57 protein-coding genes (2 of these 57 cut by a window edge) are annotated in these 57,671 nt (G+C 54.3%); 44 read left to right on the top strand and 13 right to left on the bottom strand.

The annotated features are described in order from the left end of the window. Positions 1-762 carry the final stretch of an FIMAH domain-containing protein gene (locus ABH899_RS22355; RefSeq protein ID WP_370000673.1) on the top strand. It extends 3,300 nt beyond the left edge of the window, so 762 of the gene's 4,062 nt are visible here — the last part of the coding sequence; its start codon lies off the left edge, out of view; the stop codon is at positions 760-762. A gap of 230 nt (positions 763-992) precedes the next feature. On the opposite strand, the gene ABH899_RS22350 is transcribed toward ABH899_RS22355, so the two are convergent. After that, the gene (locus ABH899_RS22350) at positions 993-2,165 is read right to left on the bottom strand and encodes an ROK family transcriptional regulator (protein WP_370000671.1); all 1,173 of its coding nucleotides are present in this window, start codon (positions 2,163-2,165) and stop codon (positions 993-995) included. A gap of 375 nt (positions 2,166-2,540) precedes the next feature. On the opposite strand from ABH899_RS22350, the gene ABH899_RS22345 reads away from it, so the two are divergent. From ABH899_RS22345 to ABH899_RS22280, 14 genes are all read left to right on the top strand, one after another. Then, positions 2,541-3,983, top strand: coding sequence for an extracellular solute-binding protein (locus tag ABH899_RS22345; RefSeq protein ID WP_370000669.1), 1,443 nt, complete (start codon positions 2,541-2,543; stop codon positions 3,981-3,983). A gap of 64 nt (positions 3,984-4,047) precedes the next feature. Further along, entirely contained in the window at positions 4,048-4,995 is a 948-nt protein-coding gene (locus ABH899_RS22340) for a carbohydrate ABC transporter permease (protein WP_009671667.1), read from the top strand. A gap of 30 nt (positions 4,996-5,025) precedes the next feature. Further along, the gene (locus ABH899_RS22335) at positions 5,026-5,862 is read left to right on the top strand and encodes a carbohydrate ABC transporter permease (RefSeq protein ID WP_009671685.1); all 837 of its coding nucleotides are present in this window, start codon (positions 5,026-5,028) and stop codon (positions 5,860-5,862) included. A 120-nt stretch (positions 5,863-5,982) separates the two neighbouring features. Next, on the top strand, positions 5,983-7,014 hold the full coding sequence (locus ABH899_RS22330; RefSeq protein WP_370000666.1) for a Gfo/Idh/MocA family protein: 1,032 nt from the start codon (positions 5,983-5,985) through the stop codon (positions 7,012-7,014). After that, positions 7,001-8,014: a Gfo/Idh/MocA family protein gene (locus tag ABH899_RS22325; protein WP_370000664.1), complete on the top strand. Its 1,014-nt coding sequence runs from the start codon at positions 7,001-7,003 to the stop codon at positions 8,012-8,014. The genes ABH899_RS22330 and ABH899_RS22325 overlap by 14 nt, the downstream gene beginning before the upstream one ends. A 12-nt stretch (positions 8,015-8,026) precedes the next feature. After that, positions 8,027-8,785, top strand: a complete 759-nt coding sequence (locus ABH899_RS22320) for a Cof-type HAD-IIB family hydrolase (protein WP_370000662.1) — start codon at positions 8,027-8,029, stop codon at positions 8,783-8,785. A gap of 249 nt (positions 8,786-9,034) precedes the next feature. Next, the gene (locus ABH899_RS22315) at positions 9,035-10,354 is read left to right on the top strand and encodes an S-layer homology domain-containing protein (RefSeq protein WP_370000660.1); all 1,320 of its coding nucleotides are present in this window, start codon (positions 9,035-9,037) and stop codon (positions 10,352-10,354) included. Positions 10,355-10,702: 348 nt separating this feature from the next. Further along, complete coding sequence (locus ABH899_RS22310; RefSeq protein ID WP_370000658.1) at positions 10,703-11,377, top strand: YfjL-like protein; 675 nt, start codon at positions 10,703-10,705, stop codon at positions 11,375-11,377. A gap of 43 nt (positions 11,378-11,420) precedes the next feature. Further along, positions 11,421-11,867, top strand: coding sequence for a hypothetical protein (locus ABH899_RS22305; RefSeq protein ID WP_370000656.1), 447 nt, complete (start codon positions 11,421-11,423; stop codon positions 11,865-11,867). A gap of 28 nt (positions 11,868-11,895) precedes the next feature. After that, positions 11,896-12,234 carry a HEAT repeat domain-containing protein gene (locus ABH899_RS22300; RefSeq protein WP_370000654.1) on the top strand — a complete coding sequence of 113 codons (339 nt, stop codon included), beginning with the start codon at positions 11,896-11,898 and terminating at the stop codon, positions 12,232-12,234. Between the two features lie 167 nt (positions 12,235-12,401). Further along, positions 12,402-12,548 (top strand): hypothetical protein, encoded by a 147-nt coding sequence (locus tag ABH899_RS22295; RefSeq protein WP_155977425.1) that lies wholly within the window; start codon positions 12,402-12,404, stop codon positions 12,546-12,548. Positions 12,549-12,553: 5 nt separating this feature from the next. After that, positions 12,554-12,709: a hypothetical protein gene (locus ABH899_RS22290; protein WP_370000652.1), complete on the top strand. Its 156-nt coding sequence runs from the start codon at positions 12,554-12,556 to the stop codon at positions 12,707-12,709. Positions 12,710-12,875: 166 nt separating this feature from the next. Continuing rightward, entirely contained in the window at positions 12,876-13,439 is a 564-nt protein-coding gene (locus ABH899_RS22285; RefSeq protein WP_370000650.1) for a hypothetical protein, read from the top strand. A gap of 219 nt (positions 13,440-13,658) precedes the next feature. Beyond that, positions 13,659-14,519 carry a DUF5643 domain-containing protein gene (locus ABH899_RS22280; protein ID WP_370000648.1) on the top strand — a complete coding sequence of 287 codons (861 nt, stop codon included), beginning with the start codon at positions 13,659-13,661 and terminating at the stop codon, positions 14,517-14,519. A 245-nt stretch (positions 14,520-14,764) separates the two neighbouring features. On the opposite strand, the gene ABH899_RS22275 is transcribed toward ABH899_RS22280, so the two are convergent. Further along, entirely contained in the window at positions 14,765-15,169 is a 405-nt protein-coding gene (locus tag ABH899_RS22275; protein ID WP_370000646.1) for a hypothetical protein, read from the bottom strand. Between the two features lie 203 nt (positions 15,170-15,372). On the opposite strand from ABH899_RS22275, the gene ABH899_RS22270 reads away from it, so the two are divergent. The 8 genes from ABH899_RS22270 (at position 15,373) to thrC (ending at position 21,863) form a co-directional block, all read left to right on the top strand. After that, the gene (locus ABH899_RS22270) at positions 15,373-16,146 is read left to right on the top strand and encodes a hypothetical protein (protein WP_370000644.1); all 774 of its coding nucleotides are present in this window, start codon (positions 15,373-15,375) and stop codon (positions 16,144-16,146) included. A gap of 4 nt (positions 16,147-16,150) precedes the next feature. Then, a complete protein-coding gene (locus ABH899_RS22265) occupies positions 16,151-16,516 on the top strand; it encodes a GntR family transcriptional regulator (RefSeq protein WP_009671720.1) in 366 nt (121 codons plus the stop codon). 27 nt (positions 16,517-16,543) lie between these two features. Continuing rightward, positions 16,544-17,263: an ABC transporter ATP-binding protein gene (locus ABH899_RS22260; protein WP_370000642.1), complete on the top strand. Its 720-nt coding sequence runs from the start codon at positions 16,544-16,546 to the stop codon at positions 17,261-17,263. A gap of 70 nt (positions 17,264-17,333) precedes the next feature. Further along, on the top strand, positions 17,334-18,008 hold the full coding sequence (locus ABH899_RS22255) for a GntR family transcriptional regulator (RefSeq protein WP_370000880.1): 675 nt from the start codon (positions 17,334-17,336) through the stop codon (positions 18,006-18,008). A 6-nt stretch (positions 18,009-18,014) separates the two neighbouring features. After that, on the top strand, positions 18,015-18,992 hold the full coding sequence (locus ABH899_RS22250; protein WP_370000640.1) for a DMT family transporter: 978 nt from the start codon (positions 18,015-18,017) through the stop codon (positions 18,990-18,992). 319 nt (positions 18,993-19,311) lie between these two features. Continuing rightward, the gene (locus ABH899_RS22245; RefSeq protein WP_370000638.1) at positions 19,312-19,788 is read left to right on the top strand and encodes a GNAT family N-acetyltransferase; all 477 of its coding nucleotides are present in this window, start codon (positions 19,312-19,314) and stop codon (positions 19,786-19,788) included. Between the two features lies 1 nt (position 19,789). Beyond that, positions 19,790-20,425 carry a histidine phosphatase family protein gene (locus ABH899_RS22240; RefSeq protein WP_370000636.1) on the top strand — a complete coding sequence of 212 codons (636 nt, stop codon included), beginning with the start codon at positions 19,790-19,792 and terminating at the stop codon, positions 20,423-20,425. A 184-nt stretch (positions 20,426-20,609) separates the two neighbouring features. Beyond that, positions 20,610-21,863 carry a threonine synthase gene (gene thrC, locus ABH899_RS22235; protein WP_370000634.1) on the top strand — a complete coding sequence of 418 codons (1,254 nt, stop codon included), beginning with the start codon at positions 20,610-20,612 and terminating at the stop codon, positions 21,861-21,863. 129 nt (positions 21,864-21,992) lie between these two features. Here the strand turns inward: thrC and ABH899_RS22230 are convergent, their stop codons facing one another. The 5 genes from ABH899_RS22230 to ABH899_RS22210 form a co-directional block, all read right to left on the bottom strand. Next, on the bottom strand, positions 21,993-22,316 hold the full coding sequence (locus ABH899_RS22230) for a potassium channel family protein (RefSeq protein ID WP_370000632.1): 324 nt from the start codon (positions 22,314-22,316) through the stop codon (positions 21,993-21,995). A gap of 163 nt (positions 22,317-22,479) precedes the next feature. Then, complete coding sequence (locus tag ABH899_RS22225) at positions 22,480-23,100, bottom strand: GTP pyrophosphokinase (RefSeq protein WP_370000878.1); 621 nt, start codon at positions 23,098-23,100, stop codon at positions 22,480-22,482. A gap of 149 nt (positions 23,101-23,249) precedes the next feature. Continuing rightward, positions 23,250-23,780, bottom strand: coding sequence for a nucleotidyltransferase domain-containing protein (locus tag ABH899_RS22220; RefSeq protein ID WP_370000630.1), 531 nt, complete (start codon positions 23,778-23,780; stop codon positions 23,250-23,252). Between the two features lie 225 nt (positions 23,781-24,005). Further along, positions 24,006-25,748: an ATP-binding protein gene (locus ABH899_RS22215; protein WP_370000628.1), complete on the bottom strand. Its 1,743-nt coding sequence runs from the start codon at positions 25,746-25,748 to the stop codon at positions 24,006-24,008. A gap of 33 nt (positions 25,749-25,781) precedes the next feature. Beyond that, entirely contained in the window at positions 25,782-26,864 is a 1,083-nt protein-coding gene (locus ABH899_RS22210) for a cobalamin B12-binding domain-containing protein (protein WP_370000626.1), read from the bottom strand. 220 nt (positions 26,865-27,084) lie between these two features. Here ABH899_RS22210 and ABH899_RS22205 point away from each other — a divergent pair, with 220 nt between their 5' ends. The 5 genes from ABH899_RS22205 to ABH899_RS22185 all read left to right on the top strand — a co-directional run bounded on the left by ABH899_RS22205 (position 27,085) and on the right by ABH899_RS22185 (position 34,285). Then, on the top strand, positions 27,085-28,845 hold the full coding sequence (locus ABH899_RS22205; RefSeq protein ID WP_370000624.1) for a cache domain-containing sensor histidine kinase: 1,761 nt from the start codon (positions 27,085-27,087) through the stop codon (positions 28,843-28,845). Continuing rightward, positions 28,842-30,452, top strand: a complete 1,611-nt coding sequence (locus ABH899_RS22200) for a response regulator (RefSeq protein ID WP_009671695.1) — start codon at positions 28,842-28,844, stop codon at positions 30,450-30,452. Before ABH899_RS22205 ends, ABH899_RS22200 begins: the two co-directional genes overlap by 4 nt. Positions 30,453-30,799: 347 nt before the next feature. Next, positions 30,800-32,122 carry a sugar ABC transporter substrate-binding protein gene (locus ABH899_RS22195; RefSeq protein WP_370000876.1) on the top strand — a complete coding sequence of 441 codons (1,323 nt, stop codon included), beginning with the start codon at positions 30,800-30,802 and terminating at the stop codon, positions 32,120-32,122. 371 nt (positions 32,123-32,493) lie between these two features. Continuing rightward, positions 32,494-33,372 carry a carbohydrate ABC transporter permease gene (locus tag ABH899_RS22190; protein ID WP_009671728.1) on the top strand — a complete coding sequence of 293 codons (879 nt, stop codon included), beginning with the start codon at positions 32,494-32,496 and terminating at the stop codon, positions 33,370-33,372. Between the two features lie 19 nt (positions 33,373-33,391). Further along, a complete protein-coding gene (locus tag ABH899_RS22185) occupies positions 33,392-34,285 on the top strand; it encodes a carbohydrate ABC transporter permease (protein ID WP_370000621.1) in 894 nt (297 codons plus the stop codon). A gap of 70 nt (positions 34,286-34,355) precedes the next feature. Here ABH899_RS22185 and ABH899_RS22180 read toward each other — a convergent pair whose 3' ends face one another. Continuing rightward, on the bottom strand, positions 34,356-34,742 hold the full coding sequence (locus ABH899_RS22180; RefSeq protein ID WP_370000619.1) for a hypothetical protein: 387 nt from the start codon (positions 34,740-34,742) through the stop codon (positions 34,356-34,358). A 69-nt stretch (positions 34,743-34,811) separates the two neighbouring features. Continuing rightward, positions 34,812-35,054, bottom strand: a complete 243-nt coding sequence (locus ABH899_RS22175; RefSeq protein WP_370000874.1) for a hypothetical protein — start codon at positions 35,052-35,054, stop codon at positions 34,812-34,814. Between the two features lie 730 nt (positions 35,055-35,784). Between ABH899_RS22175 and ABH899_RS22170 the strand changes: the two genes are divergently transcribed. The 10 genes from ABH899_RS22170 to ABH899_RS22125 all read left to right on the top strand — a co-directional run bounded on the left by ABH899_RS22170 (position 35,785) and on the right by ABH899_RS22125 (position 46,440). Next, positions 35,785-36,060, top strand: a complete 276-nt coding sequence (locus ABH899_RS22170; RefSeq protein ID WP_009671724.1) for an acyl carrier protein — start codon at positions 35,785-35,787, stop codon at positions 36,058-36,060. Beyond that, positions 36,047-37,561 carry an ATP-grasp domain-containing protein gene (locus ABH899_RS22165; protein ID WP_370000617.1) on the top strand — a complete coding sequence of 505 codons (1,515 nt, stop codon included), beginning with the start codon at positions 36,047-36,049 and terminating at the stop codon, positions 37,559-37,561. Before ABH899_RS22170 ends, ABH899_RS22165 begins: the two co-directional genes overlap by 14 nt. Before the next feature lie 22 nt (positions 37,562-37,583). Next, positions 37,584-38,690 carry a glycosyltransferase family protein gene (locus ABH899_RS22160; RefSeq protein ID WP_370000615.1) on the top strand — a complete coding sequence of 369 codons (1,107 nt, stop codon included), beginning with the start codon at positions 37,584-37,586 and terminating at the stop codon, positions 38,688-38,690. Beyond that, entirely contained in the window at positions 38,662-39,837 is a 1,176-nt protein-coding gene (locus tag ABH899_RS22155) for a radical SAM protein (RefSeq protein WP_009671676.1), read from the top strand. Before ABH899_RS22160 ends, ABH899_RS22155 begins: the two co-directional genes overlap by 29 nt. A 60-nt stretch (positions 39,838-39,897) precedes the next feature. Then, a complete protein-coding gene (locus ABH899_RS22150; protein ID WP_370000614.1) occupies positions 39,898-40,881 on the top strand; it encodes an ABC transporter ATP-binding protein in 984 nt (327 codons plus the stop codon). Continuing rightward, on the top strand, positions 40,878-41,687 hold the full coding sequence (locus tag ABH899_RS22145) for an ABC transporter permease (protein ID WP_009671727.1): 810 nt from the start codon (positions 40,878-40,880) through the stop codon (positions 41,685-41,687). Before ABH899_RS22150 ends, ABH899_RS22145 begins: the two co-directional genes overlap by 4 nt. Before the next feature lie 12 nt (positions 41,688-41,699). Next, on the top strand, positions 41,700-42,503 hold the full coding sequence (locus tag ABH899_RS22140; protein WP_370000613.1) for an ABC transporter permease: 804 nt from the start codon (positions 41,700-41,702) through the stop codon (positions 42,501-42,503). A gap of 231 nt (positions 42,504-42,734) precedes the next feature. Then, on the top strand, positions 42,735-43,760 hold the full coding sequence (locus ABH899_RS22135) for a zinc-dependent alcohol dehydrogenase (protein WP_370000612.1): 1,026 nt from the start codon (positions 42,735-42,737) through the stop codon (positions 43,758-43,760). An 18-nt stretch (positions 43,761-43,778) separates the two neighbouring features. Continuing rightward, positions 43,779-45,437: a glycoside hydrolase family 3 protein gene (locus ABH899_RS22130; protein ID WP_370000610.1), complete on the top strand. Its 1,659-nt coding sequence runs from the start codon at positions 43,779-43,781 to the stop codon at positions 45,435-45,437. After that, positions 45,397-46,440, top strand: coding sequence for a hypothetical protein (locus tag ABH899_RS22125; protein WP_370000609.1), 1,044 nt, complete (start codon positions 45,397-45,399; stop codon positions 46,438-46,440). The genes ABH899_RS22130 and ABH899_RS22125 overlap by 41 nt, the downstream gene beginning before the upstream one ends. Before the next feature lie 171 nt (positions 46,441-46,611). Here ABH899_RS22125 and ABH899_RS22120 read toward each other — a convergent pair whose 3' ends face one another. The 4 genes from ABH899_RS22120 to ABH899_RS22105 all read right to left on the bottom strand — a co-directional run bounded on the left by ABH899_RS22120 (position 46,612) and on the right by ABH899_RS22105 (position 52,168). Further along, a complete protein-coding gene (locus ABH899_RS22120) occupies positions 46,612-47,169 on the bottom strand; it encodes a hypothetical protein (protein WP_370000607.1) in 558 nt (185 codons plus the stop codon). 383 nt (positions 47,170-47,552) lie between these two features. Further along, positions 47,553-48,509 (bottom strand): YwmB family TATA-box binding protein, encoded by a 957-nt coding sequence (locus ABH899_RS22115; RefSeq protein ID WP_370000605.1) that lies wholly within the window; start codon positions 48,507-48,509, stop codon positions 47,553-47,555. A 245-nt stretch (positions 48,510-48,754) separates the two neighbouring features. Beyond that, positions 48,755-49,354: a general stress protein gene (locus ABH899_RS22110; RefSeq protein ID WP_370000603.1), complete on the bottom strand. Its 600-nt coding sequence runs from the start codon at positions 49,352-49,354 to the stop codon at positions 48,755-48,757. An 84-nt stretch (positions 49,355-49,438) separates the two neighbouring features. Next, entirely contained in the window at positions 49,439-52,168 is a 2,730-nt protein-coding gene (locus tag ABH899_RS22105; RefSeq protein ID WP_370000601.1) for a PAS domain S-box protein, read from the bottom strand. 205 nt (positions 52,169-52,373) lie between these two features. On the opposite strand from ABH899_RS22105, the gene ABH899_RS22100 reads away from it, so the two are divergent. The 6 genes from ABH899_RS22100 to ABH899_RS22075 form a co-directional block, all read left to right on the top strand. Then, positions 52,374-53,150: an ABC transporter permease gene (locus ABH899_RS22100; protein ID WP_370000599.1), complete on the top strand. Its 777-nt coding sequence runs from the start codon at positions 52,374-52,376 to the stop codon at positions 53,148-53,150. Next, the gene (locus ABH899_RS22095) at positions 53,147-53,941 is read left to right on the top strand and encodes an ABC transporter permease (RefSeq protein ID WP_370000597.1); all 795 of its coding nucleotides are present in this window, start codon (positions 53,147-53,149) and stop codon (positions 53,939-53,941) included. The genes ABH899_RS22100 and ABH899_RS22095 overlap by 4 nt, the downstream gene beginning before the upstream one ends. Positions 53,942-54,158: 217 nt before the next feature. Then, a complete protein-coding gene (locus ABH899_RS22090) occupies positions 54,159-55,079 on the top strand; it encodes a D-alanyl-D-alanine carboxypeptidase family protein (protein WP_370000595.1) in 921 nt (306 codons plus the stop codon). A gap of 32 nt (positions 55,080-55,111) precedes the next feature. Next, entirely contained in the window at positions 55,112-56,089 is a 978-nt protein-coding gene (locus ABH899_RS22085) for an ABC transporter ATP-binding protein (protein ID WP_009676329.1), read from the top strand. Between the two features lie 119 nt (positions 56,090-56,208). Next, positions 56,209-56,949, top strand: a complete 741-nt coding sequence (locus tag ABH899_RS22080; protein WP_370000593.1) for a VOC family protein — start codon at positions 56,209-56,211, stop codon at positions 56,947-56,949. A gap of 225 nt (positions 56,950-57,174) precedes the next feature. Further along, positions 57,175-57,671 carry the 5' end (the start) of a sensor histidine kinase gene (locus tag ABH899_RS22075; RefSeq protein ID WP_370000591.1) on the top strand. Its footprint extends 982 nt past the window's final position, so the window shows 497 of its 1,479 coding nt (coding positions 1-497); the start codon lies at positions 57,175-57,177; the stop codon falls past the right edge of the window.

The raw sequence follows: 57,671 nt of genomic DNA, 5'->3' as shown, positions 1-57,671 counted from the left end.
CTGGCGATGGATTTGAAACCGATGACGAAGCGGGTGGCGACCGATAAGCTCGAAGTAAACGTATATTTGGATGAACTAATCGGAGAGGCGAGCGCGGCAAGTGGTGCGACGGCCACAACCGTGTGGGGTCCTCTGAACGGGAATACCGTCTACCAGTGGTATGCGACCGCGGAGGATGCCTTCGGAGGCCGGACCTATTCGGATATCGGCACCTTCCGTACCCGGCTTGCCTTGCCCGCTCCGCAGGAGGTGAAGGCTTCCGGCGTGACGGCCGATTCCGCGCGGATCAGCTGGAATCCTGTGGCGGTGCCCGGCGATTCGTCGTCCGTCACTTACGAGGTATACGGCCCGCAGGGCTTGGCGGCGACCGTGACCGGTTCCGTATACGTATTTACCGGCCTGGAGCCGGATACGGCGTATACGTTCACCGTCCGGGCTGTGCACGAGTCGGGAGCCGTCTCGGACATGAGCCTGCCGGTCACGTTTACGACAAGCATGGACCTGCCCGCTCTGCAGGCCGGCTTGCAGCGGTTTATCGCGGCCGGTCAGGTTACTTCGCCTTTGACGAACCAGCTCGACAATGCGCTGAAGCAGGCGGCCGGTCATCTGCAGAGAGGACAGAGCAGCCAAGCTGCCAAGAAATTAGAAGACTTTGTGAAGCATCTCGGCAGCAAAGCGCATGAGGATGCGGCCGCTCCGGAAGCCCGGCAGTGGCTGCACCTGAAAGCGCAGGCGCTCCTGCGTGTCTGGGCGGCGGAATAAATGCGGCTGGCCGCCGTCATGTGACCGCCGTCATGTGACGCCAAGCCCCGCGCACCGGGAGCTTCACGCGGTGCGGGACGCGGCCGTCTATGCGGCGTAGGAGGTCAATCGGCATTAGCCGCGCGGATTGACCGGACCGGCCGAAAGGCCGCGGGCCGATTAGCCCCGCGGCCGGACACAAAAAAAGCCCCCGGAAGCGAGTTTATACTCGCTTCCGGGGGCTTTCCGTTTTATAAAGACAAGCTGTCCAAGGGGATCTTGAACAGGTTCTGGAGGACTCGCTCGATGGCTAGAACGGTATCTTCCTCGGTTGTCCGGAGATGGACGAATTCGAGGTTCCGACACGTCTGCGGCACGTTGGCGAGAACACGGTCTTTCAGGTCATCCAGGAACGAATCACCGAATACCGGCAGCATCGTGCCCGTCAACGCGATATGATCCGGGTTAAGCATTGTAACGATGTTGGACAGGGCGGAAACGATGGCCGTCTTGACCGCTTCGCGCAGCTCTACGGCTTGAGGCTCTTCCGCGAGGAGAGCGCTGCGAAACTGGTCGACGGTTAAGCCGAGCGTTCTCTTAAGGCCGTGGGAGGAAGCCAGCGTAGTCAGGCATCCTTTGCCGCCGCAGTAGCAGTCGTGAAGGTGCGGAGGCAGGAACGCTTTGTAATGGCCGAGCTCGCCCGCTACGGAGCCGGAGCCTGTGACGAGCATCTTGTCCACGAAAATGGCGCCTCCGATGCCTCTGCCGAGCTTGAGCGTGACATTGTTCCGGGAGGAGACGAGGCGGCCGCTTATATTCTCGTTCAGCGCGAGGAGATTGGTGTCATTCTCCAGGTAAACGGGCAGCCCGTATTCTTCTTCCAGTATCCGGCCAAGAGGAACCCGCTTCCAGCCCATGCCGGGGGAACGGAGAAGGATGCCCTCGCTGGAATCGACCAGTCCGTGCACGCTGAAGGAGATGCCCTTGATCCCGTCCGGTTCGGGGATCTCCTTGATGAGAGCGCCGATCACCCCGCGGATCACCCGCAGCATATCCTCCTCCGTCTCGTACGAGTCCGCGCGCATTTCCGCTTCCGCCAGGCGCTCTTTGCGCAGGTTGTAAGCCGCTCCTCTGGCGTAGGTGCCGGACAGCTCGATGCCGATGGCGGAGAAGCGCGAGCCGTTAAGCAGGAGGGGGACGCGCTTGCGGCCGCTGCCGCTTTCGAGCGACTGGGGCTCCCCTTCCAGGATGACTTCGTCTTCCAGGAGGCGGTTCACGATGTTCGTCACCGTCTGCTGGCTCAATCCCGTCTTCTGGGCAAGTTCCACGCGAGAGATCGGGGAATCGGAATAAATAAGATGCAGCACCTTCTGCTGGTTAATGGATTTAAGCAGCGTATGGCTCGCATGCTTGGAAGTGGACATAGAATAACCTCTTTCTTAAAACGAAGACGAAATGGATGTTATCCCTTAGTTTACCATTCCCGAATAGACGAGGGAAGGAAATCTGGAAGAACATTGAAGTTTCACCATTTTCGCCAGTTTATTGGGAATAGGGACGAATCGTTTTACAAATCTTTAAAAGAAAAACTGTGTTTTTTCTAAATATTTGTATTGAATCCTTCGGAAAAACAAGGTACGATATTAATTAATAAAATTGATTTATTTATTATTATACCACAGGATGCGTAAATCGGAAAACAATTCGCCGATCCCCGCTTCCAACTATTTTCCGGTTTTCCCCATCGGCTCCAAACCATTTTAGCAAACATGAAAGGGGTTTCAAAAATGAGACCAAACATGAAAAGGCTTACATCTTTAAGCTTGGCAGTGGTGTTGTCGGGTTCGCTGCTTGCGGGTTGTGCGGGCGGTTCCGATCCGAAAAATGCGGGAGGGCAGGCGAGTCCCCAATCATCGGGAGAGATGTACGATAACGGGCTCCCTAAGAATGAGAAAGTGACGCTTAAAGTGGGCTTTTTTATGGGAGGCTACGGCCGGGAATGGTTTGATTACGCCGTGAAGTCCTTCAAGGAGAAGTACCCGAACGTATCCTTCGATGTCACCGCATCGGCAGACATGAAGAATATGATCCAGACGAAGGTTTCGGCCAATAACGATGCCGATATGTTTGATATTTTCAACACCACGCCCCCGGCCGGAGCGCAGGGAATCGTGTCTCTCGCGGAAGCCGGGAAGCTGGAACCCTGGGATGAACTCTTCGACAAGAAGCTGCCGGACGCGCCGGACAAAACCGTCAAGGAACTCATTCTGCCGGGCATGTACGAGTCGTTCACGCGGGTGAACGGGAAAGTGTACGAGTTTGCGTCGTCGAGTTCTTTCGGCGGGCTGTTTTACAACAAAACGTTATTCGAAAAAAACGGCTGGAACCAGAATCCGAAAACATGGTCGGAGTTTACCAAGCTTCTGGCCGACATCAAGGCGACGGGAATCGCCCCGATTACGTTCCCGGGCGTTCACCCGAACTATTACGACTGGGCCTTCGGACCGGCGAAAATGTTTGAGCTGGCCGATATGAAAGGCGGCGCGGACAAATTTATCGAGAACTACAAAACTTACACAGGCCCCCAATACTTGAGCGAAGAGAGCATTGAGCATTGGAACCGGCTCTACGAACTCGGCAAGCAGGGCTATTTCCCGGAAGGGCTTCCGGCGCTTACGCATACCCAGTCCCAAATGCAGGTGATTCAAGGACAGGCCGCGATGGTGTCGACCGGCAGCCACGTGGAGAATGAAATGAAGAAAACGACTCCGGCCGATTTCAAATGGGGCTATATGGCCGTGCCGTTCCGGGACAAAGCGGATCAGAAGCTCTGGGTGCGAAGCGGAATTACCAACTTCCTCTATCTATGGAGCGGCAAGCCCGATCTGAACAAGAAATGGTCCAAGGAATTTGCTCTCTGGCTGCTTACGCTGGAAAATCAACAGTTTGCGGCGGAGAAATCCGGTGCCCTGCCGATGCGCAAAGACTTGACGGACGATTCGTCGAAAGTGCTCAAACTTTCAAGCTCGGCGCAGGCGATTCTGAACTATATCAAGGAAAACGACGCGCGTGCCTATAAAGCGCACAGAACGGTCAGCATTTCGGACCCGAACCTCGCCAAAGCGGTCAAGATCGTCGAAGAAGCCACCGTCAAAATCGTGCTGGGCAAGCAGGATCCGAAGCCGATCCTGGAGGAAGCGGAAGCTTTACTTCAGAAAGCGGTCGCCGCACAGAAGAAATAAAAAAGCCATCAAGCGGGGAGGGAACCCTCTTCGCTTTCATTTTCCTAAGAGGAGTTGACTTCCCTTGTCGGACCCAATAGCCGTAAAAGCGCCGCGAAGCTTCATCAGCCGGACGGGGCTGGATAAAGCGAAAACGCAGAAATGGATTTTTCTCATCCTTGCCATCGTGCCGCCGTTTGGAGGTTATCTGCTTTTTACATTGTTTCCCAATGTTCTGTCCGTATATTATGCACTGCTGGACTGGGACGGGCTGAAAGAACCGGAGTTCGTCGGCTTGAAAAATTTCGTGACGGCCTTGCAGGATGAATACGTCTGGCGGGCGCTGCGCCACAATGTGATCTTCATGCTGACGGTGCCTGCTCTTGTCGTCCTGATCTCTCTTGTCCTTGCTTATCTGGTCACCTATAAGACTTACAGGGAAAATAAACTGCTGAAAATTCTATTTTTCTTTCCGAACGTCCTGTCCATTGTGGTCGTCGCTCTGCTGTGGGCGTTCATTTACGACGGAACCTACGGCCTTCTAAACGGCGCACTGGGACTGCTCGGGATCGACTTGAAAAATTTCTACTGGTTGGGCAGTGAAAATACGGCCTTGTGGGCCCTGATCCCTCCGTGGGTCTGGGGCGGCGTCGGCCTCTATGTCATTATTTTCGTCAATGCGATGACCGCGATTCCGAAATCCTTGTACGAGTCGGCTATTCTCGAAGGCGCCGGTCACATGACCCGCCTGTTTAAAATTACGCTGCCGCTCATCATGCCGGTGGTCCGGGTGAGCGTGCTGTTCCTGGTCGTCAGTACGCTGAAGACGTTCGAGCTTATTCTTATCATGACCAACGGGGGCCCTTCCGGATCGACGGATGTAATCGGCCTGTATATGTTCAACCTCGCTTTCGGCAAGGAGTACATCAACTATGGATATGCCTCGTCGGTAGGCATGATTCTCTTTGTTATCCTAGTGACGGCCAAGCTGCTGATGGACAAATTTTTGCCGAACCGGGGCGTCGAATACTAGTCATTACCTACGGACAGGGAGCGGATTGCAGTGAAAGAAAAACGGACGTTTATGGATGTGGTTTGGCGCCTCTGCTTGTACGCCTGGGCGCTGACGATTATTTTCCCGCTGTGCTGGGTGTTCTACGAGTCGCTCAAAAGCAATCCCGAATTTTTTCAAAATATCTGGAGTCTTCCGTCCAAGCTGGAATGGTCGAATTACAAGACGGCCTGGACGGAGTACGGCTTCGGCAAGTCCTTGCTGAATACGCTCTATTATGTCGGCGGAAGCCTGGTAGTCAGCCTTATTTTTACGACGCTTAACGCATACGCGCTGACCCGGCTGGAATTTAAGGGCCGTCAGGTGATCTGGGGACTGATCATGCTGTCTTTGTTCCTGCCCGGCATCAACGCGCTCGTACCGCAATATGTCATCATGCGGGAGCTGCACCTGACCAACAGCCTGACGGGGCTCATCCTGTTATCCGCCCTGGGGGAGAGCGTCTTCTACCTGATGCTGCTGGGCGGATTTATGAAATCGCTGCCCAAAGATCTGGAAGAAAGCGCGAATATGGACGGCGCTTCGATTTTTCAAGTGTTCCTGCGCATTATTGTGCCGCTGTCCACGCCGGGGATCGTGACGGTCGCGATCTTCAAGTTTCTTGGGTACTACAACAACTTCATGGGTCCGTTCATTTACTTGAGCGATCCGGAAAAATATACGATCGCCGTACAAATGTACCAGGCGAACAAGATGATGGAATATACGGCCGACTGGGTAACCCTGTTCGCCGGGGTGACGATCGCGATGGTGCCTTCCGTGATTGTGTTCATTCTCTTCCAGAGACTCATTATGCAGGGAGCTACGCTCGGGGCGGTCAAAGGATAGCTCTGCGGCTGAAGACGGGGGCTTGTCGGCTGAACAGATGGTGGATATAGAAAGTACGCTTACGTGCGGAACTCATGGAAACGGAGTGATCCGATGCGTGTGGAATTGGGGGAGTGTCAGATGAAAGTCGCTGTAATAGGCTGCGGGACAATGGGACGTACTCATGCGGCCGAGTGGAAAAGAATGCCCGGTATCCGGCTTGCCGGCGTGTGCGACGCGCAGGAAGGGACGGCGCGCAGTCTGGCCGACAGACTGGAAACGGAGGCTTACGAAGATTTCGACCGGATGATCGGGGAGGCGGATCCGGATATCGTGGATATCTGCCTGCCTACCCATCTGCATAAAGAGTTTATTTTCAGGGCGGCCCGTACCGGCAGGCATGTGATCTGCGAGAAGCCGATCGCCCTGTCGGCGGACGAGGCGGAGGAAGCGGCCGCCGAATGCAAGAAGCAGGGCGTCCGCCTGTTCATCGGCCACGTCGTCCGTTTCTTTCCGAGCTATGCGGATATCCGGCGCAAGGCCGCAGATGGGAGCATCGGGACCCCGGCGGTTCTGCACGCGAAGCGCATGGGGGCTAATCCCGGTTTGGCGAAGCCCTGGTATGCGAACAGCGATAAAAGCGGAGGCGTCATTCTCGATTTGATGATTCACGATATCGACTTCGCGCAGAGCCTTTTCGGCAACGCCTTATCGGTGTATGCGATGAACCGGAGGCAGGGAGACACCGATTACGCGCTGGCGACATTGCGTTTCGGCGGCGGGGAGATCGCCCACCTGGAAGCGTACTGGGGATTCCCCGGTCCTTTTACGACAGGTGTGGAATTGGCGGGCACCAGCGGCGTAATCCGTTTTAACAGCGAAGAAGCCGTATCGCTCCGCGTGTTTAAAGCGAAGGAAGCGGCGTCCGGGTCAGGCGTGGCGGCGGCTGTTCCGGTACCGAAAAGCCCGTCGACGCACAATCCGTATTACCTGGAGCTTGCCCATTTCGCCGATTGCGTGCGGACCGGACGGGAGGCTGAAGTGACGGCCGAAGACGCATGCAGGGCTCTGCGGACCAGCCTGGCCGTGATCGAATCCGCACGTACGGGGCGGCCGGTCAGGCTGCAGGATATAAACGCACGGGAGGGGGAGAATCGGCATGTCTACCGTTAACATCGGGATGATCAGCTTTGCGCACGGGCATGCGGCGGGGATTTATCGCCTGCTTCAAAATATACCGGGCGTACAAGTGACGGCCATAGCGGACGAGAACGAAGCGAGGGTCCGGGAATACCTGGAGGCAGCCCCAACTATCCGCTATTACGCCGACTACCGGGAGCTGCTGGAGGAAGACTGCGATGCCGTGGTCATCTGCTCGGAGAACATCCGGCATGCGGAGATGACCGTTGCGGCCGCCCGCGCGGGCAAGCACGTGCTTTGCGAGAAGCCGCTGGGCCTGAATGTGGACGAAATGGAGCGGATGATTCAAGCCTGCGAAGAAAGCGGCGTCCGCTTGATGACGGCCTTTCCGTGCCGGTTTCTCCCTGCGGTCATTCAGGCCAAAACGGCCGTGGACCGCGGTGAAATCGGCGAGATCTTGGCCGTCAAAGGAACCAACCGCGGCACGATGCCTAGCGGCTGGTTCGTCGACCCGGCGCTCTCCGGCGGCGGAGCGCTGCTGGACCACTCCGTCCATGTGCTGGACCTCCTGCACTGGATGCTGGACAGCCACGTGACGGAGGTTTATGCGGAAACGGCTACGCTGTTTCACGATATTCCGGTGGAGGACACGGGCTTCCTGCACGTGAAGTTCGAGAGCGGGGCCTTCGCGTCGATCGACACGAGCTGGTCCCGTACCCGTTCGTTCCCTTACTGGGGAGACGTCACCCTGGAAATCGTCGGGACCGAAGGCATGCTTTCCATCGATGCTTTCGGCCAGAAGAACGAAGTGTACAGCGACGGAGCGGACAACGCCCGGTGGAGCCACTGGGGCGAGAATATGAACCGTACTATGGTCGAGGCTTTTATCGGCTCCGTCCGGGAGGGCAAAGAAGTGCCGGTTACCGGCAGGGACGGTCTCCGTTCCGCCGCCGTAGCCGCAGCGGCTTACGAATCCGTCCGCCGGGGCGAGCCGGTCGCATTAAACGAACACGGCAGATATTCCGTGGAATAGGAGGCTTGCGGCATGTCGGCTTACAAACTGGTCGCGCTGGACCTGGACGGCACCACGCTGACCGATGACAAGCGCATATCCGAGGTGAACCGGATTTGGATCCGGCGCGCGACGGAGGCGGGCGTCACCGTTATTTTCTCGACGGGACGGGGCATCCAGACCGCCAAATCGTATTGGGACGAGCTCCGGCTGGATGTGCCCATGGTGCTGCTCAACGGGGCCGAGATCTGGAAAGGACCGGGCCGGTTGTGGGAGCGCCACTATTTGTCCCGGCAGCAAATCCGCGAGCTGCATAAGCTGGCGGTCGGGGCGGGCGCTTGGTACTGGGGCTACAGTGTGGAGAGCTTGACGAACCGGGAAGAGTGGACGGAAGAGATGTTCGACCGGGACTGGATGAAATTCGGCATGGGCCATCACGATCTGCCCACCATTGTGGGGCTTCGTGAGCAGGTGCGGCAGATGGGCATGCTTGAAGTGACCCGCTCTGCCGATACGAACATGGAAATCTCCGCCCTCGGAGTGACGAAAGAATCCGGCGTCCGCAAAGTATGCGGGCTGCTCGGGATCGGCATGCACGAAGTCATGGCCATCGGCGACCATCATAACGACCGAATGCTCATCCAGGCCGCCGGCCTGGGCATCGCGATGGGCAACGCCGAAGCGGAACTGAAAGAGGCGGCGGATGCCGTCACCGGCACGAATAGCGAGGACGGCGTGGCTCAGGCTATTCAGCAGTATATTTTCGGACTGGATGCGGTGCCGGAGGAATAGGTTTGGAGAATGAAGCCGGTTATCCGAATGGATAACCGGCTTTTTTTCCACCGTTTAAAACGGTGTATACAAAATTATTTAATAAGAACTAGTAAGAATTCATTCATTTTATTAACGGATGAAAATAATAAGATTTTATTTATTTCTTTTTATAGGTCTAAAGAATCATAATATAGGCACAAAATGAAGGTAAATTGTGGAAGGGGGTCGAATGATTAGGAGACTACACTCAGAGAGGAGCATCATCGAATGAAAACAAGTACAGGGTTACGCAAAAAAATGGCGGTCACGCTGCTCGCATGCACTGTGATGGCGCCCGCTCAACTATCCTGGGCCGCTTCTGCGTCCGCGGCAAGCGATATCTCGGGTCACTGGGCCGAGCAGCAGACAAAGCAGTGGGTAGACAAAGGATACATACAGGGCTACGCAGACGGCACGTTGAAGCCGGACAAGGCGGTAACCCGCGCGGAGTTCGTTTCGCTGGTTAACCGCTCGTTCAAGCTGGAGGCGCAGGGCACGGCATCCTTCAAAGACATCGCGGCATCCGACTGGATGTACGGCGAAGTCGCCAAAGCGGTCCAGGCCAAATATATCGAAGGATACCCGGACGGCAGCTTCCGTCCCAACGCTTCGATTTCCCGGCAGGAGGCGGCCGTGATCGTCGCCCGGCTGCTGAATAAGACAGCGGCTCAGAGCGAAACAGCCGCGGCTTTCCGCGATCAGTCCGCCATCGCGTCGTGGGGAAGCTCGGCCATTGCGGCCGTAGTCAGCTCCGGCGTGATGAGCGGCTATGCGGACCGTTCCTTCAAACCCGATGCGCCGATCACCCGCGCCGAAACGATCGTCACGCTGCAGCGGGCAGCCGGTGAAACGACAGCTCCGACGGAGACCACGGGACCAGGTCCGGAGGAGACGGCTCAGCTATCCGAGGGCACCATTGCCATCACCGGCCCGGATTCCGTGAAACTGACGGACGAGTCGGCCCAAAGCATTTCTTTTGAAGCGGCCGTCAAAAACAAAAACGGCGAGGCCGTCAAAGACGCCAAGGTCGTCTGGAGCCTGGAATTTGCAAACGATCACCAGAGATGGAAGGACGAGGAAGACCCTTCATACGGCATTACAATCGACCCGGCTACGGGCAAGCTTAATGTCGGGTGGTATTCCTGGATTGAGGATTTCAAGGTCGTCGCCAAGCTGGCATCCGACCAATCCGTCGCAGCATCCAAAACCGTTCAAGCCAGTCAGGGAAACATTAAAAGCGTTCTAGCTTCCAACGGTACGGTTCAATTCGTTTTCTTCGAAGAGCCGAAGGTGGAGGAGGACGGCTACGGCGGAAAGTTCAGAGCGGACATCGATTTGATCTCCATCGGTCAGGAGAATTTACAAGATCCGTCCCAATACAAAGAATTTGAAATTACCAAAAAAGACTACGACCCGGCGACCCAAACAGCCACCTTCCATTTCGATCCGATTGCGGCAGCAGCCGAGAAGCAGGACGTATATCTCACCATCGGCTATATCGAAAGCACGTATATTTCAGGTGCGCACTTTGTGATACCGGCAAAATAGAGAAGCTGCTCTTCTAGAAATTGAGCAAGTGGCACATAAAGAAAAAGAGCTGTACCGAAATTCATCGCAGATGTGAACTGCCTCCGTGAAGTGAGACAAATCAAAACACCTTCAAGAAGAATGCTCCCATGTCTAAGATGTGTGGACAACTTGGAGGTGTTTTGCATTGGCAGCTAGATATTCGATCGAAACAAAAATGAAACCATTGAATTGAGATTGGCGGGCGTGCGATGAGAAGCAATTATATCAAGTTACGAATGTATTTGAAAAAATAATATATAAGGCTAGCTTTCATATCTTTTAAATAAATATTCTCCTTGGTCAAAATCAGTGATAGAGGGTAAAAGTATGGAAAAATATACTGCAAAATATTCCATAATATTATTGGTTATAGTTATCGGATTGATAGGTTTCGAATATTTCAAAGTAACAGGGACACCTTGGGGCAAGACTGCATTTGCGTATCAAGTTGAAGACTATATTCAGAGAAAGTACCCTAGCGTTAATATAACTAAACAGACGGTATCTTACAGTTTTAAAGGGATGGCCTACCATTCCACAGTTATATTGAATGAAGGGATTACCATTGAAGTGAAAGAATACGATGAAAAAATTATAGACAACTATTACGTCGCCAAATGGGAGGCGAAGGTAACTAAAGAAATTGATTTGTTTATTAAAGGTAATGTAAATTCGAATGCCAGTGCGAAATTGATCATTGATGCTGCTAATTCAGAAATGGAGCCTTATAATAATCTGTCTTCATTTAAGGAAGTTAATAAGTATATCCAAGGGAAAAGTAAGTTTTTTGTGTATTTAAGCGAGGATTTATTAAACGAAGAGGCTTTAAAAGAAGGTTTAGCGGTTATCAGATGGATTGAGGAAAAAGGTTACACTTCCAATCTTGTCTTTTTTGTAAACAAAAAGCCCGTCATTATTATAGAGAGTGATCAAATTAAAAGCATCAGTAGTCCAGAAGATTTAAAAAAATTTAAGATGAAATTCAGCCACGATGGGAATTAGCCTCTCGTTGTGGCTAAAGTTTCACTTTGAGCGGGAGGTGAACATGTTGAGTCCAATACTTGTTGGCGACGAGTCTACACTCGAGAAAAGTCAGTACGGCTCTATTACGGGTGAGATTTACTTTCAATTTGGGGATTTTTGTTTTCCCGAGCTTCGATGGAACGATTTTATCGTAGTTATTTTATGCTGGTGGAACAAATCGGTAGGGACGCTTGAAGTGTCATCCGTCGGCACGACGGTAGAATTTCATTTTATGGACGGTCCTTTTTATGTCCGTGCTGTAAAATCAGGCGAGGAAAAAGTCACATTAAGCTTCCTTCGAAGAAAAATAGAGGGCTTTGAAATACTAGCTTCAAGGGATACCGAAATTGATAGTTTGAAAACAGCCATTGGTAAGGTTTCCAGGAAGATTGTTAGAGAACTGCATAGAAAAAATTGGTCAACTAATGAGATGGAACAGTTAGAAAGCCTGGTAAGAAAGAGAAGATAGGATGGGAATTCGGAAAGGGAAATGAAAAGTGGAAATAATCGATTCATTAAAAGAACAAGTCAGTAAAAATAACATAGAAGAAGCCAGTTCTATTGTTGAAAAAATAGGAGACTCCAAATTAATAGAAGCTGTTCCTATACTCATAAACACCTTATTGGATACGGAAAGTAATCAGCTAAGAAATACAATTGCTATAGCACTTTCTGATATAGGTTGTGATGATGCCGTTGTTCCTATAATCAGCTTGCTTAAAAGCCCTAAAACACAAAACTCTAGAGGAACCTTACTTTATGCTCTAGAAAATTTTGATTGCTCTGATTACGGAGAGTTAATAACGGAGTTATGGATCGAAGGTAATTTTGTGTGAGATGGCAATCGATTTCACTCTTAAGAATTAACGTTAAAAATATGTCTGCAGCATTAAAGCATAATTGCAGGACTAAATTACAAGCAAACCTTAGTAACACGATCGCAGATGAGGAATTGCAAGAGGCTCTTGAGATCTTAGGTAGTTGTTAAAGGGGGGAGTTATCATTGGTAATACCTGTACTTAAAGGTATCGATATTATTGAAATCCAAGATGATTTAAAAGGCTCAAAATTAAGGGGGACAGCTTATATTGCAGAAGAAGATGATAGTGGCTCAGTCGAGCAACATTCATTGTTCAAAATTTTGAGTTAGAATTGGTGGAAACTGAAATAAGAAAAATACTCAAAGATTGTATCCGTCCCACTTGGGAAGAGGCGGTAGGAGCTATTAATCGTCATTTAAATTGGGAATACGATAATAACCAATACTTAACTGATGAGGAGATATTAGCAAAACAAGATCAAAAGAATTGAAAATTCAACCCTTTGGAGAATAGGAAATTTCTTCACAGGTTTACCCTTTTTTGCTGATCTATCGGCTATATGGAAAGTACATTTATTTCGGTGCACACTTTCTTCGAGCCCCCTCCCAAAGCTGCTTGACCAAGTTGCTAATAGCCTAAGAAAATGAGGTGCTTTTTTGGAAGCCATAGAGTTTGCTTCTAGTAATGAAATTGAAAAAGTAATTAACACTTTTGGTAGATTGGATGTTGAAAATCTTGATAATCCTAACAAATTAGTTGTCGGGATCCTTGATAAATATAACAGTGCTCTAGATGAAGAAGAAGCGTTAAGGTTAATTAGTTACGAAGGACATAATATTAAATATGAAAAGGACTTTGTTGAATTTGTACTCAGGTGCATCAGAGAGTACCCGGACTTTTATATTTTTATTAGAAAGCTTGAGGATATTAATAATAGGGAATTAAAGAAAAAGTTTGATTCGGAACAAGTAAACTTGGTATTAAAAATGAAGAAGACTATCGTAGAAGATTCCTTAATAAAAGTTAGAGATACTTCTATCATAAAATTGATACTAAGCTTATCGACAAGAGAGGTTTGCTTTTCGAATTTCTTTTTTGGAAGTTTTGTGGTTATCGGAAATTTTGATTTGAGTTTCCCTGTCTATTGCAGTAACAAAGAAACATTCAATGCTTGTACAAAGATGGCAAGTGAAAATGGGTTATTTATAAGGACGAACTAAGTACATGGGCCACAGGCGACTAACCTCGTTAGTGGTTATTTTTTATAGTATTCTGATTCTCAGCGCTTCTTTGGTTATGAACCGGTAGCACTTATCTCCCAAATCTTTGAACCACCCCCTCCCTTTTCTCGCCTATAGGTATGTAGGACGCAGCACAGCAGCGCAAACCTGGAAGCCGTGCAATCACCCCGTCCTGCTACAAAAAAGGAGGAAGAAATCATGAAAAAAGCTACACTTGCCGTATTAAGCGCCGCAATCGTATTGGGAGGGACTCTGACAGCAGCAGGGCCGTATGCAGCCGCTCAACAACTTAATGCACAGCCCGCGGTAACAGCCGCAGCTAAAGACACAAACGCGGCATCCGCGTTCCAATTGACTCCTTCCTTGAAGAAACACTGGGGCGGAGTCGAGTTTACACTGGAGTATCTCAACGCTTCCGAAGCCGGTACGGAGTTTATGATTTCCCGCAAATTACCGGCTAACCCGGCGGATCTGGACCCGGAAATCGACCGCAAAATCACGGACATGGATTACCTGGCGATAGATAGCAGCGGATGGATTTATGAGAGACAGAGCGGGAGCGGCGGGATGTACGCATTCCCGGACGGCACTTTGGGCATGAGGCATGAGGAAGCGGTTGAAGCATTGAAAGATCAGCCGCAGGAGCTGACGATCAAGCCTTATATCGGCGGGTATTATGATGATACGTCGACGATGTTTGCGGACAAAGCGGATGTGAAAACACCACTGAATGGAATGTATCCACTCCAAGTGGATCAGGGGAAAATCGGCAGCATTGCCGTCACGGGCGTGGACTTCAGCGAGGACAAAACCGTTGTGCGAGTAGCGGCCGCAGGTGAAACGGCACCGGTGCAAACGACTGGCATCTGGCTGGTCGAGAACGGCAAGAGACTGGATGAGTCCGTCAAGAAGCTGAAAAGCGCCGAGGACGGCGTCTACGAGTACGAGTTGGAATTCCCTGCGGTCAGCAAGGACGCTTCGCTGGAGCTGCTGACCAAACGGATGACGCCGGTCACTTTCCTGGACAACCTGGAAATGACCGTCCAGCTTCCGCGCTAAGCGGCAGGGGAGTGGCGGCCCTATATGGTTGACCACGTTATGTGACGCCAAGCACCGCGTGCTGGAAGCTTCGTGTGGTCCGTTATTGAACCGTCGTCGGTATCTGAATTTCTTCGCTAACGAAGTGAATTCGTTCCGCTGGGAGAAGCCGCCCATCTGATTCAGGACGTGTATAGTTTACGAGGTTAAAACTCATACCTGGCGAAAGCCTGCCCCTAAAAGCAGCCCGTTGCGGCTGCTTTTTGTTATTCCTTTTGACCCGGGAAACGGGCTGCCAGAACTATATCCGTAACAAAAAACAAAGCCGCCGCCGCCAGACTGGCAGGGAAAAGAATCAGTCCGAACACTCCGTGCATCATTCCCGAAATTACAAGCCGCAGCTTACTGTAAGGAAATATGCAAAAGCCGATAAAGTCGCTCAGCAGAGACGTAAAGGTGCCGTATACATAAATAACGGGAGCGGAGTAGACAAGATAGATAAAACCGACCGACATAACCTGGGAAAAAGCCCCTGGAGCGGCTCCTGCGAGCGGGTGATAAAAGAAAGGCTCATGCCGTGTGTACCAGGCGGAAAAGAAAGCGAACAAAAGTGAAGAAACGGTTGCGCTCAGCAGTTTTCTTTTCACAAGTCTCGTCAGGTGGAGTGTCATTTCCGGGTAGTTTCCTTTCTGTTCAAAAAGTCCATTACCTACGGTTTATCGTAACGGATGGGGTTTCCCGGTGTAAGTTCTAACTTTTATAGGTCCTCAAACAAGAAGCCAGCAAAGGAAAAATCGGGTTGACACTCCTTTTGTACCAGTGTACTATTTAATTAATACAGTAATACAAAGAACTGACCGAGGAGGAATACACTTTGAACGCTTGGTGGAATTTATTCAAGAAAGAAATCGGCATGCGGACAGCCGTAACCGGCTCCCAAAAGACCTGGGCAGCTTTTTCCGTCGGTATGATCGCTTTGATGACGTTTATGGCTTACCGCTACCAGTCGGGGATTGTCACCCCCTTGTGGCTGGGCATCATTTATCTGCATGTTTTTCTTCCGTCCGTTTATCTGCTGATCAGTTTCGGTAAAGAACGGGAGCGGGCACCGCTCTGGTTCCAGCTCCCGCAGTCGGGCTGGAAGCTGATCGGGGCGAAATACGCGGCCGCGCTGACGGAGATGATCGGCGGTCTGCTCGTCTCGATTACGATGTTCCTGTGGATGTACAAGGTGGAGCAAATGACGCTGATCGAACGTGCGGGAGAGGATCCGTTTTATTTATCGGGACACGTCAGTTATTTCACGGGTCTGCTTCACGGCTTGGGCTTTAAAGAAGTCTTTATTTTTTTCTTCATCGCATTTTTCATTGCCGCCTTGGCGGTTCTGGTGTACTTCACGGCTTTGGCACTAAGTAACCGCGTCGGCCGGCTGCGGTGGCTGGCGGCGATTATTCTGATCGGGGCGGTCATGCTCGTGGAATATACGTTCGAAATGAGCCCGGTGTATCACTTTTTGTTCAAGTGGGGCTACGCCTTTGATTGGGACGGCGACCCTTTTTATTCGGGGGAAATGATTTGGACACTGGCAACTCTGGCTGTCGTCGTGTATATACCGGCCTGGCTTTTGGATCGCAAAGTGGAGGTGTAAGTTCATGCCTGAACAGTTTTCGGGCTCGCAGCCGATTTACCTGCAGCTGGTTCAGCGGGTATGCCGGCAAATCATCCGCAAGGAATTTCCGCCGGGAGGCAAGCTGCCCTCGGTCCGGGAACTTGCCGTACAGTTCGGGGTTAATCCCAATACGGTCCAGAGAGTGAATATGGAGCTGGAGAGAATGGGCATAGTCGAAAGCCGGAGGGGACAGGGCATGTTTGTTACGGAAGACGAGTCGTTGTTAACGCGGCTCCGGGATGAGCTGAAAGAAGGAGAATTAAAAAGATTCGCGGAGGAAATGCGTGATTTGGGCTATTCCAACGAGCAGATTATAGAGAATGTACAGAAATTTCTCAAGCTGAATTAAGGGTCTTTCAGAGGAGAGGAAATGAAAATGGCAGAAACCGGGAACGGTACGGAACCTATCGTCGCGTTCGATGGGGTAAGCAAGAGCTTTATCGGCAAAAGGGTGCTGAAGGACGTCAGCTTCCACATACCGAGGGGACAGATCATCGGCATCATCGGCACGAACGGAAGCGGAAAATCGACGGTGCTGAAGCTGATGGCAGGTCTGCTGCAGCCTTCCAAAGGAAGGGTGGAGCTTGAAGGACAGCGGGTATCGCGGATCAGTTCGCGGCGGATCGCGTTCCTGCCGGAGCAGGACGTATTTTACCCGGCTCATACCGTGGAGCGTACGCTGCGTTTTTACACCGCGATGTACCAAGATTTTGACATTGCGAAGGCGCTGGAGCTGACCGAATCTTTCGGACTGGATTTGAAGGAAAAGGTTGCCCGGCTGTCCAAAGGCAACCGCGCGCGTCTGAAAATCGTGCTCGTGCTCGCCAGACAGGTGCCGCTGATCGTGATGGACGAACCGCTGTCCGGCTTGGACCCGCTGGTGAGGGAATCGATCATCCGGACCGTGATTTCTTTCGTGGACATGGAGGAACAGACGCTCGTTCTGTCCACCCACGAAGTCGACGAGATCGAGCCTTTGCTGGACCGCGTTATTCTGATCCGGGACGGTGAGGTCGCGCGGGACGAGTCGGTCGAACAGATTCAAAGCGAATACGGGATCGGACTTGTGAACTGGATGAAGCAGGCAGGCGGATAACGCCCGGCTGCTTTTTCTGTTCGGGGTAAAGAGGTTGACAAAACAATCTATAAACCAATATATTGGTTTTATGAAAACGAAACCAACCATTCAACGCATTAAACGCCAATCGTTCCGCGAAGAGATTTACGAGGCGCTGCGGCAAGCGATCGTTTCGCTGGAGCTTGAGCCGGGCGCCAAGCTCAGCGACCAGGAGCTGGCCGAGCAGTTCGGCGTAAGCCGCACGCCTGTCCGGGAAGCGCTCAAGCGCCTGGAGGATGACGGGCTCGTCGAAGCGGTTCCCGGCTCCGCGACACGCGTCACGCCGCTGAAGCCCAAGGAAGGCAGGCACGCCTTCACCGTAGTGGCGGCGCTCCATGCCTTGGCCGCCCGTCTGGCCGTGCCCTATCTGGGCCCGGAAGAGTATGAAGCGCTGGAACAGTCCAACAAGGCGCTGGAGCAAGCCCTCGGCCGGAACGACGTTCCGGCGGCGATCGAGGCGGACAATGCTTTCCACGCCGTGTTTCTGCAGGCGGCAGGCAACCCGGAAATCTTGTCCGCGCTGAAAGGCATCCTGCCCAAAGTGCAGCGGCTGGAGATTTCCCGGTTCGCTTCCGTCCACGGGCTTCAATCCGTCGAACAGCACCGCAGAATTGCCGATGCGTGCCGGAAGCGCGATGCGGCAGACGCCGCCCGTCTGGTCGAAGAGAACTGGCTCACCCTGGGGGAACGATTGGCCGAGAGCAATCAAGCAGAGAAAGGCTGAACCTTCATGAAACCGATACTGCTGGGCATTTTATCCGCCTTTTTCTTTGCCATTACGTTCGTGCTCAACCGTAAAATGGAGCTGGGAGGAGGGAGCTGGCTCTGGAGCGGCTCTCTGCGCTACCTGTTCATGTTCCCGTTCCTCCTCCTAATCGTTGCGGGCCGCCGCAACCTGCGGCCTCTCTTCCGGGCGATGCGGCTGCACCCGTGGCAATGGCTCCTGTGGAGCACAGTCGGCTTCGGGCTGTTCTACGCGCCCATGTGCTTCGCCGCGGCCTATTCTCCCGGCTGGCTGACCGCCGGGACGTGGCAGCTTACCATCATCTCGGGCTCCCTGCTCGCCCCGCTCTTCTGGGAGACGGTCGCGACTCCGGCCGGGCCCGCGAAAGTCCGCAGCCGGATTCCGCTGCGCGGACTCGCGATGTCGCTCGTCATTCTCGCCGGTATCTTCCTGCTCCAGCTTGAGCAGGCCGGCTCGCTGACGGCGAAGGATCTGCTGCTCGGCGTTCTGCCGATCGTGGTCGCCTCCTTCGCCTATCCGCTCGGCAACCGCAAGATGATGGAGCTGTGCGGCGGCGGACTGGACGTGTTTCAGCGCGTGCTCGGCATGACGCTGGCCAGCCTGCCGTTCTGGCTGCTCCTGGCGGGCTGGGCTTACGCAAGCGCCGGGCTGCCGAGCACGGAGCAGACGTTCCAGTCGCTCATCGTCGCGCTGTCTTCCGGCGTCATCGCCACGATACTCTTCTTCCGGGCCACGGACATGGTGCGGGAAGATGTGTCCAAGCTGGCCGCCGTGGAAGCTACGCAGTCGGGCGAAGTGCTTTTTGCCCTGGCGGGCGAGATGCTGCTGCTGTCCGCCGATCTTCCTTCGGCGTTGTCCTGGCTCGGCATCGGGATCATTGTGGCCGGAATGGTGCTTCACAGCCATGTGTCCCATCGGCGGCCCGCAGCGCGGTCCAATCCAGAGCTTTCTATGGAAAAGTAACCGCGAATTTCCGGTTATCCCCAGAAACCGTACTCCCCAAGCAAAGAATTTTTTTGCCAAGGAGGCGGTTTTTTTCGGTTATACCACAGTTATCAACAAAGTTATCCCCATAATCTACACCTTTAAAAGCTTATCTGTGCATAGATCGCACTTTTATTATTAACATATCCACAGCCTGATTTATCCACAAGATTAATCTTTTTTTAAGGACCGGGAAAAGGACTTCCAAAAGGAAAAACCGAATGTATGTAAAGAGACTCAATCGCTTATAAGTAAAATCTTGCAGGGAACCCGGCGGAGAAGAAAAGGAGTGCGCGAGATGGAGGACCTTACTTTAAACCACGTGGATGCCAAGCATCCGGATCTATGGCTGCTGATCGAAAAACTGGACGAGGAGCTGCTCCAACGGTATCCGGCCGAAGACATTTTCGGTCTTGACCGGGACGATCCCCGCCTGGATCAATCTGTTTTTGTGGTCGCCTACGACGGGGACCGGCCGGTCGGCTGCGGGGGCATCCGTCCGCTTGATGCGGAGAGCACGGAGCTGAAACGTTTTTTTGTGGATAACGCGTATCGTAAAAGAGGAGTCGCGGGCCGCATGCTAACTTTTCTGGAAGAACGGGCGCGGGAGCGGAGCTTTATATCGGTCAAATTGGAAACGGGCCCGGAACAGCCGGAATCCCTTTATTTCTATAAAAAGCACGGCTATGTGGAAATCGAAAGATACGGCGAATATATCGGCAGTGAAGCGAGTATCTGTTTTGAGAAACCTTTAGCGGCCAAGGGGAGGGAATAACATGGCGGTAACGACTTTATATTTGACGCGGCACGGGCAGACCGAATGGAACGTGGCCAAGAAGATGCAGGGCCATCAGGATTCTCCGCTGACCTCTCTGGGCGAAACGCAAGCGGCTTGGCTGGGCGAAGCGCTGGCGGACGTGCCCCTGGACGGCATCTACTCCAGTTCGAGCCCGCGGGCTGTCCGGACAGCCGAGATTATACGGGGCGCGCGTAAGCTGGACATTGCGGAGCGGGACAGCCTCAGAGAGATGAACCTGGGGGAGTGGGAAGGGCAGAGCTTATCGGATATCGAGCAGCGTGAGCCTGAGCGGCATCATGCATTCTGGAAAGCGCCCCATGAGTTTCGCGCGGGTACGGGCGAATCTTATGAGGAAGTGAAGGAGAGAGCGGTCGGAGAGGTTCTGAAAATGGTCGAAGAGAACCCGGGCAAAAGCATGCTGATCGTGACTCACACGGTTGCGCTCAAACTGATCATGGCGCACTTCGAAAGCCGCGATCTCCGCGACCTGTGGGAGCTCCCTTACATCCATCCGACCTGTCTGTGCAAGGTGGAGCTGACGGACGGCGTTCCGCGGATCGTTCTGCACGCCGATATCTCTCATTACAAAAATGAAATCGAAGGCGCGTTCTGAGCGGAAGTTATTGATTTTTTTCATAGAGTATGCAAAAATACCACAAAAGATCGCATTGGTTAATCATTCCGGTATAGATCTGACGTAGAAAGTACAGCTGGCCCGTGACGGTATGTCCGCCTCTTATGAGGCGATAAATCTGATCTTGTGAGGAGGAAGATAGGCGTTAGTCTATCGAACCGCGATGAAATTTGTTTGCGTTGAGTGCAGCAAGGTGTTTGCCGAATTCCGCTATACCTGTACGTGTAACGGAATGCTTGATATTTCCCAGGACTTTACCGGTTTGGACGCCGAGGAGCTGAAACAGCTATTCCAGAGCCGGCTTTCGGACAGGCTTTCCCCTTATGCGAGCGGGGTGTGGCGCTATAAGGAACTGATTTTTCCGGACGTGGAAGATTCGGCGATTGTGACCAAATACGAAGGAAACACGGGGCTGTACCGGAGCGATGCGGTTGCCTCTTATGCGGGGACGAGAAGCGTCTGGCTTAAGGCACAGAGCGAGAATCCGAGCGGCTCTTTCAAGGATAACGGCATGACCGTTGCGGTTACGCACGGCCGTTCGCTGGGTTACGACCGGTTTACCTGCACCTCTACGGGCAACACGTCTTCCTCTCTTGCGATGTACGCCTCTCTGGCGGGACGCAAATCGTACGTGTTCGTACCGAACAAAAATATTTCCTTGAACAAAGTGCTGCAGACATTAGCTTACGGAGCTAATATTTTCTCTATTGAAGGAACCTATGACCATGGAATCAAGTTTCTGGAGGAGAACAGCGAGAAGCTTGGTTTATATATTTGCAACTCTATCAACCCGTTCCGGATCGAAGGCCAGAAAAGCATCGTGTACGAACTGGCTCAAGTGATGAGCTGGAAGCTGCCGGATTGGATCTTCGTACCCGGCGGTGCGCTCAGCAACGTGTCCGCCCTCGGCAAAGGGCTTTCCGATCTATATGCGCTCGGTCTGATCGACAAGCTGCCGCGCGTGGCGCTCGTACAGGCGGAAGGAGCGAGTCCCTTCTACAAGATGATCGCAGAGGGCAAAACGGCGCTCGAAGCGGAGCCGAATCCGTACACGAGAGCCTCGGCTCTCAACATCGGCGATCCGCCGAGCTGGCGCAAAGCGCAGCGCACCCTCCAGGAGACGAACGGCGTTGCCGTGTCCGTCACGGACGAGGAGATTCTGAACGCAAAGGCCGTAATCGACGCGTCCGGCATCGGCTGCGAGCCGGCTTCCGCGGCTACGGTAGCGGGTCTGCGCAAGCTCGTATCCCAGCAGACTGTGGACAAGGACGAGACCGTGGCCTGCATTCTGACGGGGAATATGCTGAAAGACACCGATGCGCTCCGCGAGTACCACCTGGAGGACAACAAACCGTTCTCCAACAAGATCATTCCGTCCAGCCTGACTTACGACGACATCTTTGCCGTCATTAAATAAATGACAGGTTCTGCCCCGTTTTTCCCGGAAGGGAGGACGGGGCTTTGCTTACGGCCGTACGCCAAAGAGCCGCCTTCTCCCGAAAGCGGCTCTTCGTGAACCGGACCCCTTCTTCCGAAGGAGTCCGGTTTATTTTTTGCTTGTCATGATGCCGTAGGCGACCCGCAGGATCAGCCCCAGGAAGAGCCCGGTACCGGCTATGATGTAAATGATCGTGAAAATCTTGCCCAGCTCGGTCTGGGGAACAAAAGCCGGATGACCGACCGTGCTCAGCGTCGCCACGCAGAAATACAGCGAATCCAGGACGGAGAGTCCCTCCACCTGCGTGTAGAAAATCGTGCCGGACAGAAGAATCAGGAGAATCAGGACGAACAGCACCTGAAAATCCTTTTCTTTAAAAGCGTGCCAGAGACCGCCGACGAGTCTTTTGAGTGTGAGTATAAACGATACCATGGTTCACTCCTGCTTCAGATGAGAGTACGGGGCTGTCGTTACAGGCGAAGTGTCCGGTGTTCGCGCTCTGTGTTCCGCGTTCCGAAAGCGGCGGCCACCGTATACAGGTCCCGGATCGCCCTAAGGCGCCCGCTTAGAGAAACCACAAAACGGGTCAGGCGGTTTAGGCTTCCGGTTTGACGAGCGCTTTCTGGCTCTGTACCTCGTTGTTCAGCGCGAGCATCCGGGCGTCCAGCGAGGCAATCAGATCGGCGGTGTCCTTAAGCTCCTGACGGATCTCGGTCGGAACGCCTTCGTTGTATTTGTAGTAGATTTTGTGCTCCAGGCTTGCCCAGAAATCCATGGCCACCGTGCGGATCTGAATTTCCACGGGCACATGCTCGATCCGGTTGGTCAGAAAGACGGGAATCTGAATAATAAGATGAAGACTCTGATAGCCGTTGGGCTTAGGATGCTTGATGTAATCCTTCGTCTGAACGACTCGCACATCGTTCTGGCTGCAGATCATGTCATAGATCCGGTAGATGTCGGTTGAGAACGAGCAGATGATGCGGATTCCGGCAATGTCCCGGATATAGGAGCGGGTGTTGTCCATCGTGATCTCGAGATTTTTGCGTTTGAGCTTTGCGGCGATACTCTCGGCCGATTTGATTCTCGTTTTCATATGCTCGATGGGGTTGTAGTCGTGAATAAACTGGAACTCCTCGTTCAGGATTTGCAGCTTCGTGCCGACTTCATCCAGGGCAAATTTGTAGGTGAGCAGAAAATGCGCCCAGCTTTTCATATTTTTTATATCCAAAATCAAAATAAATCCTCCTAACCGGCCGGCCAGCCGGCCGGATTTTCGAAAGGTACGCTATAAATTTTACAGGCTGCGGACCGGGAACACAAATTCCTCCATATTTCGTCTTAAACGCAGCCGTTTCCGAATGCTTATCCTTGCCCTGAAAAGCGGAGACAATCCCCGCTTGTTACGCCGGACACCCGAATAAAGGGCGCTCTTTCGGACGCCCTTACCGGATCGGAGGTCAGCTCTTGGTAATATGCCCGATCAACTCCGAGACATCCTCCTGTCCGTTTCAGCATTTTTTGAAGCCATGCCTTCTGAAAATCGGCCTCTTCCGGACCTAATTTTTCCGGTCCTTCCGTGAATATGGATTGAATCTTCTCCAGAAAAGGAGCGGCCAGTCCGCGGCTGTCGGTCACAATTACACCCTCATGAATATGCAGAAAACGGACCGGATCGTCCATGGACGATGTGGGATGAATCCAGGCATCGAGCAGCAGGCCGTCTATCCGGGAGGTGTCGTTTCTCTTGAAATTCCGATCCGAGAAGATCATAAGATCCAGATCGCTTTCGTCTGTATAATCCCCGTTCGCATAGGAGCCATAGAGGATAACCGAATGGCCTTCATACTTGCCCGCCAAATAGCCGGCCGCTTGTTTGATTTTCTCGTTAGTCATTGATATTCCCCGCTATCTATAATGTTGTGAGTATTCTGGCACCTGTTAATGAAGCGGGGAGAGAATCAAATCGGTGTTATTCCGTGTACCAAGGACAATCCTCCTTCGGCAAATGAAAATGACGTTCAAACTTGAGGAAGTTTAAACGTCATTCAGGGTAGATTCATTCGTTTTCGACATTTCATATCGTTCTCCGCCAGCCTTTAGACAGCTATTTTAGGACATTTAGAGAAGTGCTTTGAGTTCCCGGCAAGCTTTATCGTACGCCTGCCACAGCTCTTTAAAGATGGTGCCCGATAGATGAACGGTTCCGTTCTTGGCCTGATTTTCGATTCTCTCGATCAGCTTCGAGAATTGATCGATCCCCAGGCTAAGACTTGTCGATTTAAGGTCATGGGCGATATATTGGACGGCGGTCAAATCGCCCGCCCGCATTTTTTCTTCCAGCTGATTCAGCTTGGAAGGCGTCTGTTCCTGGTACATGTCGAGCAGCATGGCCAGCACGCCGGGTGAGCCGGGTTCATCCAGCCCGTTGAGCTCCTGGATCACCTCCGGTATGAGCACATGCTCGTTCACGGGCTCGGGCGGACCGGCGGGAAGCCATCTGCGGATGACGGACTGGAGCTTCGAGAGCTGGATCGGCTTCGTCAAGAAGTCGTCCATCCCGGCTTCCAGGCAGCGTAAGCGGTCGCTTTGCATGGCGCTTGCCGTCAGCGCGACGATGGCGCTCCGCGGATGCCGGCGGGCATTCTCCCATTCGCGGATAAGCTGAGTCGCCTGGAGTCCGTCCATGACGGGCATCTGCGAATCCATCAGCACGAGCGAATAATCTTTGCGGGAGCGCGCTTCCAGAGCTTCCTCGCCATTGCTCGCCGTGTCGATATGCATGAAGCCCAGCTTCTGGAGCTGGAGGAGGGCGACCTGACGGTTGATGGCGTTGTCTTCGACGAGCAGGAGAGGCTGACTCCGCTCTTCGTCCGTGAAGGCGGGGCCGATGCCGCTTCCGGTAGTTTGCAGCGCGGCCGCGGCTTCCTGACGGTACTCGGTTACCGACGGAATCGCGAGCTGCAGCTCGAACCAGAAGGAGGAGCCTATGCCTACTTTGCTCGTCACGTCGATGCGGCCTTCCATCCACTCGACAAGCCGTTTGCAGATCGATAAACCGAGGCCGGTACTCTTCTGGGCGTCTTCCCGCTGGGTATGGGCTTGGTAAAACGGCTCGAACACACGATTGACGTGTTCTTCCGGGATACCGACTCCCGTATCCGTTATTTCAAAGCGCAGAGTCTGGGAGGTAGCCGAGCTTTGAAGCAGACGGATCCGGATATGAACCTCGCCGTCGTCGGTAAACTTGATGGCATTTCCCGCTAAATTAATCAGAATTTGTCGGATTCTTCCTGCATCTCCGGTCAAAAATTGGCCGACGGATTCGTCAACGGTCCCCCTCAGCTTATTTCGCTTGCGGGAAGCGTTCGGCTCCAGGAGTCTCAGGGTGTGGTTAAGGAGTTTTCGGACCTCGAAGGTTTCCGGCTCCGGCTGCATATGGCCGGCTTCGATTTTGGAAAGATCGAGAATATCGTTGATGATCGTCAGGAGAAGCGAAGCGGATTCTTCTATAATGGCGATGGACTGTTTCTGCTCTTCGGTCTGCAGCGTGTCGGCGAGGAGCTCGGCCATACCGAGAATGCCGTTCATAGGTGTGCGGATTTCATGGCTCATGGTGGCAAGAAACATGCTTTTCGCCTCGTTGGCTCTTTCGGCTTCCGCCTTGGACTGTACCAGTTCCACATTTGTTTTGGAAAGCTGCCTCTGCAGCGTGATCAGCTCGTTGTTCAGGGAGCTGAATTGGGTAAGGGCTTGTTCTTCGCGCTGTCTCGCCTGAATGACCTGCTGGGAAAGCTTCTCGATCGTTTGGCGGTAATGAGTGATTTCCAGGCGTTCGTCCTCTGTTTTCATATTGGGATCCACGTAGAATCCTCCTTCCTCGGTAAACGAGCGGTCTCAATTGGACCGGGCTAATTCGTTTCCGATACGGTGGTTTTTCCAGTGGTCCGCCAGCCGAATGGCTTCCTGCGCGTCGTCCGCATAACCGTCGGCTCCGACTTTACGCCAGAGATCGCGGTCAATATTGAACGGCAGTCCGCCCACCAGAATGTGCACATATTGTCCTGCTTCACTGCTGCGGATTTCGGCAATTAGCTCTTCCACCAGATGCACGTGAAACGTCATAGTCGCCGAGATGGCGACTACTTGTGCTTTCTTCTCGACAAGGGTGCGGATCAAACTGCGCGTAGGGACATTGGCGCCCAGATAGTAGGTGTCCCAACCGTTCAGTTCGAAGAGATCGGCGACCATGCGTAATCCGATTTCATGGAGCTCCTGTCCCACGCAGGCCGCCACCATCGTGTTACCGCTGCGCTCGGTTGCAAACAAGTGCGGATACAAGTGCGACATAATCATCTGGGTGGCAGCCGTGCACAAATGCTCCTGTGCGACGGTAATCTGATTGGTCTGCCACAGCCGGCCGATTTCACGTTGAGACGGTTGAAAGACATGGAGGTACAGGTCGGCTATCGCCATGCCTTCCTCCAGCTTCGTTAAAATGAGCTGTAACGCCTCGCGGCGGTCCGCCCGCAGGATAGCCTCGGTATAAGCGATTGCCGTTTCCGAGAAAGGCCGCTCATCGGATAAGAATGTCTCCGAAGTCTGGGCGGATTGGATCTGATGGAGTCCGATTTCGAGGTACTCGCCGATCAATGCGCGATCCGCTTCCCCGAAATGAGCGTTAATCGCTTGTTCGATCATCTGGAAATTCAGCGCCAAGTCTTCCCTGGATACTTGGTAGCCAGACAGAAGCTCCGTCATCCAGGATGTGTAGTGATTGAACAAGTCGGGACTTTGCATATATACGCTCTCGGCCAGATACTTAATGCTGTAACCGGAGTCTTGAATCGTCAGCAAACGTCCGCGTTCGCCGAACCGTTCCGCCAGATCCGGCTGATACTTATATTGAAGCTGAGTCACATACTCCGCTAAATTCTCCGCCATCTGAAAAAGGCGTCTGCCCGTTTCCTCATGATTCATGATAGGGTGACCTCCTTTGCCGGCATCGCGAGGATACCTTTTTTTAGTAGACGGGAAACTCGGACGTTTCTACCATTATACCCTTTTTCGGCATAATTGGAAATTGTCTGGCTCGGGGAAGGACTTAAAAAGTTCGGATAACGGACCGAAATGTATGTTAGGATGGTGCTATCTACCTATTTCGACATGATCTGAACAATTATCAAGCGGGGGATAGAAAATGAGGCGCTGGCTGGACCGTTCGCTGAAGCGGAAACTATCATTTCTGATGCTGGTATCCATAGGGATTCCACTGTTGTCTTTCGGAATATTTTCTTATCAAATCGCTTCGTCGGTTACGGAAGAAAAGGCGAAGCAGTCCGGTTTCGGGCTTCTGACCCAGATGAGAACCAACATGGAGCTTATGGTCCAGGACGTAGAGAACATGTCGATTTTCCTGATCGGGCAGAGAGATGTGCAGCAGTATTTGTCCGATACCCAGTGGGATGCGCTCAAGCCTACCATTATTATAGGGTTTCTGACCAACCTGGCGTTCTCGAAACCTTACATTGCCGAAATCACCATAGACTCGGCGAGAGACCTTCCCTCCTTATCCAATACAAGCATCGTCAGTTCCGGCATGCCGCCCTGGCCAGGTCCCAAAGATACGGAACCCGGAAACCGTCCGAAATGGTGGACGCCGCTGTATAAGAACCAGACCACTATCGGCGAGAAAAATATGATTTCCCTGGTGCGGCCCATCCGCAGCGTGAACACATTCGCCCATCTGGGCAGTCTCACCATCAGCCTAGACCAGCAAGTGATTGCCGATACTTTGCGGAAATCGAATATCAGCGAAGGCGGCAGCGTCCTGCTCGTGAACGAACAGGGCAAAATCATTGCCGGTGCCGGAATGGAATGGCTGAACCGTCCTCTGTCCGAATGGATGCCGGGTATGCCCGGTATCACGGGGGCCTCGGGGTCTTTTAATGTGGGGCAGGGCACCGATAGAAATACGGTTTTGTACGATACGGTGCCCGGCGTGGACTGGAAGCTGGTCGGCATTATGCCGTACAAAAACTTCCGCGAGCAGAACCGTTACGTGCTGCTCTTAACCGCGGCGGCGGTCGCTATTGCGGTGGTTCTGGTCGCCTCGCTCGTGATCTTCTTCGTCCAGCGCGTGACGAAGCCGCTGCTTATGCTGACCCGGTTCCTCAAGGACACCGATCCGGAGGAACCTATGAAAGCCCTTCCGGTCACATCGGCCGACGAGGTCGGGCAGCTTATGCGCAGCTACAACCGGTTAAGCGACCGGATCGAACGGCTGACCGAGCAGGTAAAGCTGAATGAAGCGCGGAAGAAGGAGACCGACATGCTCGCTCTTCAAGCGCAGATTCATCCGCATTTTCTGTACAATACGCTCTCTTCGGTCCACTGGATGGCTCTAATGAGCCAGGATATGAAAATTGCCGAGATGGTCGGCCATCTCAGTGACTTCCTGCGGTTCAGTTTGAACAAAGGGGCGGAGTACTGCGAGGTGCAGCAGGAAGTCGCTCACGCGGAGCACTATGCCGCCATCCAGGCCGTACGCTATCCAGACAAATTCGATATCGAGTTTGTCGTGGATCCGGATATCCGGCAGATGCCTGTATTGAAACTTCTTCTTCAGCCGCTCATCGAGAATGCGCTCATTCACGGCATCCAGAAGCAGCGCGAAAAAGGCAGCATCCGCGTCTACGCGCAGCGGATGGGCACGGAGCTGACTTTTATGGTGGAAGATACCGGAGTAGGAATCGAACCCGATAAATTGAACGAAATCCGGGCGGCCTTATCGGCGGCGGACGAGCCTGTCGTGCCGGGCAGCTACGGCTTGCGCAACGTCCACCGGAGGCTGCAGCTTCATTACGGCAGCGAGGCGGGGCTGCATATCCGCAGCATCGTCGGAGAAGGCACGGTGATTACATTTATGATACCGATTGTAGAGGGGGCGGGGACAGCATGAATATTCTGATTGTCGATGACGAAGTCATTATTCGCACCGGCTTAAGCACGGTTATTCAGTGGGAGGAGCTGGGCTTCCGCCTTCTTCCGGCCGCGGAGTCGGCGGAAGAAGCGCTGGAACGCGCCCCCGCCGAGCATCCCCATATCGTGCTGACGGACATCCGCATGGGCGGAATGGACGGAATCACGATGGCGGAGAAGGTGAAGCAGATGCTCCCGGACAGCGAAATTATCGTGCTGACGGGCTACGACGATTTTGCTTACGTCCAGCAGGCTATCCGCGGCGGCATCGGCGATTATTTGCTGAAATCGAGCCGGCCGGAAGAAATTATCCGGGCCGTGATGAAAGCGAAGCAGCGCATTGTGAGCAAGTGGGATGCCCGCAAAGCGGACAATATGCAGCGCCGCGCCTTCCACAGCGGCCTGCTGGAGCGTCTTGTGACCGAAGGCATCGACGACGCCGATTCGCTGGAGCAGGTGCCCCAGGTGCTGACCAAGCTCGGCCTGCCTCACCTGCCGGAAGCGGCCGCGGGCGTGTGCCTGCAGGTGCTCCTGATCAGCGTGCAGGGCTGGGGCGACAGCCGCGCTGCGGGAAACCTGCTCCAGTTCGCCGTCGACAACATGCTCGGCGAGCTGCTGCCCTGCGAGACCCTGCGGCGCAGAGACGACATCGTCGTCCTGCTCCGGGCGGAAGGCAGGGACGCGGATGCTCTGCGCAGCAGGCTCGGCCGCGTCTCGGACAAGCTCAAGTGCGTCCTGTTCACCGCGGCAGGCTCGCGGGTAAGCGGGCTGGGGCAGGTGCCGCGCTCCTACCGGGAGGCGGTCTATGCCGCCTCGTTCCGCGGCTTCGCGGGGGCGCAGACGCTGCTTGCCTACGAAGCGGTGGAGGGCCGCAAGGGCGGGCGCACGGTTTGCTCGAAGGAGGAAGAATCGGAACTGGCGATTCTGCTCAAGAACGGCAACCCGATCGAGCTGCGCCACTTCGTGCAGAAGGCGCTGGACGGCGAGATTGCCGACGCCGAGGCAACGCCCGCTTCGCTGAAGGCTTACTCGGATTCGCTCGTCGTTGCGGCCCACAGGTGGCTGGAACGGACCGCGTCTGCGCTCGGCATGCCGCAGCTTCCCCGTCTGCCCGATCAGGACCCGGCCAAACGTGCTCAGGGAGACAAGCTTCCGGGAGACGGCACGGGCGCCGAAGGGCAGGGCGATCTCCAGGAGAACCTGTACCTGCGGCTGCGCGTCATTATGGAAACCTACTATCAATACGTGTCGGAAGACGGCGTTCTCTATATCAAGCGGGCGATAGCCTACATTCAGGATAATCTCGACCGGACCCTGACTCTCCAGCAGGTGGCGGGGCACGTGCATGTTCACCCGAATCATTTCAGTGAAGTTTTCAAACGGGAAACGGGCGTAAACTACATTGAATTCGTCATGAGGGAGCGCATTCGCCGGGCCGCCGAAATTTTAAGGGAAACCCCCGTCAAGGTCAGCGAGGTGGCCAAGAAGGTCGGCTACGAGGATATTAAATATTTCAGCCAGTTGTTCAAAAAATACACGGGACAGACGCCGACGGAATTCCGTGCGGGACGCGAAGGCAAGCAGTAAAGCAACGGACCCGGAGCCCGGCCGGTCGGCCGGATACGTGCTTTTGAACGCGGGTAACGGCTTGAAGCCGGAGGATTTCCGTTTCTCTAAATTCAGTAGATTCGGGCTCGCGGAGTCAGGAGGAAAGCAGGGCGACCTGGTAAACAGGGCCCTGCCGGTGTTTAAAATAAAGGCTCCGTGATGCTTGCCGGCATCGCCGGGGCCTTCTTATTTTCCAGGTATTGGAGGGCGGGGGCGTCTAAAAGGGCTGAATTTACCCCACCCTATCCCCGAAATCACTCCCCTTTTGACAATGGCTGTCCCCTTTTATACTAAAAAAGAATAGAGATAAGGAGGGGTTACACATGATGAAAAAAACGGCAAAAACAGGTATTGCGTTGATTCTGTCACTCTCATTGTTATCCGCATGCAGCAAAGAGCCGGCAGCAACGGGCACGGGCGACGCCGGTAAAGGGACCGAAAAAGTCAAGCTTTCCCTGTGGCACAACTTTACGGGTGAAGATGCGCGCGCCAAAACGATGCGGGCTATCATCGAAGAATACAAAAAAGCGAACCCGAATGTAGAGCTTGAAGTACAGGCGATTCCGCCGGACGGTTACAAAACACGTTTGAAAACGGTTGCAGCGGCTAACGAAATGCCGGATCTGTTCCAAATGTGGCCGGGCGCTATGACCAAAGAATTTGTAAGCGGTAACTTGCTTCAGCCTGTGGGCGATCTGCTCGATAAAAATGCGGAGTGGAAGAACGGTTTCCTCCCGAACTCCTTCGACGATTTTACGGTAGACGGCAAAGTATACAGCATTCCGATGTCGTTGTCCCCGACCTCTATCCTTTACTACAACAAGAAAATGTTTGACGATAACGGCGTAACGGTACCAAAAACTTGGGATGAAATGATGAAAGCGATTGAAACGTTCAAATCCAAGAAAATTACCCCGATCGCCCTCGGCAATAAAGCGGCATGGCTTGCGCAGTCCAGTATCCTCAGCTCGCTGGCAGACCGTTACACCGGTACGGAATGGTTTATGAAAGCGGCGGCACAAGACGGCGCGAAGTTCACGGATCCCGAATTCGTATCCGCTCTGAAAGCGCTGCAGGATCTCGGCAAGGCGGGAGCTTTCCAGGAAGGCTTCAACTCCATCGACAACACGCAAATGGAGCAAATGTTTGCACAAGGCAAAGCGGCTATGATGATCGACGGCGGATGGGCCTTGACCAACCTGACCAACGGCGCGCAGCCGGAAGCGTTGAACAACATTGAAGTCACGGTGCTGCCTTCCGTTCCTAACGGCAAAGGCGATCCGAAATCCCTCTCCGGCGTTGTTGGCATAGGCCTGGGCCTCAACAAGAAAGTGGAGGGCGCGAAGAAAGAAGCGGCTGACAAGCTGATCCAGGCGATGGCCGGACCGGAAGCGCAGAAGCGCACGCTGGAGTCCAACCAGTTGGTCTCCTATAAAGTCGAGCTGGATAAGAGCAAAGTTTCCACTCTTTTCGCGAAAGTGAACGACCTGGTCGGCCAGGTAAAACGTACGCCGGTTTATGATTCCCAGCTTTCCTCGGCGGCTTCCGAAGTGATCAACAACGGCATTCAGGAGCTTCTGATGGGCGGCAAACCGGAAGATGTAGCGAAGAAACTGCAAGATGCACAGGCGAAATCTCTCGGCAAATAACAGGATTCCTGTAGTAGAAGAAGCGGGGCGCTAGTCGCCCCGTTTTTAACAAAGACAGGCGGAGAGAGCCAGGACGGCGGAGAAAGACCTGCCGGAACAACGGACGGCCGGACATCGGCGCGGCCGGGAAGCCGGAAAATTTTCGAACGATTGAGATCATAAAAAGAACGATCCCGGTGAAAAGCCGGGCACAACGGAATTCCCGGTATGAAAGCACGGCGGAAATACGCCCCGCAGTCTGCCCGCATTACGCAGTCTGAAGCTGTTTCCGCACGCTGCTTTATCGGTGAATAACCATGCTTCCTGATAGGTTTAGTAGATATTTTTTGAACCGCCTTGAAGGTATACACCAATAGGAGGGGAGAGACGCCATGACTTCCTCGTCAAGAAGGACCAACTTTATCGTGCTTGGTCTCCTGCCTGCGCTGCTTATTTACAGCGTATTTGTCATTGTCCCGATTTTCTGGTCGGCGTATTACGGGTTTTTCGACTGGAAAGGGATTGGAGAAGCCAAGTTCAACGGATTTGATAACTATGTCGAAGCCCTGAAGGATCCGATCTTCTGGCTCGCGTTAAAAAATAACCTGATCGTGGTAGCGGCTTCCGTCTTCGGACAGGTGCCGATCGCCCTCGTGCTGGCCCTGGTGCTGCGCAAGAGCAACTTCTTCCAGCGTTTTATCCGTTCGGCGGTATTTATGCCGATGGTGCTTTCGTCGGTCGTCGTCGGGATTATCTGGAGTTACATTTATCACCCGCAAATCGGGATTCTGAACTTCCTGCTGGATGCGGTGGGGCTGGAATCGTGGAAGAAAGCCTGGCTTTCCGACAAATCGGTGTCCATGCTCGCGCTGACCGTTCCGATTATCTGGAACTATATCGGGCCTTATCTCATCATGTTTATCGCGGCGCTTCAAAATATTCCTTCGGATATTGACGATGCCGCCATGATCGACGGGGCGACGGGAAGCCGCAAGCTGTTCTCCGTTACGCTGCCGATGATCTGGGATACCGTGAAGGTCACGATCGTGCTCTGTATTTCGGGAAGCTTGAAGGCTTTCGACCTGATCTATGTCATGACCGGGGGCGGTCCTGCGCATTCAACGGAACTGCTCGCCTCCTATATGTACAACAACACGTTCTCCGTCTACCGCTTCGGTTACGGCAGCGCCATTTCCACGCTGATCATCATTATCAGCCTGGTGCTGATCGCCGGAAGCCAGCGTCTCATGAGACGGAATCAGGCTGTATGACGAAAGGAGGAGGGCTAGTATGCCACAGATGACCGGAACCGCCGTTCCTCCCGTGAAAGGGACGGAACCCGCCCGCAGAGAGAACGCTTTTGGCAAGCTCGCCAAAAGCTCGATTTTAAATATTTTGCTTGCCGTGTACGCGCTCGTCACGCTGTACCCGCTGATCTGGCTGTTTATCAGCGCATTCAAGACCAACGACGAATTTTTCGGCAAGCCGTTCGGCCTTCCGGCGGAATGGAAATGGGACAACTTCGTGCAGGCCTGGAAAGTGGCCGACATCGAGACGGCCGTTATCAACTCGGCGATCGTCACGCTGGTTGCGCTGGTGCTTACTCTGGCCATTGGCGCGCTGACCGCGTTCGTCCTCTCCCGCTTCTCGTTCCGCATGCGCGGACCGCTGATGGGCTACTTCCTGCTCGGCATGCTCATTCCCGTGCACAGTACGCTCGTGCCGCTGTTCATCATGCTGAAAAAAATCGGCATGCTCGACACGTACGGCGCGCTGATTCTGCCGTACGTCGCCTTTGAGCTGCCGGTAGCCATCTTTATCATCGCCGCCTACATGACGTCGGTGCCGAAGGAAATCGAGGAAGCCGCGCTGATCGACGGTACGGGCTACTGGGGCATTTTCACCAAAATGCTGCTGCCCCTGTCCGTTCCCGCGCTGTCCACCGTCGGAATTCTCGCGTTCCTGCGTTACTGGAACGATTTCGCGTTCGCGCTCGTGTTTATCAACAAGCCGTCCCTCAAGACGCTTCCGCTCAGCTTGTCGCAGTTCGCTACCGGTTTCGGTACGGACTACAGTCTGACGATGGCGGCCATGGCCATCTCGGTTATCCCGACCATTCTGATCTACCTGGCCTTCCAGGAGCAGATCATGAAGGGCATGGTTGCCGGCGCGGTTAAGGGTTAAGGATGGGCACATTAAAACCAAGGTCAAGAGCTGTACTCCAGCTCTTGACCTTGGTTTTTTCAAATTCTACTTATTCTAGATCGGAAAACTCACGGGCACTCTTTAGATCCGGCTCATGGATTTTTCCCAGTATGACCTTTCCATCCTTACTGTCTATCCACAAATCGGCGATCGCGCCCTTAGGATCCGAATGATTCCAATATACGATATGATAAAAATAACGGTGCCTTTTGTTAACTTTTTCGAAAAAATACGATTCTCTTTCGCTAGGATCAAATCGAGTTGTTTTTCTATCAATTAATGTATTTTCCACAAGCTGCGATTCAGTCCATTGCAGCTTTCCTTTTGCAACCGATATGGCTTCATCTTTTGTTAGAATAGGTTTTTCCAGAGAATTATTGATGTACCAGGCAACAAGCAATCCGACGCAAATTAATGCTAGGATAATTATAATCATTCGTCGAAGTTTAACTCTAATCAACTCCTGAAAAACGAAATGAAATAGAAAGAGCAACTGGTAAGGGACTTACAGACTCACCGCTGTATACGCGAAAATCACGATGAAAATCAAGTAGGTTATGCTGACGTTTTTCATGTAAGAGTTAAAGCCTTTGTTACTTTTGTAATCCAGATACGCACATACGAAGGCGGCAGCGATAAGCAAGCACGCCGTAGTAAGTGTAATCGCGGGACTGACGTTCAGGAATTTTACGGTGAGCAATGCGGCAATGCTTAAGAATGAATAGAGAAGAGCAATCAAATCAATCACCTCCGGGTAAAGAAAACACACCAAAATTACGCTTTTATTTGTATATTTTACCATAATTTTTGCTGCGAAAGCACTCGGCCTGCACTTAAGAAAACATCAAAAAAATCCCTTCCAAGCAAACAATTGTTTACTCGACAAGGGATTTTTTCTGCTTCATTCTATGCAAACGTTCCGGCCTTGTGCAGCGCGCCTGACAGGCATGAACGGTGTGAGGGAATCAGCTGCCCGGAGGCAGTCAGGGCCGTTGTCCGTTTTACTGGACGCGGCTCTGTTTTTTGCTTCTCATTTTTTCGAAGGCCATGTCAACGAGTTTCGGGAGCACCGCCACTAAAACTCCTGTCGCAACCTTTTGCATCAAGGAAGATTTCATGACTCATTCTCCTCTCTTGTTCTGTTGTATTTCTTCTTAACCGGAGGGGAAAAGGATGAAACGGGAACGGGTCCGGTTAGCACAATTTTCCGACCGTGACGATTCTCCTGCTCTTTCAAATACTCTTTCAAAAAGGGTAGAAAAAGCCTGAATCAGCGTCTTATTTTAGGTTTTTGTAAACAAAACTTAATATTTATACAGGATTGTAAACATTGACAGCTTTTAACAGCAGGAGGATAATAATTGTAACTTATGGAAAAAGGAGGGGAGACAGCGAGCAGGTTATCGTTTGTACTGGAGTTTGTGAACGCAAGAACTCGGTTGCACCCTCACACATTAACCCTTTAAAGGAGTGTAGTCATGTACGATAAAATCGTAGACATTTTGTGCGCTATCAAAGAAGATCAACCGGAACTCCGGCAATCCCTGTCCCCCGCAACGGACCTTAACAACGATATAGGCCTCGATTCACTGCAAATGATCCAGTTTATGCTGAAAGTCGAGGATCAGTTGAACGTCGCCATCGACTACGACCAATTCGATTACGAACATCTCGAGTCGATCGAAACGTTTATCTCTTTTTTGAAAAGCTGCCAGTCCCAAGCGCAGCCGCTGTACGAAGATGTCAAACAGTGAAGCCGGCATGATTCCGAAAACCGTTATGGGAACCTTCGATCCCGAAACGCGCTGGAGGGATCCGGATCTGGCCCGGCTGCCGGCTATGCCCGATAAGGACCGAGAGTCAATTGTCCTCTGCATGGACGATCTGTTGTTTCCGTTCTGCGGACCGGAAGATATCCTTTACAGCCGCTGCAAAATCGATCCGGTGCTGCACGAGTACCTGGAGGGGTTAGGGTTTTCCTTTCGGAACCGCTACCTCTATGATTTGAACGACGAGCGTGCCGCCCTGCCCGGACCGGACGATTTCAAGCGGTGTGTGTTCCGGCTTGCGGCCGACAAAGACAAGTTTGTCGATCCGGAAAACAGGGTGCTGCAGGCCGCCGGTTCCGGTTATTTCGCCGGTGCGGAGCAGCCGCAATCCCTCGCTCCGATGAATGCTGCCGGAGCTTCCCGGCAGGCACAATCGGCGGAAGAAGCCGAAATCACCGGTGCAGCCGGCATCTTGTCTCCGTACGCCATTACGGCGGAGACGGAAGCGTACCTGCAGGCGGCCGGACCGCTGGAACCTCTGCCGGACCTGAAGACGGTTGTACGCGTCAACTCGAAGATGTACTCCAACCGTCTCCTGGCCAGAATCGGCGAGAAGTGCTACGGCACGGAGGCCGGCAGTGCGGCGGAAGTGGAGGCGGCCGGGAATGCGCTTCTGAAGCAGGGGCCTTACCTGCTGAAAGATCCCTTCGGCGTTTCGGGCAAGGGAAATCTGCTCATCGACAGCGAAGCGGTGCAGCGGAGGATAGCGGAGCACTTGCATAAACAGGAGGGAAGCGGACTGCGCTCTCATTTCCTGCTGGAGCCTCTGCTGAAGAAAGAAACGGATTTCAGTTCTCACTGGCTAATCCGGGAGAGCGGAGAGACGGAATTCATCTCCGTTCAGCGGATGATCAACCACCAGCAAAATTACGGCGGGTCGATCAAGGCGGATGAGGCTTTTATCCGCCTGCTGGAGAACGCCGGCTATTTCGGTGTGATGGAGAAAGCGCTCCGGCTTCTGGCGGAGGACGGCTACCACGGCTTCGTCTGCTTCGACTCCATGATCCTGGAGGACGGGGAAGTCGTATCCATCGTGGAGATTAACGCCCGCAAGTCCATGGGCCTCATTAACGCTTATCTCGATAAATGCTGGGAGAAGCATGGCCGTACGGGCTGGCTTACGTTCCTCTCCCTCGGGCTTCCGGAAGGCTTCGCGTTCGGCAGACTGCTGCATGCTCTGCGTGAGTCCGGTCTGCTGCTGACGGCCCCCGGCGGGTACGGGATCGTTCCTCTCTCATCCAATACCGTGATGGTCAACGAGATTCTGACCCGTCGCCGTATGGCCGAGGGAACACTGAATAAACGCGGTATGCCGAAAGGACGGCTGTATGTATCGGTGGTCGGCCGTGACGACGAACACCGCAGCGAACTGGTCGAAAGCTTGCGGCACGTTCTCGCCGGCTTGTCCGTTAAGGTGTACAACTAAATCTGCAACTCGGGAGCTGCGAATGAATTCATCTTCGGTTACTTTGCTGGCGTCGGGGAATTCGCTCGGCGCATACATTCCGGCTATGCATCTGCACACGTACCTGCAGGGCAGGGGAGTCGGTTCGGACGTTCACGTTCTGGAAAACGTGTATCACGAAGAAGTCCGGCACAAGATCCGGGCCACCAAAAAAGCGTTCCATGCGGACTTCTCCGTTGCCCGTATGGGGCATAAGCTGGCCAGGCCCGTCGACACTTCCCTGAACGAGGAAGCGGTTCTGAGGCTGCTGGAGGACTGGATGCGGGCCGGTATCACCCGGTTTGCGGTGTTCACCGGCTTCTGGCTGCCGATTCTGGAGCGCTATAAGGCGGCTGCCGGCCGGCCCCTGGATATCCGGCTGATCCGGCTGGACGCGTGGGATACGCCGTCGTTTAAAGTGCACAAGCAGCTGTATCCCGGCTACGATAACGTCTGGTTCTACGAGCCATCGGAGCTGTCCCCGGGCGGCTACATCGCTTCGGACGAAGCGGAGCCCCTGCCTTACGGGCAGCGTGCCGGACGCATTCTGATCCACGGCGGCGGCTGGGGGATCGGCACTTACGCCGAGACGATCCGCGCACTTCGCGCGCTCGGCCGCCGGCTCGATGTGATCGTCTACGACCCTTCCGAAGTGGAGGAGGACGACGGGGTTACGCGCTACTTCGGAACGGATGCCTCCTGGGATCCGTGGAGCCGGGACGCGCAGGGGCGGCATACGTTTCCGCCGATGGTCCGTTATGTCCGTGAGGACGGCGTTCTCCGGGAGTACCCGCTCCGGGATTACTCCATTTACACGGACTTGATGCGCAATTGCGCAGCGATCATCAGCAAGCCGGGGGGAGCTACCCTGAACGACTCGCTGTCGTTCGGAATCCCTTTTGTCATGCTGGAGCCGTTCGGCGACCACGAGCTTCATAATTCAACCTACTGGGAAACCTGCGGTTTCGGTATCCGGTTTGCGGAGTGGCAAGCCCGGGATTTTTCTGAACATCTGCTGGAAGGGATTTGCACACGATTGCTGGAGCAGCGGTCAAAAATCAACCATTTTGGGAGGAATACTTATGCAGCCGAAAACAGCAGTTACGTTTGACCAACTTACGTTCCGTAATATGAAAAGAACCCTGGTTCCGCTGGCTGAAACGGGAAGGAAGCGCAGGGAAGATCCGGCTTATGCGGCCCCCGTGCCTTACGAGATCGGAATCAAGCTCAATAACGGCTGTAACCTGCGCTGCAAACACTGCTTCGAATGGAACCCGGACGGCTTCCATCACGGCTTTGCCAAAGAAGTGAAGAACGATGAAATAGAGATTCCCGTTGTGGAGAAGCTTCTGGCCGAAACGAGAGAACGCAAATCCCGCGTGTTCCTGTGGGGCGGGGAGCCGCTGTTCTACTCCAAGTTCGATGAGCTGGCGGAATTGCTGGCCAAAGAAGACCGGTACACGACCATTTGCACGAATGCGATTCTCATTGAGCAGAAGCTGGATTCCATTCTGAAAATGTCGGAAAATCTCGTCATGCTGGTCAGCCTGGAAGGCTTCGAGAAGGAGAATGACGCGATCCGGGGCAAAGGCACGTTCAAGAAAGTGATTCACGCCGTCCAGCTCCTTCTGGATTTGCAAAAACAGGGCGTGTACAAAGGCAAGGTTTCCGTAGCCTTGACCGTAAACGACCAGATGGTCAGCCAGTTGTACAGCTTTATGGAATACTTCGAAGAAATGGGCGTCGATTCCGTCTACTTCTGTTTCCCTTGGTACATCCCCACCGATACGGCGGAGAAAATGGATACCTACTTCGATGCCCATTTCCCGCACTTGGCCGCCCGTTTCGAAGAAGGCCACAAGAACAGCTGGCATTCGTTCACGTTCCACATCTCTCCCGACAATTACGACACGCTGATTGATGAACTGAACCGCGTCAATTCCCGGGTATGGAATGTTCGTGTCCGCTACCAGCCCGCTCTGGAGCCCGAGGAAGTGGAAGACTTTATCCGGGGCAGCGAGAAGCCGGCCATGAAACGGACGAAGTGCTTTTCGATCTCCAACCGGATGGACGTTATGCCGGACGGCAAAGTGAATCCGTGCAAATTTTTCCCGGAATTCAGCGTAGGCAACTTGAATGAAGAAAGCGTGGCGGACATTTTCCACGGCGATGATCTCCGCAAGCAGCGCGAAGTTCTGGCCTGCGGTCTGATGCCGATTTGCTCCAAATGCGTGCTGCTTTATAACAACGGGATTTAAGCGTTTAAACTTTATGCCGCCCAATCAGGCAAAACAGGCAATCGTTCAGGAGGGGCAGGGATGGACTTCATCCGTGTGCGGGAGCTGCACAAATCGTTCGTGTATTACCGGAAAGAAGCCGGGCTTAAAAATTCGCTGAAAAATTTATTCGCCCGCAAGTCGCTGGTGAAGGAAGCGGTAAAATCCGTTTCCTTCGACATCGGCCCCGGCGAGTGCGTCGGATTTCTCGGGCCCAACGGGGCGGGTAAAACCACGACGCTCAAAATGCTGTCGGGCATTCTGTATCCCACCGGCGGGGAAGCCGACGTGCTCGGCTATGTGCCGTGGGAGAGGAAAAACGAGTTCAAACGGCTTTTTTCCATCGTGATGGGCCAGAAAAACCAGCTTTGGTGGGATCTTCCCGCAAGCGAGTCGATTTATCTGAACAAATGTATCTATGACGTGGACGACGATCTTTATCGCCGGAGCCTCGCCGAGTTATCGGAAATGCTGGATGTTCGGGAGCTTCTGAACGTGCAGGTGCGCCGGTTATCCTTGGGCGAACGGATGAAAATGGAGCTGATCGCCGCTCTTATCCACCGGCCCCGGCTGCTTTATCTCGACGAGCCGACGATCGGCCTCGATTTTCCTTCCCAGAAGAAGGTCAGGGAATTTCTGAAATATTACAATGAGCAGTTCGGCGCGACGATCCTGCTGACGAGCCACTACATGAAGGATGTGGAGGATCTGTGCAAGCGGACGATCATCATTAACGAAGGAAGTCTGTTGTATGACGGGGACCTCCACAAGATCAATGATCTTTTTGGCGAGCAGAAAATTATTCGGCTGCAGTTCTCCGAGCCTGTTGCAGAGCATCGTTTGGCCAAGTTCGGCAAAATCGTCAGCGGAGACGGCTACAATGCCGTTCTGGAGTTGCCGAAGCACCGTTTGAAGGAAGTGTCACGCGCCGTGCTCGATGCGTTTCCGATCGTCGACTGGACAATCGAAGACGTGCCGATCGAGGAAAGCATTTCGATGCTCTACCGCAAGGAATCCGCCGGATGAACAGACGCAAATTGTACTTGGCGGTTTTTTCGATGGGCGTCCAGCATTCGATGGAATACCGGTTTCACTTCTTTCTCGGTCTGCTGGGAGCCGCTTTTCCGATCCTTGTCCAGTATTTCATCTGGACGGCGGTGTACCGGCATTCCGGCCAGACGGCGCTGTTCTCGTACTCGTACGGTCAAATTATTTTGTACACCATTTTGGCGGGGCTGGTGTCCAAGCTGATCGCTACCCAGTTCGAGCACCAGATTGCCGACGATATCAAAAACGGCGGCCTTAACAAATATTTGATCAAACCGGTGAGTTACTTCGGTTACCGGCTGGTGTCCTTCTTCGGACAGAAGGCGATTTATTACGGAATTACGGCGATTCTGCTTATCGGGATTATCTGGATTTCGGCGGCAAGGGAAGTGCTGGATGTGGAGGCCGTACGGCTGATCTTGTTTGCCTTCACGCTGCTCGGAGCGCTTCTGCTCAACTTCCTGATCGCTTACTGCATCTGCGCGAGCGCGTTTTACTTGCATGAAATCTCGTATTTTTTCGTCATTACAAGTCTGCTTGTCAATATTTTGAGCGGGGGCATGTTTCCTTTGGAGATTTTCGGGGAAACGGTTGTGAAGGCGCTTCAGTACACGCCGTTCCCGTATACGATTTATTTTCCGGTCAATGTCCTCAGCGGCAAGACGGAAGCGGCGGCCATGTACCAGGGGCTGCTGATCCAGTGCGGGTGGATTTTGCTGTTCTTCTGGCTGTCCCGCCTGACGTGGCGCGTATCCATGAAGAAATATTCGGCGGTTGGGGGGTAGCGGACGTTCCATATGTTTAAAATCGTGAGAAAATACGCGCTCCTGTACGGCATGTTCATTAAAAATTGCCTCATCGCCCAGATGGAGTTCCGGGGCAATTTTATCATGAGCCTGCTGGTCGAATCCGTCTACCTGCTCGCCAAGCTGCTGTATGTGCTCGTCGTGTTCCGCACCGACCTTCACGTGGACGGGATACCGCCCGAAGGGCTGCTGCTATTTATCGGCATGCATACTGTGACGACCGGAATTTATGTCGGCCTGTTTTTTACAAATTTCATGAAAATTCCCGAGTATATCAAAGACGGTTCGCTTGATCTCATGCTGACGAAGCCGGTTTCCCTCCAGTTCATGGCTTCCCTGCGTTATGTGGATCTGGCGCTTCCGATCCCCGACATTCTGGTCGGGTTCGTCATGGTCGGTATCGGCTGGCACGCTATGGATATTCCGCTGACGTTTGTGCAGCTTGCGGGATTTGCCCTGCTGCTTGTCGTCTCCGTTGTCATCACGTACTGCCTGATGATTATTCCGGCGCTGCTTTCGTTCTGGTTCGTCCAGACGGGCTCCGTATCGGAAATCGCCCATTCCGTCTGGGACGCCAACAATTTTCCGATGGCCATTTACCCGGCCTGGGTCCGCCGGATCGGCACCTTCGTTATTCCTCTGTTCCTTATTACCAATTTCGGCCCGATGTTCCTGCTCGGTCAGCTCAGCTGGCTGTATGCGGGACTGGCGCTGGCCGGATCGCTGCTGCTTTTCGCTGTCGTACGGCTGCTCTGGAAACAGGCCGTAAGGGGGTACAGCAGCGCGAGCAGCTAAGACGGATCCGGCTTTGCGGTTCTGACAAGCGACCGGGACGGCAGTACGCGTGAAGGCTGATTCCTGCCTGGAACTGCTGCCCTGAGCTTGAACTAGCGCTCGTGCCTGAGCCGGCGCTCTGTGCTTGGAGCTGCAGCCCCGTGCCGGGTCTGCCGAGGGAGCTTCCCGCGGAAAAGTACTTCAAGGAATTCTGAATTCCCATCCTATACCTAGAAAAGGAAGTGCCAAAGCATGCCGGATGTTGCGACAAGAGAGGGATACACCTCGTTAAACTGCGTATTTCAGGAGCCGGGCCGGATCGAGCTTATAGAGGAAAAGGTGTCCGAGCCGGGACCGGGACAAATTTTATGTGCGGCCAAAAAGTCGCTGATCAGTACGGGAACGGAACTAGCCTGTCTGAAAGGGAGCTTCGACGAGGGGACGGTCTGGTCATCGTGGGTCCGTTATCCGTTCTATCCGGGGTACTCCATGGCGGCGGAAGTGCTGAAGACGGGCAGCGGGGTAGAAGGAATCCGGGCCGGCGACAGGATTATCTGCCCCGCCGGACACCGCCAGTACTTCCTGGCCGATTACCGGGAAGCGGCGCTTATTCCCGATACGGTCCGTGATGAAGAGGCGGTTTTTACGCAGATCGCCAAGGTCGCCCTGCTGGGTATCCTGCGCGCCGAGCCCGCATTCGGCGAAAGAGTGGGCGTCGTCGGGCTAGGTCTTATCGGCCAGCTCGTGGTCCAGTATCTGAATTCGAGCGGTGCGCGCCAAATTATCGCGATTGCGCCGGAGAGCTCTCGTCTGGATCAAGCCCGTCGAAACGGAGCGACCGATCTGCTGGATCTTCCGGTGGCTGATGCATTCGGACCGGTAGAAGAGCTCACCGGAGGCAGAATGCTTGACACGGTGTACGATATTACGGGCTCCTATGCCGTACTGCCGCACTGTACCCAGCTGACCCGGGACCTCGGAAAAGTGATCCTGCTGGGCGATTCGACGGAGCCTTCGAAGCAGACGATCGGGCCGAAAGTCGTCTATAATTCGGTCAGTATACTGGGAATTCACGGGCGGATGATGGAAGGTTTTAAAGGGTGGACGGAAGCGGATATGAACGGATTCATCTTCGAATCCATCCGTCGCGAAAAACTGGACGTCGCAAGTCTCATTAGCGAGAAAGTAAGCCCGCTCGAAGCCGTATCGGTGTATTCCCGGCTCGCCGGGCGAAAGTCAGATTCCATGGGCGTTATATTCGATTGGACGCAAGTGTAACGGCAGAGGGGGATACGAATGAAAGCGTGTAGCGAGCTTACGTTGAAGGAGAAAATCGGCCAACTGTTGATGGCCGGCTTCGAGGGCTTTACGCCCGATATGAATATCCGGGACCTTTTGCAGAATCATTTCGTCGGTGGTGTCGTGTTCTTTTCCCGCAATCTGGACAACCCCGGGCAGGCATTCGCTTTAACGGAGGAACTTCAGCGGATGGCTGTGGCCGCGACCGGCATCCCGCTGTGGATCGGGACGGACCAGGAGGGCGGCATGGTGGTCCGGGTAAGGCAGGGGATCGCGCAGCTGCCCGCGGCGATGGGGCTGGGAGCCGCGCGCAATCCCGGGCTGCTTTACGAAGCCGCCAAGGGGACGGCGGAAGAGCTGAAGGCGCTGGGCATCAATATGAATTTCGCGCCGGTGGTGGACATCAACGTCAATCCGCGAAATCCGATCATTGACGTCCGCTCGTTCGGAGACGACGCCGAACTGGTCTCCGAGCTGGGGATCGCCGCCATGCTCGGCTTTCAGGACGGAGGGATCGCCTCCGTCATCAAGCATTTTCCCGGGCACGGCGATACGGAGACGGATTCCCATGCCGAGCTGCCGGTCGTGAGGCATTCCCTCGAACGGCTTCGGTCGGTGGAGCTTGTGCCGTTCCGGCGGGCAGCCCTGACCGGGGCCGAGGCCGTTATGACGGCCCACGTCGGAATTCCGCTGCTCAGCGGCGGAGAGCCTGTTCCTGCCACTCTCTCCCGGGAAGTCCTGACGGGACTGCTGCGGGAGGAGCTGGGCTTCGACGGGCTCATCGTGACCGACTGCATGGAAATGGACGCGGTGACGCAGGGAATCGGTGTAGGCGAGGCCGTCGTCCGGGCCATGCTGGCCGGAGCGGATCTGCTGCTCGTCAGCCACACGTACGCAAGCCAACTGGAGGCGGTGGCGGCTCTTGAGCGCGCCGTGGCGGACGGGCGCCTGCCGGAGGAGCGGATCGACGCTTCCGTGGAGCGTATTCTTCGCCTGAAGAAGCGCCGCATCGGAGAGCTGCGGGAGCGCAGCTGGGAAGAAGCGCGGCTTCTGCTGGAGAATCCGCACACGCTGCGGACGATAGAGCGGCTCCGTGAAGAAAGCATCACGGCCGTCAACCGTGAACCGGATTTCTGCAGGCTGTCTCCGGACGTCGACACGCTGGTGCTCTGGCCGCAAATCTCGGCCGCCTGCAAATCCGAAGACGAGCCGGTACACGATGCTACCCTGGCCGGCTTCCTGCGCCCTTTTATCGGGGCGAAGCTCACGGAGCGCGTGTACGGGACCAGCCCGGGTCCGGATGAGATTGCGGCCTTGGCTTCCGAAGCGCAGCGATACGGGCAGATCGTCGCCGGTATTTTCCACACGGCTTCTAATCCGGGACAGCCCGCATTGGTCCGCAAACTGCTGGAGGGAGGCGCCAAAGTCATCCCGGTTTCCCTGCGCAATCCCGTCGATCTTGCGGCATTCCCGGAGGCCAAAGGCTTCCTGGCCTGCTACGAGCACCATCCGCATACCCTGCAGGCCCTGGCCCGTGTTCTGACGGGCACGGCGGAGCCTGCCGGAACTCTGCCGGTCACCATTCCGGTTTACATCTCAGAAAGGGGAGAATCAGATGAACACCGTTCAGCTTCCGTTATCGAATCCGCCACTTAAAGGTTTTTTGCGGTGGGGCTACACACTCTCCATTACCAGCGGACATGAAGAAACGACTCCCTGGTTCTACAGCAATTTTGTCCAGTTATCCTGCACAAAGAAATTTTTGGAGGACGGCAGGCAGTGCTATGTCGATTTTTTCCGGGGCGAGCCCAATGAGTTGAATTTCAACAACCCGTTTCTGCTCACATGCACTGTCAATTATATGATGCTGGAAAATCTGGCGCTGGATGACTGGCCGAAATTTTTTGCGGATCAGATCCGCAACGGGTATTATTGTATCGTTTTTTTGGACGAGTCCAGGCTGTCGCCGGCGGCTTGCTATCAGCAGGAGCCGTTTCCCCATCACCTTTTTCTGTACGGCTTCAATTGGGAAGAACGGATCTTTTATGTCTCCATGTTCGACCTTACGGGAGTATACCGCAATCTGGAGATATCTTTCGAAGAGTTTCTCGATGCCGTAAATTCCATGAAAAAGCTGCTGAAGGAGGAGCAAACAGCCGATCACCATACGTATTTCTACAAATACGAGGCGGAATTCCACTATCCTTTCGACAAAACGGCCGTGATCGACCAATTGCGCGATTACCTGAACGGGGAGACCCGTTTAAACCGGATCAATTACAATCCGGACGAGAATGAAGCTTTCGGAATCAAGGTATACGACTATTTGCAGATGTACTATGACGCCGTAGAGCAAAACGATCCCCGGCTGGGAATGCGCAACGACGTGAGGCACCTTCATCTCCTGTGGGAGCACAAAAAAATGATGAGCGACCGAATCGAATATCTGGTGAATGAGGGGATCATTCCGTATGACGAGGAACTTGCGGAAGGTTATAAAGATCTGGCTAAGAGAGCAATGAAGCTGAGGGACCAATACATTCGTCATGAAATCCGCGAGGATAAAGGAGTGTTTGAACGGTTACGGCTCCGGTTCAACCAATTCCGGGACGAAGAGCCTGTACTTCTGCAAAAGCTGATTGCACAGCTCGAGGGTTGAAAGAAGCCCCAGGAGAGAAACGTCGGAACCGGATGCGGCGCATACCGGAAAGCCGGGTTTCTGCATGGGGCCGGGCTAGCCGTGCGATGTGGAAAAAAGCAGCGGGCAAAGAAAGGGCTTGGGCGAGGAGCAAGGGACAACGTTCTTCGGCCAGGGTATGATGATAAGGGTTCAGCCCGCCTCTCCCAATGCCGGAGCCGAATTTTTGATCTGTTCGGCCAGCCGGGCCACAGCCGCGTCAGGCTCGGTTACGTAATACAGGTAGGACGAGCGGCCGGTATCCAGCTTCCACCAGAGCCAATGCAGCCTGGACTCGTTGCGGAGCTCCGCTTTGGATACCGGCGTATAAATCCGGCCGTCCGCATCGACGAGAATAACCCGGCCTTTGGAATTTTCATAAGAAAGCCGGAGAGGCTCCTTGCCGGGAATAAAGGCGGAGGTGGCTTCTTCTTTCCGCAAAGCTTGCTTGGTAAGGGCCAGGCGGGTAAACGATTCAATGACACCCTGGTCACGGTAAGTGAAATTTTCATCAGGCAGATAAAAAGAGGCGGGCTGCGAGCGGGTCATCAGGTCGCCGTAAGTCATGGAACCCGGCACGAGCCTGTTTAGCAGCGCGCTTAACACCAGGGAGACAAGGACGGCCGTGATGATCAGGCCTGCCGTTAATCTACGTCCGAAACCTTCCGGAAAACTCCATTTACCGAACCATTGAAAAAAACGCAGTGTCATTGTACCGCCTCCCGGATTCTAATTGTAAGCGATTTCAATAAAGTTGGGAATTAAACTGTGAACGATCAGATGTCTGAGCAAGCGCCATTGATGAGGATGTGACTGCGATCCGTTCGTGTATAAAATGCGCTTATGATTCTTGGGCAACCGCTGCGCATTTACTGCTTGCCACTTACTACGTACCTTTTACCACTTGTCTGTAAGTTTATTTAAACGGATTCCAACTAGTTAGACGCCGATTTTCGAAAAAAGTTTTTTCCGGTATTGGATTTAAAGGATCGGTGTGTAAAAGGAGCCGCAGGTTGCATATACGGTGCGGTTCGGTAAAAGGCAAGCCGCATTTTATGCAGCTTGCCTGGTTTTGCGTAGAGAAGGAAAGAAGTTCAATATTCGGTTGTAATGACCGGCGTGCCGATTGTGATACGCTGCAGTCCGTTTTCGGTTACCGTGTGAACCGCGGCCTGCAGGTTGACGCGTTTGCCGCCGCTGATTACCGAAGCGTGAAGCTTGGGCGCGCTCATCGTTATGCTGACGGTCTCTCCGTCGGCATAACGCTCCAGCGGAGCGGCGCCGAGCCGCTTCGCGAGCAGCGCCTGAAGCCCGTCGGCCTGAGCTGCGGCCCCTGCCGAAGGCCGGGCCGCGGCTCCCTGCAGGACGACGTTGCAGTCTGCCTGCACGCCCGCCTCTTGCAGGGCGGCTTCCAGGCTTTCACGGCGCGCTTCCAGCGCCGGGAGGCCGTCGGCTGTGCGCGCTTCCAGCCGGGCGATGACGAACGCGCTGCCGTCGTCAAGGCGGGCGAGCTGCAGCGACAGCCCGCCGCCGCCCGCCGCAGAGCCGCCGCCCGCCGCAGAGCCGCCGCCCGCCGCAGAGCCGCCGCCCGCCGCAGAGCCGCCGCCCGCCGCAGAGCCGCCGCCCGCCGCCGTGTAGATGGCGTGGCCGGAAGCGCGGCTGACGGCGCCTGCCGGCAGCGACAGCCGCGCCGCCAGCGCGTCGCCCGCTGCGGCGAGCGCGTCGTCGCCTGCCGCGGCAGGCAGCGGAGCCGCATAGCGCAGCGTGACGGCGGCATCCGGCGCGAGCACGCCGTCCGCGGCGGCCAGCAGCGCGGCGAGGTCGGAGCGGCCTGCATCCGCGGCCATCGGCTTCGCGGCGGCGGACCAGCCGGCCAGCAGCAGCGCGGCCAGCAGCGCGATGCCCCAGAGCAGCCCGCGAGCCGGGACGCCGCGCCGCGGCTCCGTTGCAGCGGCATGTCCCGCTGCGGCGTTCTCCGCCGTCCGGCCACTACGTACCTGCGTCAGCGGGCTCTTCTGCCGGGTGCTCTTCATCATCGCGTTTCTCATCATCTTAATCGCTCCGTTTCCCGTTCGAATCTAGCAATCTAGTAACAGCCTTGCCGGAGCGGATCGCTTTTATACGTCCTCCGATGTAAATGCTATACATCCTTATTTCCTCGGTCAGCTTCTCTTCTTACGCAAAAAAGCAGGGCAGGCCCCCAAGCGGCAAAACACGCTTGAGAACCAGCCCTGCTGCGCCCGCGGAATTACCGCCGCAGGCTGCCGTATATCCGGTGAAGACTCACGGGTCTTTGCTACCGGCGGAAATTCACATCTTCTTGGTTGCTCAGAAGATCGGGATTGTCGTGGACGGCATGAGGAGTGGCCTCATACACGCCGCTCTTCGATCGCTCATCGGCGTTGACGTTGTCGTCCCGGTTTTCCCGGAGAATCTCGTTGACAAGTTCCCACTTGTCTTCCGGCGTATCGACGACGATGAGAATATCCCCGCGGTCTACGCGGCTGTGGTAATTCTCGACTTCTTCCTCCGGTATGCCCGCACCGACAAGCGCGCCCGTTACACCGCCCGCTCCGGCTCCGATCGCCGCACCGGATAAAGCGGCGGCCAGCGGTCCTGCGGCCAGAATAGGGCCGATGCCGGGTACGGCCATCAGGCCGATTCCCGCGATCAGTCCCGCGGCGCTGCCGATTGCGGCTCCGCCGATGGCGCCTTTTTCCGCCTTCGTATCTTCTTTACCCGCAATTTCCTGTCTTTCCGTGTAAGGTCCGAATTCTTCTCTATGTTTGGCGAGAACGGATATATCTTCGTCTCTGTAGCCCTGTTCTTTTAACGCCTCGATAGCGCGAAGGGCATCCCCGCTCGATTGAAAAACACCTCTTGCTTTTCGTGTCATTACAGGCAACCTCCCTTAAAAGTGGATTACCCATCGTTACCCGGCAGAGCTCCTAGTGAATCGGAATATCGGACCGGAGGAGGATTATTCATCCCGGTTTTCCCGGTCGTTTTTACGGCCCCAATAGCTGAATACCCGTTTCACTTCATCGAAGAGAATCGGCTTGGAGATAAAATCCTGCATGCCGCTCTCCAGGCATTTTTCTTTATCGGCCGGACGCACGGAGGCGGTAACGGCGATAATGACGGGATTCTGGCCTGAGGGCAGCAGCCGGCGGATCAGCCGGGTGGCCTGCAGCCCGTCCATGACCGGCATCTGCAAGTCCATAAAAACAAGGTCGTACTCCGTGCTTGTAACGGCTTCAACGGCTTCCATCCCGTTCTCCGCGATATCCGCCCCGTAACCGAGCTTTTCAAGGAACTTGATGAACAGCTGACGGTTTACGGGGTGATCCTCCACCACGAGAATTTTGAGCGGAGCGGGCCGGGAATTCAGCCGGGAGATCATCCATTCCTGCTGTTCTTCCCCAAGTGCCTGTTCTTCTCCGGTTTCTTCCTTTTTGATCTGTGCGTTCGGAAGGGTGAAGCGGAAAACAGAACCCGCGCCTTCCGTGCTTTCTACGGAAATCGTGCCGCCCATGAGTTCGACAAGCCGTTTGCAGATCGACAGGCCGAGTCCCGTGCCGCCGTATTTTCGGTTCAACACCGGGTGCAGCTGGGAGAAAGACTGGAACAAATGGTCCAGCTTGCCGGCGGGAATGCCAACGCCCGTATCGGCGACGGAAAACCCGAGCAGAACGGGGCCCGAATTCACGGCGGCCAGACTTTCCACGGAGACAACGATTGATCCGCTGTCCGTAAATTTCAGCGCGTTCCCGACGAGATTAACGAGCACCTGCCGTACCCTGGAGGCATCTCCCATGTACAGATGCGGAACATCGGGTTCGATTCTGGAGATAAGCTCCAGCTTTTTCTCGGCGGCCTTCGGAGCGAAGAGCTCCAGCGTACTCTTCACGACAGCATGAAGATCGAACGGCTCCGTAATGAGCGTCATTTTGCCGGCATCTATTTTGCTAAAATCCAGAATGTCGTTCAAAATCTGCAGCAGGGCATCGCTGCTTTCACGGATGATGTCGGCGTAATCCCGCTGTTCGTCGTCCAAGCTTGTATCCAGAAGGAGATCGGTCATCCCCATGATGCCGTTCATCGGCGTACGGATTTCATGGCTCATCATTGCGAGAAATTCGGATTTCGCCCTGGCGGCCTGCTCGGCGATTTCTTTGGCGCGGATAATTTCCCTTTCATCGGTGATATCCGTAAAGACGACGACCGCTCCCATAATCTCCCCTTTGTCGTAGAGGGGATTGACCCGGTATTCGACCAGGAAGCTCGACCCGTCTTTCCTCCAGAAAACCTCTTCCTGGACAAGCCGGGAAAGCCCGTCCAGCATCGTGGCGTGAATCGGACAATCTTCGTGGGGATAATCGCTTCCGTCCGCTTTCGTATGATGGATGCTGTCGTGGATATTGACCCCGATCAGCTCTTCCTGCGAGTAAGCGAGCATCGATGCTCCCGCCGGATTGACGAACATGACTTTGCCGTCGCGGTCCAGGCCGTAAATGCCTTCCGACACGGAGCCGAGAATCAGGGAATGCTGATAGCTGAGATGCTCGATTTCTTTGACATATTTTTTGCTCTCCGTAATATCGTTGGCAATTCCGTATACGCCTACGATTTCATCGTCGACGACGATTGGAACGTTCGTAACGCTGACATCAATGAGCGACGCGTCCTTGCGGATCAGCGTCGTTTCGTAGTTTTGCGGGATGCCCCGTTTCGCGTTATGGAAATGGGCTAAGGTTTTCTCCAGCAGAGACGGCTCGATCAGGGAAGTAAACGAGTGATGGAGCAGTTCTTGGCGGCTGAATCCGGTCATTCTCGCCAAGTTGGCGTTTAAAGAAACGTGGTTGCCTTCGAGATCGAACGAGTAAACGCTGGACGGATTGTAATCGAAGAGGGACTTGTATCTCTGCTCGCTTACTTTCAGCTTGTTCTCCGCTGCTTTGCGTTCGGTAATATCGCGCCCGATGCCGAGAATTTTCTCCACTTGTCCCTCGGCGCTGCGGACGGCTTTCACGGTCGTTTCAAACCAGAGGTAATGTCCCTCTTTATGCCGGAAGCGCCCTGTGAGCAGGTCGGCGTCCTCGCTCGGATTTTCGGAGCAGCCGGGTTTGATTTCTTCCGTAATGTAATAATCGCCGATGGGGGTGCCTACGATTTCGCCGGGCTCATACCCCAGCAGTTTATAAATAGAGGGGGACACATATTCGCAAATCCCCTGAGGATTCGTGAACGTAATAATGTCGCCCGCGTTTTCGGAGATCAGGTTGTACAGGGTTTCGCATTCCTCCAGCTTGCTGAGGACGGCCTTCTGCTCCGTGATCTCCCGGCCCATTCCGTATACGCCGACTATTTCCCCGTCCACGACGATCGGAATATAGGTAGTTTCTACATGGAAAACGGCACCGTCTTTCCGGCAAAATTCCACCTCGAAATGTGGCGTCTCGCCCCGCAGCGCCCGCTCGAAATGGGTTCTGCCCTGTTCGGCATGCTCGCTAAAAAGAGTTTCCCGGCCGAGCTGTATGAATTCTTCTCTGGAATAGCCGCTGATCCGCTCCGCGGCAGGGTTGGCGTCCAAATAACGTCCATGTGTATCCATGACATAGATAGCATCGGGATGATGCTGAAATAACGATTTATAAATGCCGCCTTCCGAGATCGCCTTTTTAAGCTTAGCGTTTTTGGTTATTTCCACGGTGACAGCTTCCTTTCTTACCTTTAGAATCTTTCAGTCCCGGCTTCCGGTTTCCTGTTTATCATCCTATATTTCTTTACTGTCGGAAAGAGCAAATTGAATCTAATTCGGGGTTGATTTTTATTGGCGGCATTTGGTAAGATGAAATCCCTCTACACGCATTTCACGCTGAAACGATCGTCTACTGATGAACCGGAGGTGTTGGATGCTTTTTTCTGTCTTGGCGCGTAAAGCTTACGCGCGGAATTTGCAGTACCGGGGCGCGCATATGATTCATAACGTGTCCAGTTTTATGTTCGGATTTGTGTACGTGTCCTTGTGGGCAGGTATAGGCGAGAGTCATTCGCTGGGAGAATACGGGGTCCAAGGAATGACCGCGTATATCGCCTTCAACCAGGCCTCTTTATGGCTGGTGCTCTTTATCACGAACGGTCTCGGCATGGAGCAGTCCGTACGCACCGGACAAATTGCTCTGGATCTGATGCGTCCCGTCCCCCTGTTTCTGCATAAGATGTACAGGGAATGGGGACAGATCGCCTATCAGTTCGTGTACAAATTTCTTCCGATCTACATCCTCTATTTTTTCCTGTTTTCGATTCCGGTTCCCGAGAAGCTCTCCGTTTACGGCTGGACCGCTCTATCGCTTCTGCTCGCCGCTTATATTTCCATCTGCATGAATTACCTGATCGGCGCCGCCGCCATGTGGACGACCGAATCGCGCTGGCTTTACTGGGTGAACTATGCGTTCTCCATGCTGCTATCCGGCTTCTTTATCCCGCTGGAATGGCTTCCCGCCTGGCTTCGCCAGCTTAGCTGGCTGACTCCGTATCCCTATTTGCTGTACGTTCCGGTGTCCCTGTTCACGGAAAGAACGACGCCTGCCGCTCTGCCGGCAGCGCTGTTTTGGTGCGTTCTTTTTACGGGATTATGCATGATGGCGACAGGCGCGATGCGCAAGAAGCTGGAGGTGCAGGGAGGATGAGAAACGGACTGCGGATGTACGTGCTGCTGATCCGGGCATCTATGCGAAGCCGGATGCAGTACAAGTTTAATTTTATTTTCTCGTCATTGATGGCGGCTCTCGTGAATGTGGCGGAGTTTCTGATGGTGGCGCTCGTGCTGGACCGCTTCGGAAGCGTAAAGGGCTGGTCGCTGCATGAGGTGGCTTATTTGTACGCGGTGATCCTGCTGTCCAAAGCGATCTACCGGTCTCTGGCCTCCGATGTGCATCATCTGGAAAAATATCTGGTGAGCGGAGATATGGACGCTCTCCTGATCCGGCCCCTGCCGGTGCTTTTCGTCCTGATGACTCAAAACTTCCGCCTGCTCGTCGGAGAATTCGGACAGGGCCTGCTCGTTCTCGCGTATGCGATGACTCATATGCTGCGCGCCGGCCAGATCGGCTGGGAAGCTATCCCGCTGACCGTGATCGCAATCGGCTCGGGAGCGCTTATCCTGTTCGCGATCGGACTGGCTACGGCTTCGGCCGGTTTCTGGCTGACCCGGATCGAGGAACTTCAGAACGTGACGGAGGATGCGGCAAGATCCGCCGCCCAGTATCCGCTGGACGTATATCCCGGCTGGCTCCGTTACATCCTGCTGACGTTCCTTCCGGTCGGGCTGGCCAACTATGTGCCGGCTTCCGTCATCATCCGGCATGAGTATGGCGGATGGGCTTTGGCCGCGGTAACGGTCATGGCCTTCGTCTTCGTCCTGCTGGCCGGAAGGCTGTGGAAGCTGGGCATTTCACGTTACCAGAGTACGGGAACGTAGGGCAGCCGCCTTACGGGTCCCTTGGTTCATCCGTTCCCCCGGCGGACTCATACAGATCCGGCAACGCGGCTGCTGCCGGGTGCCTGCATGAGATTCGCCCTTCCGCCCAAAGATATCGAGAGGCCGTCTTAACGAAGGAGGCAAGTCTTTCGAGGGGCTTGGTTCGTCTTTCTACATAGAGAGACACAGACAAGAACCGAAGGAGCGGAGTGACGACGTGAAACGAATCAAACGGAAAGTCCTGCTGTTGGCTGTCCTTGCGGCCGCCGGTATCTGGTTGTGGAATGAAAGAAAGCATGCGGAACCGGACATCCAAGCCAGGTCCGCCTTGCTGATGGAAGCGGGGAGCGGTCGTGTGATTTACGAGCGGAACGCGGAGGAGAGCCTTCCACCGGCTTCCATGTCCAAGATGATGACGGAACTGATCGTTTACGAGGAAGTGAAGGCGGGCCGCGCTTCCTGGGAAGACCGGGTGACGACGAGTCCGTATGCCAGCGAGGTGACCGGCGCCCAGATCGGGCTCGAGACCGGAGAGAAGCTTGCTCTTAAAGATATGCTGGCCGCGATGGCTATCGTGTCCGCCAACGATGCCGCCGTAGCGGTAGCCGAACATCTCGCCGGTACGGAGGATGAATTCGTGGTGAAAATGAACGCGAAAGCGAAAGAGATCGGCCTTTCCGATAAAACGGTGTTCGCCAACGCAAGCGGGCTGACGCGCGCCGATCTGGGGCCCTTCGCTCCCAAGAAAAACAAGGGAGAAACTCTTATGACGGCTAAAGACGCGGCCAAGCTTGCGGTTTATCTCATCAGGGAGCATCCCGGTATTCTGGAACTGACAGCTAAAGCGGACTATACCCTGCCGGGCAGGTTCGGGACGCTGAAAACGACCAACCGCATGCTGCCGTTTACGGAAGACTCCTTTTCCTATGCGGGTGTCGACGGTCTGAAGACCGGGTTTACGGATCAGGCCGGGTACTGCTTTACGGGAACAGCGGTCCGGGACGGCAAAAGGCTGGTCTCTGTCGTGATGGGAACGGAAACCGGAGAGAAACGGTTCGAAGAAACGCGCAAGCTTTTTAATTACGGCTACGGCACAAGCCGGAGCCTGACGGAATGGATCAAAGACGTGATGCGCTGAGTGAGAGCGTGAACAGAAGGAGGGGAAATTTTTTGATTACCGCGACGAATTTAAACAAAACGTTCCGTACGCCGGTGGTCCGTCAAGGGCGGATGGCGGGTCTGCGGAGCCTGCTGTCCAGAGAATACAGGTCCAAAACGGCGGTGAACGACGTTAATTTCACAATCGGCCGAGGAGACTTCGTAGGCTTTATCGGTCCTAACGGGGCCGGGAAATCCACGACGATCAAAATGCTCACGGGCATTCTGCATCCGACTTCGGGAGAAGTGCGGATCTCCGGCCTGAGCCCGCAGCGGGACCGCAGACGGGTGGTCGCCAAGCTGGGCGTCGTGTTCGGCCAGCGAAGCCAGCTCTGGTGGGACCTGCCGGTCCGGGATTCCTACGAGATCCTGGCGGCTATGTACCGGGTCCGTGAGGAGGACCTGAAACGCAAGCTCGCGGAGCTCGGAGAACTTCTCGGCCTCGGCGAATTTATGGATACGCCGGTCCGCAAGCTTTCGCTCGGTCAGAGGATGAGAGCGGATCTGGCGGCAGCCATGCTGCACGATCCGGACATCCTCTTCCTCGACGAGCCTACCATCGGCCTGGATGTGGCGGCCAAGCAGAGCATCCGCGGCTTTCTGCATACGCTGAACAAGGAAGCGGGCAAAACCGTCTTGCTCACCACCCACGATATGGACGATATCGAGCAGCTGTGCGAGCGTGTGATCGTCATCAACGGCGGGACTATCGGCTACGACGGCACCGTGGAAGGCATGCGGCAGCGGATCGGGCTGCCGACGATCATGACGATCCGGTACCGGGGAGCGTGCGGGTTTGCGAGCGGGGAGGCGGACAAGGAGTACCCGTTCCGCGTCACTGCCGCGGAGAAAGAAAAGCTTGTGCTGGAATTCAACCGCACGGACATCGGCCCGATGGAGGTTCTGCAGCTTGCCGGCGGATGGGGCGAAATTGCCGACGTACATATGCAGGAGCCGGATTTCGAAGATATTGTACATCGTGTGTATTGATACAAAACAAGGTACAATAGATGAAGGAATCTAGAGAAATTCCGGGCGTTCGGGACAGGTTGGAGGGCGCAGCGAGACAAGGGCGCCCGGAGTTCCATCAACGCTCAGGAGGAATTACAATGACTTTTACCAAACTGGTGGATGTATTCGTGCCCGTCACCGATTTGAAACGGTCGGCGCCCTGGTACGAGCAGGTGCTGGGCCTTCGTTTACTGGGCCGGGACGATCGGCATGCCAGGCTCTCCTTCCTTGAAGGAACCTGCCTCACCTTAGTTCAGCAGGCAGAGCTTAACCGGTACGACGAGGCTCCCTTCAACGTGAACGTTTACGATGCGGAGAAGGCCTACCGGAGCATGATCGGAAGCGGAGTGAAGATTGCGGAAGAGCCCGCTCCTTTTCATCATATGCAGTGCTTCAAAATCAGCGACCCGGACGGCAATCCCATCGGCATCGCAGGCTGGAGAGAAGAAGCCTACGCCGGGACCGAAGGAGCTATCCGGCTTGGCGGGGCGTTCCTGCCCGTCCGTGATCTGCAGCGCTCCGTAGAGTGGTACGAAAGCAAGCTGGGCGCCCTTGCTCTTCACCGGTTCGCTTACAAGCTGCCTGCCCTGGATAAGGAAGTGGAAGCGGTTTCCTTTGAAAATATAAACGTATGCCTGTTTGAGACTCCGCGCTTCTCCGCTCTGGCTCATATGGCGTTTACGATCGGATCGACGGACCCCCGGAACGACTTCGAGACGCTGCGGTCCGGCGGAATCAAGCTGTCCGCGCTTACCAGAGAGTTCAACCGGGACCGGTTCGGTCTGCTGGATCCGGATGAGAACGAAATAGGCGTTATCGGCATTTTGCAGGTAAACTGAACTAATCTTGCATGTATTACAAAAAGGTCGGCTGTTCGGTGTAAGGGTCTGTTCCGGGTGAGCCCGGCGGACCCTTATTTTCTTTGCCGAGTGTGTTACCGAGCTTCCCGCACGGCCTGCGGCGTAGTATATTGAGGACATACGCTTTTACGGCGGTGTCCCGGGTCATGCGGTTAAACGGGCGGCCGCTTCTCGATTGAAAATCAAAGCAAGGGAGATACGTTCATGTCCATCCGTACCCGGCTGCTGCTTTCCTACATAGCCATGCTGGTCATCCCGCTCATTCTGGTCGGACTGACTGTCACCGGGCTGTATTTTATGCTCATCCAGGATCTCAAAAGGGAATACCACATCGACCTTACCCACGGCAATCCGCTCAAGGAAGTCGCCCAGATGGAAGATGACAATTACAACAAAATCCGCAGAGCTATCGCGATAGACCCCGGAAGCGCCGGAGATCCGGGGCAGTGGAAGCAGTGGGAGGCTCTTGTGGAACGCGTGAATATGGGCCTCATTATCCGCAAGGACGAGCAGATCCTGTATATTTCGCCCACCATGAACCACCCGGATGTACTGAATTCGCTGCCGGCTTTCAGTTACTATTCGGGCCTTACGGATTCCCAGCTGGAGAACAATTATTATCTGCTGAGGCATCACGACTTTACATTTCCCGATGGGGGAAAAGGCAGTATTTTTGTCGGGACGCACGATACGATCGGCAA

Source organism: Paenibacillus sp. RC84 (assembly GCF_041260495.1).
GTDB lineage: Bacteria > Bacillota > Bacilli > Paenibacillales > NBRC-103111 > Paenibacillus_F.
This window is presented reverse-complemented; position numbering and strand designations above follow the sequence as displayed.

What these genes read in the sequence shown, in the direction of transcription:
- ABH899_RS22205 (WP_370000624.1), top strand. Translation starts at nt 27,085, where the DNA reads ATGAGGCGCTGGCTGGACCGTTCGCTGAAGCGGAAACTATCATTTCTG.
- ABH899_RS22170 (WP_009671724.1), top strand. Translation starts at nt 35,785, where the DNA reads ATGTACGATAAAATCGTAGACATTTTGTGCGCTATCAAAGAAGATCAA.
- ABH899_RS22160 (WP_370000615.1), top strand. Translation starts at nt 37,584, where the DNA reads ATGAATTCATCTTCGGTTACTTTGCTGGCGTCGGGGAATTCGCTCGGC.
- thrC (WP_370000634.1), top strand. Translation starts at nt 20,610, where the DNA reads ATGAAATTTGTTTGCGTTGAGTGCAGCAAGGTGTTTGCCGAATTCCGC.
- ABH899_RS22200 (WP_009671695.1), top strand. Translation starts at nt 28,842, where the DNA reads ATGAATATTCTGATTGTCGATGACGAAGTCATTATTCGCACCGGCTTA.
- ABH899_RS22305 (WP_370000656.1), top strand. Translation starts at nt 11,421, where the DNA reads ATGTTGAGTCCAATACTTGTTGGCGACGAGTCTACACTCGAGAAAAGT.
- ABH899_RS22120 (WP_370000607.1), bottom strand. Translation starts at nt 47,169, where the DNA reads ATGACACTGCGTTTTTTTCAATGGTTCGGTAAATGGAGTTTTCCGGAA.
- ABH899_RS22260 (WP_370000642.1), top strand. Translation starts at nt 16,544, where the DNA reads ATGGCAGAAACCGGGAACGGTACGGAACCTATCGTCGCGTTCGATGGG.
- ABH899_RS22125 (WP_370000609.1), top strand. Translation starts at nt 45,397, where the DNA reads ATGAACACCGTTCAGCTTCCGTTATCGAATCCGCCACTTAAAGGTTTT.
- ABH899_RS22180 (WP_370000619.1), bottom strand. Translation starts at nt 34,742, where the DNA reads ATGATTATAATTATCCTAGCATTAATTTGCGTCGGATTGCTTGTTGCC.
- ABH899_RS22245 (WP_370000638.1), top strand. Translation starts at nt 19,312, where the DNA reads ATGGAGGACCTTACTTTAAACCACGTGGATGCCAAGCATCCGGATCTA.
- ABH899_RS22330 (WP_370000666.1), top strand. Translation starts at nt 5,983, where the DNA reads ATGAAAGTCGCTGTAATAGGCTGCGGGACAATGGGACGTACTCATGCG.
- ABH899_RS22195 (WP_370000876.1), top strand. Translation starts at nt 30,800, where the DNA reads ATGAAAAAAACGGCAAAAACAGGTATTGCGTTGATTCTGTCACTCTCA.
- ABH899_RS22315 (WP_370000660.1), top strand. Translation starts at nt 9,035, where the DNA reads ATGAAAACAAGTACAGGGTTACGCAAAAAAATGGCGGTCACGCTGCTC.
- ABH899_RS22110 (WP_370000603.1), bottom strand. Translation starts at nt 49,354, where the DNA reads ATGACACGAAAAGCAAGAGGTGTTTTTCAATCGAGCGGGGATGCCCTT.
- ABH899_RS22265 (WP_009671720.1), top strand. Translation starts at nt 16,151, where the DNA reads ATGCCTGAACAGTTTTCGGGCTCGCAGCCGATTTACCTGCAGCTGGTT.
- ABH899_RS22345 (WP_370000669.1), top strand. Translation starts at nt 2,541, where the DNA reads ATGAAAAGGCTTACATCTTTAAGCTTGGCAGTGGTGTTGTCGGGTTCG.
- ABH899_RS22350 (WP_370000671.1), bottom strand. Translation starts at nt 2,165, where the DNA reads ATGTCCACTTCCAAGCATGCGAGCCATACGCTGCTTAAATCCATTAAC.
- ABH899_RS22210 (WP_370000626.1), bottom strand. Translation starts at nt 26,864, where the DNA reads ATGAATCATGAGGAAACGGGCAGACGCCTTTTTCAGATGGCGGAGAAT.
- ABH899_RS22255 (WP_370000880.1), top strand. Translation starts at nt 17,334, where the DNA reads ATGAAAACGAAACCAACCATTCAACGCATTAAACGCCAATCGTTCCGC.
- ABH899_RS22240 (WP_370000636.1), top strand. Translation starts at nt 19,790, where the DNA reads ATGGCGGTAACGACTTTATATTTGACGCGGCACGGGCAGACCGAATGG.
- ABH899_RS22115 (WP_370000605.1), bottom strand. Translation starts at nt 48,509, where the DNA reads ATGATGAGAAACGCGATGATGAAGAGCACCCGGCAGAAGAGCCCGCTG.
- ABH899_RS22225 (WP_370000878.1), bottom strand. Translation starts at nt 23,100, where the DNA reads ATGAAAAGCTGGGCGCATTTTCTGCTCACCTACAAATTTGCCCTGGAT.
- ABH899_RS22275 (WP_370000646.1), bottom strand. Translation starts at nt 15,169, where the DNA reads ATGACACTCCACCTGACGAGACTTGTGAAAAGAAAACTGCTGAGCGCA.
- ABH899_RS22155 (WP_009671676.1), top strand. Translation starts at nt 38,662, where the DNA reads ATGCAGCCGAAAACAGCAGTTACGTTTGACCAACTTACGTTCCGTAAT.
- ABH899_RS22250 (WP_370000640.1), top strand. Translation starts at nt 18,015, where the DNA reads ATGAAACCGATACTGCTGGGCATTTTATCCGCCTTTTTCTTTGCCATT.
- ABH899_RS22185 (WP_370000621.1), top strand. Translation starts at nt 33,392, where the DNA reads ATGCCACAGATGACCGGAACCGCCGTTCCTCCCGTGAAAGGGACGGAA.
- ABH899_RS22280 (WP_370000648.1), top strand. Translation starts at nt 13,659, where the DNA reads ATGAAAAAAGCTACACTTGCCGTATTAAGCGCCGCAATCGTATTGGGA.
- ABH899_RS22135 (WP_370000612.1), top strand. Translation starts at nt 42,735, where the DNA reads ATGCCGGATGTTGCGACAAGAGAGGGATACACCTCGTTAAACTGCGTA.
- ABH899_RS22145 (WP_009671727.1), top strand. Translation starts at nt 40,878, where the DNA reads ATGAACAGACGCAAATTGTACTTGGCGGTTTTTTCGATGGGCGTCCAG.
- ABH899_RS22095 (WP_370000597.1), top strand. Translation starts at nt 53,147, where the DNA reads ATGAGAAACGGACTGCGGATGTACGTGCTGCTGATCCGGGCATCTATG.
- ABH899_RS22150 (WP_370000614.1), top strand. Translation starts at nt 39,898, where the DNA reads ATGGACTTCATCCGTGTGCGGGAGCTGCACAAATCGTTCGTGTATTAC.
- ABH899_RS22230 (WP_370000632.1), bottom strand. Translation starts at nt 22,316, where the DNA reads ATGGTATCGTTTATACTCACACTCAAAAGACTCGTCGGCGGTCTCTGG.
- ABH899_RS22220 (WP_370000630.1), bottom strand. Translation starts at nt 23,780, where the DNA reads ATGACTAACGAGAAAATCAAACAAGCGGCCGGCTATTTGGCGGGCAAG.
- ABH899_RS22165 (WP_370000617.1), top strand. Translation starts at nt 36,047, where the DNA reads ATGTCAAACAGTGAAGCCGGCATGATTCCGAAAACCGTTATGGGAACC.
- ABH899_RS22310 (WP_370000658.1), top strand. Translation starts at nt 10,703, where the DNA reads ATGGAAAAATATACTGCAAAATATTCCATAATATTATTGGTTATAGTT.
- ABH899_RS22320 (WP_370000662.1), top strand. Translation starts at nt 8,027, where the DNA reads ATGTCGGCTTACAAACTGGTCGCGCTGGACCTGGACGGCACCACGCTG.
- ABH899_RS22325 (WP_370000664.1), top strand. Translation starts at nt 7,001, where the DNA reads ATGTCTACCGTTAACATCGGGATGATCAGCTTTGCGCACGGGCATGCG.
- ABH899_RS22190 (WP_009671728.1), top strand. Translation starts at nt 32,494, where the DNA reads ATGACTTCCTCGTCAAGAAGGACCAACTTTATCGTGCTTGGTCTCCTG.
- ABH899_RS22100 (WP_370000599.1), top strand. Translation starts at nt 52,374, where the DNA reads ATGCTTTTTTCTGTCTTGGCGCGTAAAGCTTACGCGCGGAATTTGCAG.
- ABH899_RS22080 (WP_370000593.1), top strand. Translation starts at nt 56,209, where the DNA reads ATGACTTTTACCAAACTGGTGGATGTATTCGTGCCCGTCACCGATTTG.
- ABH899_RS22140 (WP_370000613.1), top strand. Translation starts at nt 41,700, where the DNA reads ATGTTTAAAATCGTGAGAAAATACGCGCTCCTGTACGGCATGTTCATT.
- ABH899_RS22130 (WP_370000610.1), top strand. Translation starts at nt 43,779, where the DNA reads ATGAAAGCGTGTAGCGAGCTTACGTTGAAGGAGAAAATCGGCCAACTG.